The following is a 55,795-nucleotide window of genomic DNA, read 5'->3' as shown; positions in this document are numbered from 1 at the left end:
ATCGAAGTCGGTCTCCGCGACGAGGCGGTCGGCGCCGTCGTAGTCGTACGTCCAGCTCAGGCCCTGGGGGTTCTCCACCTCGCGCAGCCGCAGGCGGGTGTCGTGGGTGAAGGTGTAGCGGACGCCGTCGGGGCCGGTGCGGGCGGTGAGCAGGTCGAAGTGGGTGTATTCGTAGGTGGTCTCGCCGCCTGCCGCGTCGATGTGGCGGGTGCAGTTGCCCTCGCCGTCCCACTCCCAGCGCTCGGTGGCGCCGTCGGGTGCGGTGCGGCGGGCGAGGTGACCTTCGACCGTCCAGGCCAGGTGGGTGGTGTCGCCGAGTGGGTTGATGACGGCTGTGGGGCGGCCGAAGGCGTCGCGGCGGTACGTCGTCACGGCACCGGCCGGGTCGGTGATCTCGCTGGGCAAGCCTGCCGGGTCGCAGCGCACCCGCGTCTCGTCACCCAGCGCGTTGGTCACCGATGTGAGACGGCCCGCCTGGTCGTACGTATAACGGGTCGTCGCGCCGGCGGGATCGGTGGAGACGGTGCGGTTGCCGCGCTCGTCGTACTCGTGCCGCCACACCGAACCGTCGGGCTCGGTGATCTCGACCGGCAGTCCCAGTGTGTCGTAGGAGACGGCCCGCGTGCTGCCGTCGGGGTGCAGGACGGTGACGACGCGGCCTGCGTCGTCCCGCTCCAGTCGGGTGGTGCGGCCGAGGGCGTCGGTGTGGGAGAGCACGCGGTGGTGGGCGTCGCGTTCGGTGTGCGTGGTGGCGCCGGTGGGGTCGGTGATGGCTAGGACCTGGTTGCGGGTGTTGACCAGGTAGTAGGTGGTGTGGCCGAGGGAGTTGGTGACTTTGGTGACGCGGCGGCCTGTTTCCGGGTCGGCAGGGCTGTAGTCGAAGGTCGCGTGCATGTGGCCTTCGATGCCGGACTGCCACACGCAGCGGTCGCGTTCGTCGTACGCGTACTCGTAGCGGGAGTCGTTGGTGTCGGTCCAGGAGACGATGCGGCCCGCGTCGTCGTAGCCGAAGCGCAAAGAGTCACCGGTCGAGCCGGTGACGTTGGCGAGGTGGCCGTGCTCGTCGTAGCCGAAGCGGACGATCTCCTGGTCGCCGCCGTCCCGTGCGGCTCCGGCGAGCTGAAGCGCGGTGACGCGGCCCAGCTCGGCGTCTGTCTCGACGCGTATGTGGTAGCCGCCGGAGTGGACGAGGGCGAGCGGGGTGCCGTCTTCGGCGTACTCGAAGGTGACGCGGTTGCCGTTCCGGTCGGATATCTCCGCGAGCAGGGCGGTGCCTGCGCGGCCGGGGGGATCGGTCGGGGGCGCGTAGTGGCTGGTCCAGCCGGTGTCGGGGTCGGTCAGTACGTAGTCGCCGTCCGCGTGTAGCTGCAGCGGCCAGCGCGGGCCCTTCTCGGGCAGTACCGGCTCGCCGCCGGGCTCCGGGTGCGGGTAGGCCACCAGCAGGCTGCTCTCCCCGTGGAGGACGACGCCCTCGGCATCGACCTCCAGGCGCTGGTCGACGGTGCTCGACCAGGTGGGGCCGAACCAGCGGCCGGCGCGGTAGGAGGACTCGAACTGACGCCGGAAGACCAGCGGCAGCACACCGGGCAGTGCCAGATCGGTCTGCGGCAGCAGCATGCGGCCGGTGGCGAAGTCGACGGGGTCCTCACCGCAGGTGCGGTCGCCGTTCTGTCGGTTGGAGTTGTGCGGTTCCTGGCTGAGCGACTTGCGTCCCGGACGCTCCGCGGCGTGCTCGCCCGCCCGGGCAAGGCGGGTGCCCTTCGTCACCACGCCCGCGGCTTTTCCGCCGCCTCCGGTGACGGCGTCGAGTGCCATGCCGCCAAAGAACTGGTCCGGGTCGTTCAGGAAGCTTCTGTACGCCTGCTTGAGGGCGGCGTCCGGGTGGGTGGCCAGGGTCTTGGTCCCGGCGGCCGTGCTGTTGAGGTTGGTCTGGTAGTCGTCGGGGTTGAGGAAGTTGTGGCCGTTGATCGGGCTCATGCCCTTGGCGAAGTTGTTGGCAGCGGCGCCCGTGTTGAGGAGGCCACCGGCCCGGTGTTCCATCGCCAGCAGCCCGCCCTTGAAGCCGCTGCGTGTCTGGGCGAGGGTCGAGGGCTTGGGCGGGGCGGCGTCGCGGGCCGCCTCCATCAGCGTGTTGGCAGCCCGCGCCGCCTCGTCCCGCTGGCGGCGGGCCTCCCTCAGCTTCTCGCGGGCCTCGTCCATCTTGGCCTCGCCCGGGTCCTTGGCCGGGGGCTTGTCGGGGAGCGAGCCGGCCACGCGGTCCTTCTTCGGCGTCTCCTTGTACGCCTTGAGCGCGTCCTCGTAGAACGAGACCTTCGACTTGTGCTGCGCGGAAGCGGTCTTGCCCTCGTTGTAGAGCTTGATGGACTCCCGGGCCTCGCCCTGGGCCCAGCGCACGGTGCGGGCGAAGTCGTTCAGCGCACCCTTGGCCTTCTCGCACGCGTCGGCCGCCTTGAACCACCGGCCCGGCTGCACCTCCACCGTCCGGCGGAAGGCGTCAGCCGCCTCCCCCCTCAAGTGGTGTGAATCCAGGCCCTTCAGGCCCCGGCCCACCCGGTTGAACGCCCTGCGGAAGTCCCGCAGATGATCGGCCGCCGACTCCAGCTTGGACGGCGAGCCGTGGATGAGCTTGTTCGCCTCCTCCGTCTCGCCCAGCTCCCGCTCCTGGACATTCCCGCCGGTCTTGTTGGTGACCGCGTCCCCCGCGTCCCGGACGAACTTCGCGCCCGGCTTCCAGCCCATCTCATCCAGCTGGTCGGCGAGGAGGTTGGAGCCCTTGCCGACGACTTCGCCGCCCTTCTCGACGACGCCCTCGATCTTGTCCTCGACCGGATCGGGGGTGAAGTCGTGGTAGGCGTCCTTTGCCGCGTCGGTCCCCGCGTTGACGAGATCTCCGAGACCCATCAGCCGGGCTCCCCCTTGCCCTGGCCGCCGGGTTTTCCGTCCATCTGGCCGGTGGTCATGTCCAGGAACCCGGCCTTGTCCAGGCCGTCCTCGGAGGCGTACGGATTACCCATGGGGTTGAGGGCGTTGATGCTGCCCTTGAGCGTCACGGCCCGGTAGCGGTCCTCCTCCCAGGACATGCCCGCCGCCAGATCCAGCCCCTCCGCGATGGCATCCGCGTCCGCCATCAGACCCCGTACGCCCCACTCCCACTGCTCGCAGAACCCCTCGAACGACTGGGACAGCGCCTCGTCACCGACCTCCATCTTGGACAGCGACATCTCCTCGAAACCGCTGCCCTGCGCGGCATCCACATCCGTGCCGACCTCACGCAGCTCATCCAGAGCGCCCCTGATGCCCTTGGTCAGCTGGGTGACCGTCTCCTTCGGGACCTGCAACTGCCCCTTGTACGCCAGCTCATCCGAGAGCTTGTCGCCGGGCAGCACCGGCCCGCCGTTGTCACCCATTCCGCTGTCCCCCTCGATCCCCGCCCCATTTCGATCGAACACCGTACCTGTACGCGACCGTACGAACGCAAGCCGTATCGAGCCCTCATGACGAGCCCTCATGACGAGCTATGCGCTCGGGTCCACGTTCCAGCGGCGCGGGAGCTCGGTGTCGCAGAAGGCGCAGTACCAGTCGTCCTCGCGGACGATGTTGGGCTGGTGGCAGTGCTCGCAGCGGCGGAAGGTGAGGGCGTGGGTGAAGGAGGCGGGGTGGGGGAGGGCTGCGCGGTGGAGGGATCGGGAGACCGCGGGCCAGCAGGTGGGTTCGGGGCAGTAGCCGGTGGAGTGGTTGGTCGCCTCGGTGACCCGCCAGCCGGAGGGGGAGGCGGCGGCGTGCGCGAAGGCGATCTCGCCGGCGGCGAGGACCCGCGCGCCGCCCGCGCAGGTGACGTGTTCGGTGCGGCGGGGCGCCAGGCGGAGCAGGCCGGTCAAGTCGACGACGAAGGTGAAGGGTTCGGCAAGCTCTGCTGTTGTGCGGTGGGCGGCCCAAGCGGCGAAGTCGGGGGCGGTGTGGATGGCGTGGCCCATCGTCGCGGCGTCGGCGTGGGCTGCGAGATCGGCGGGGCCCACGTAGCGGTAGCTCCGTATGGTCACCGGGTCAGGGTAGGGCGCGGGAGCGGAGGCGGCGGAGCATGCGGGGGTCGGTGAAGCCGACCTCGTGGGCGGCGGTTTCGGTGGTGGCGCCGTGGGCGATGAGGTGCTCGGCGCGTTCGAGGCGGAGGGCCTGCTGGTAGCGCAGAGGGGTCAGGCCGCCGGTGGCGCGGGTGAAGAGACGCGTCAGGGTGCGGGCGCTGACGCCCGCGGTGGCGGCCAGGTGGTCCAGGGTGAGGGGTTCGGCGAAGCGGGTGTCGATGAGGTCCTGGGTCCGGTGCACGGTGTCGTCGAGGTGCGAGCGGTACCGCAGTACGGCGCTGGCCTGCGGCTCGTCCCCGTTCCGGCGGACGTAGACGACCATGTTGCGGGCCACTTGTGCGGCCTGCGCCGGACCGTGGCGTACGGCCAGCAGATGCAGGGACAGATCGATGCCGCTGGCGATGCCCGCGGAGGTGATGACCCGGTCGTCGGTGGTGAACAGGACATCGCGGACGACCTTCGCCCGCGGGAAGCGGCGCGCGAGTTCGTCCTGCAGCTCGTGGTGCGTGGTGCAGCGGCGGCCGTCCAGCAGCCCCGCGTCGCCGAGGGCCTGCGCCCCCGAGCAGACGCTGGCGACCGTGCCGCCGGCGGCGTGGTGTGCGGCGATGCGGGAGAGGGTTTCCTGGCTGAAGGGGGGAGGCAGCGTCGGGCGCGGGGAGCGCCAGCCGGGTACGACGAGCAGGTCGCCTGGGCCCAGGTCCCGGGGCCACTCGGTCTGTGCGTGCACCGGCAGCCCCTGCGCGCTGTCGATCCGTTCCCGTTCGCCGACATAGCTGAGCCGGTAGGCCCGGCCGAGCCCCGCCGCGGTGCTGAAGACCTGGGCGGGGCCGGCGAGGTCGAGGAGGTGGACGCCCGGGGTGAGGACGAGGACGACGTGGGTCACGCCGTGGATGGTGCCAGCTTCGCCGACTCCCCCTCCAGTTCTCCCTCCCGCTCCGCCTCCAGTTCTCCCTCTCGCTCCGCTTCCAGTTCGGCGACCGTGGTGATCCGCGCGAAGCGGTCGCGGAGCACTGCGACCGTCCGTTCGACGACGGCTTCGGCGCTCAGGCCGCCGACGGGGTTCGTGGTGGTGGCGTCGACGGGGAAGGCGACGCGGTAGCCGAGGTCGCTGCCGATCCGAGTGGTGGTCTCGACGCACTGTTCGGTGCGGATGCCGCTGATGACGAGCTCGGTGACGCCCGCCTCCGTCAGCAGCTGCTGGAGGTTGGTGGTGGTGAACGCGTTGTGTGAGGTCTTGCGCAGTACGGGCTCGCCGGGGAGCGGCTGGTCGAGTTCGGGCAGCAGCCGTACGTGACCCTGCTCCGGATCGAAGACGCCGCCCGAGCCGGGCTCGGTGTGCAGGATCCAGATGACGCGGTCCCCGGCGGCGCGGGCGAGCCGGACCAGCCTGTTGACCGGTTCGGCGATGTCCGGGTCGGCGATGGTGGCCCAGGAGTCGGGGCGGGCGCGGAAGGACTCCTGGACATCGATGACAAGCAGGGCTCTGTTCATGTCCGTCAGTCTGGCCAGCGACAAGGCGTCGTTGACAGACACGATCGGGGCCCTTAGCGGAACGATCTGGTCAGCCGAGCCTCGATTCGGGGCTCCCGTTGGCTGGTACAGACCTATTGCCCTCGCAGGTGCCTGCCTCGTAGCCTCACGCGCAGATTGTGCAGCGCGAAACGCCGGTTGCGTATGTTGCAACGCGCCATTGCCACGTCGCGTGCTTGGGGGTCTCCTCGTGAAGGACGTCAGGGTCATCAAGGCCATCAAGGACGTTAAGGACGCCAAGGTCGTCAAGACCAAAGCCGTCCAGCGCAGGCAGCAGGCACCCGGGCGGCGCCTCGTCGCCCCTCTCGTGGCGCTGGGAATGGTGGCGGCCGCGGTGGCCGGATGCGCCCCCAGCACCTCCGGCGGCGGTAACGGCGCCGGCCAGGACGAGAAGAGCGGGACGGTACGCGTCTGGCTGTTCCGCGAGGTCGGCAACAAGCCCAAGGAGAAAGTCGTCCAAGGCGTGGTCGACCGGTTCGAGAAGCAGCACAAGGGCGTCCGCGTCGCCGTGCAGTACATCCCCGTCAACAGCCGGGCCGAGAAGATCAAGGGCGCGCTCAACGACCCGGACTCGGCACCGGACGTCATCGAGTACGGCAACACCGACACCGCCGGATACGTCGCCGACGGCGGACTGGCCGACGTCAGCGACGAGTTCGCCAAGTGGGATGCCACCGCGGACCTCGACCCGACCGCAAGGAAGTCCGTCACCGTCCGGGGCAAGCAGTACGGCGCGCCCCTCTTCGTCGGCGTCCGCGCCCTCTACTACCGCACCGACGTCTTCAAGGACCTCGGCCTCGAGCCTCCCCGCAGCCTGGGCGAACTGGCCGCCACGGCACGGAAGATCCGCGCCGAGCGCAAGGACATGTACGGCATCGCCGTCGGCGGCGCCTACACCTACGGGGCGCTGCCCTTCGTCTGGGCGCACGGCGGGGAACCGGCGAAGGAGGTCCGCGACGGGAAGTTCGAGGCCACCCTCGACAGCGTCGGCGCCAAGAAGGGCATCCGGGCGTACACCTCTCTCTTCGGCGACGACAACTGCCCCGCGGCCAAGTGCGCGGCCATGGGCGGCAACGAGACGGTGGAGGCGTTCGCGGGCGGCAAGGCCGGGATGGCCATCGGCGGCGACTTCAACCGGCAGGCCATGGAGGACGGCGCGGTCAAGGGCAAGTACGCCATCGTCCCGCTGCCCGGCGTCGAGCGGGGCAGCATCGCGCCCGCCTTCGCCGGCGGCAACAACATCGGCGTCCTCAAGAGCAGCAGGCACCGCAGCCTCGCCGTCGAGCTGATGAAGGAGCTGGCGGGCAAGCGCACCCAGGAGCGGCTGTTCGACGCCATGGGCTTTCTGCCGACCTTCAGCGATACGAGGAAGCAGGCCGCCGCGCGGGAGCCGTTCGTCAAGCCGTTCGTCGCGACGCTGGAGTCCGGGACGAAGTTCGTGCCCACCAGCCCCGCGTGGGGGCGGATCGACGCCTCGCTGGTCCTGCCGGGGATGTTCCAGCAGATCGTCAGCGGCAAGCAGGGCGTGGCCGGGGCCGCCGCCGACGCCGCGCGGAAGATGGACGAGGCGTTCGAGAGGTGAGGGCCGCCTCCACGGTGATGACGGTGCCCGTGCTCGCCCTTTTCGTCTGTGTACACCGCTGTGTACACCGCCGCTGGTCTCCGGGCTCGGCGGAGCCGTGAAGTAAGCCGTCACACAAGGAGGACCGGTCATGTCGGCCATCGGCTGGGCGGGGCTCGTACCGCGCGCCCGCGAGGTACGGGAGGGGGACGGACCGCCCTTCGTATGGGGGAGCGGCACCGCGCTCGTTGCCGGTCCCGAAGTGCGCGGGGTCGCCCGGTGGCTGCGCGGCCAGTCCGTGCTGCCGTTCCACGATGGGGAGGGCGAAGTGGGGACCGCCCTGCAGCTTCGGCTGAACGGTGAGCTGGGCGCCGGCGCCTACCGGCTGGACGTCACCGCTGAGCGTGCCCTGATCGAGGGCGGGGACGCCGCGGGGGTGTTCTGGGGCGTACAGACACTGCGCCAGGCACTGCCGCCCGCGGCGTTCCGGCGTGCCGGAACCGCGGGCGAGTGGGGGATCGCGCCGGCCCGCGTCCAGGACGCCCCGCGGTTCGCCTGGCGCGGCCTCCTGCTCGATGTGGCCCGGCACTTCATGCCCAAGGACGGAGTGCTACGCGTCCTCGATCTGCTCGCCGCGCACAAGCTGAACGTCCTCCATCTGCACCTCACCGACGACCAGGGCTGGCGGATGGAGATCCACCGCTATCCGCGGCTCACCGAAGTCGGCGCCTGGCGGCACCGCACCCGGGTCGGCCACCGGGCCTCCCCTCTGTGGGACGAGCGCCCGCACGGCGGCTACTACACCCAGGATGATCTCCGCGAAATCGTGTCGTACGCCGCCGAACAGCACATCACAGTCGTACCCGAGATCGAACTCCCCGGCCACTCGCAGGCCGCCATCGCCGCCTATCCCGAACTCGGCAACACGGACGTCGTCGACACCGCCGCGCTGGGGGTGTGGACCGACTGGGGAGTCAGTCCGCACCTGCTGGCGCCCACCGACGAGGTCCTGCGCTTCTACGAGCACGTACTGGAAGAGGTGCTGGACGTCTTTCCGTCCCCCTTCATCCACATCGGCGGCGACGAGACCCCCAAGGACCAGTGGCGCGCTTCCGCCGTCGCGCAGGCGCGGATGGCCCGCGAAGGGCTGCGCGACGAGGATGCCCTCCAGGCGTGGATGGTGCGGCACTTCGACCGCTGGCTCGCCGGGCGCGGGCGGCGGATGGTCGGCTGGGACGAGATCCTGGAGGGAGACACCCTCGCGGGCGACGGCCTCACGCCGGGCGCCGTCGTCTCCTCCTGGCGGGGGTACGAGGGCGGCGTCGCCGCCGCCGAGGCGGGCCACGATGTGGTGATGTGCCCCGAGCACGAGCTGTACCTCGACCGGCGGCAGACGGCCGGGGACGACGAGCCCATGCCGCTGGGCTACGTCGCCTCGCTTCGGGACGTGTACGAGATGCGCCCGGTGCCCGAGCGGCTCACGCAGGGCGGGCGCGCCGCGCGAGTGCTGGGCGTGCAGGCGAACATGTGGACCGAGTGCACGGAGAGTTCACAGCGCGTCGACTACCAGCTCTTCCCCCGTCTCGCCGCCGTCGCGGAGGTCGCCTGGACCGGGCCCGGCGGGGACTACGAGCACTTCGCGGCGCGGCTGGAGAGGGCGCACCTGCCCCGCCTCGACGCGCTCGGCGTCGACTACCGCCCCCTCTCGGGGCCACACCCCTGGCAGCGGCGGCCGGGGATTCCGGGGCGGCCACTTCCCTAAGCCGCCCCCTGGCGCAGGTAGAGCACCATCACGTCATGAAGATCCGCTCCGTCCCACGGATGAGCCTCGCCCACCTTGCGGTAACCCCACGACCGGTAGGCAGCCTGCGCCGCCTCGACATCCGGCCGCGCGTTGAGCAGCACGCGCTCCTCGTCGGCGTCGGCAAGCACCGCGTCGTGCATCCGCCGAGCCACACCGAGGCGACGCCACGGCGCGCGCACCGCGAGCTCCATCAGCCCAAACGTCCGGCGCCCGTCTTCGCGGCGCAGCTCGTCACTTACGGGCGTTGTCAGCCGGTCCCACCAGCCGGTGCTGGGGCTGAGGGGGTATCCGTAAGCGATACCGACCGGCTCGCCGCCGCTTGTGCGGGCGAGGGCAGCGCGGAACGTTGCCTTGCGGGTCTGTGAGCGGAAGCGCCGGAAGTTCGCCGCCACGCTCTCCGGCGTCTCGTCGTACGGGGCCTCGGCGAACACCTCGGCATAGACGCGGGTGAACGCCTCCTCGGCAGCTGCGGCGGCGGAGCCGTCCATGCGCTCGACGGTGACGCTCTCCGACAGGGTCATCGTTGGCTCCCTCGGCTGAACTCCCGGATGCGGTCGACCATGTCATGGCAGACGGCACCGCCGCTGGCGGCGGCCTCCTTCTGGAACTCGTGCACGCGGTGAGTCAGGCGCGCGGAAGAGACATCACCGCAGGCATCGAGCACTCCCGCCATTTCGGAGCACGCAGCCTCCGTCTCGCCTGGCTTGAGAAGCGTGACGGCGAGCTTGGACCTGTACCAAGCGGTATTACGGGCGTAGCCTCCGCCCAGCCCTTCGACTGCCGACCTGAGGAATGGGACGGAGCGTTGTGGCTGCCCTGCCCGTGCGTACATGTCGGCCGTGGCGTAATCGATCTCGGCGGAACTGGCGAACCGCGCCCATGCAGGCACTGCCGTGTCCGTGTCTGTGCGGCTGTGGAACGACATGGCGCGGCTGAGTGCCCGGCGAGCGGCAGTGGAGTCACCCCCCTGGGTGGTGACGTTGGCCTCACGCAGGGCGATCACCAGGTGCACGGTCGGGCCTGCGCCGACCTGCTTCGCAAGCCTGTAAGCCGTTTCGACCGCCGATGCCGCCTCCCACTGCCGATTCGCCTTGATGTCGATGAGGATCAGCGTCTCAAGAGCAGACAGCTGCAGCAGTTCGTCGCCGATGAGTTGGGCAGTGGTCAGCGCTTCCAGTGCGGCAGCACGAGCGCGCTCAACCGGCCCGCTGTCGAATCCGTACCAGGCTCGATTGGCGCGTAGTTCGGACAGCATTCCTTGCAGGTCACGGCTGACCCTGCTCGTGTAGACGCTGTTGCTCAGTGCCCCGGTGATCTGTTGTTCAAGCTGATTGGCTCGTGCAGCGGCGGGGATACCCCCGGAGCGGTGATCCACGGTGTAGAGATCGGCCACTCGGGAGCGGAACGCCGCCACCTCGCTGGCACCGATGCGAGGGCCGAGCCGCTCGGGGAGCATCGCCGCGGCGGCGATCGCCCCCGTACCGGTGACGAATGCTCGACGTTTCACCTCTCCATCGTCACCGATCCGCTCGGCGGTCGCGGTTCGGTGGGCGGGAACCTCGAAGCCCATCTCGGCGAGCGGCAGTCCGAACAGGGCCTCCAACACAGCCTGCTGGCTCGGATGCGGTAAGGGCGGGGGCGTCTCGCCCTCCCATCGCCGCAGTTGGCGGACGCTGACCGATGCGCCGATGCCCAGGCGGGCGGCCTCGCGGGCGAACGCGGCGACGAAAGTCACCTGCGTGTATCCCGCCGCCCTGCGCAGCTGTACCAGCTTGCTGGGGTCTGTCCCCGCCATGAACTTCTCCTCGCGTGGGCGGACACTCCCCTAACCGTAGCGACATGACCACGCAGCGTCCGCGGAAACGTCCGCCTGAACGTCCGGTTGGGGACGACCCGCAGCGTCCGCCGACGCGGTGAACTGGTGGGGTGCAAGGCCGGCACGGCCTGCACCGCAAACACTGCCGGTCGTTGCCGCACTCCAGTGATCGAACCGCGACAGCGTGACAGAGGAGAGGGTCGCAATGGGCACGCACGCCCAGGAACAGCCAGCGGCGGCGCAGTTGGCGCGTCCGGTGGGGCGTGAGCTGGAGCCCGTCCCTGTGCGCGGTTGCGACGTATGCGAACTGCTGGCTCAGGACAGGGAGACGGCCCGCTCGATGGGTCACACGCTGATCGTCAGGAGTTGCAACGCCGTCATGGCAGGACATCCTCATAAACGGAGCTCAAGTAAATGATCACTACCCCTGGGGCGTGCCCGACGTGTCAGGCGCTGGAGGTGCGGCTGGCCAAGGCCGAAGAGGCCGGTGACCAGTCGCAGGCCGTGGACTGCCGGGTGCTGCTCCGTCGGCACCCCGACCACGGCGGCCCACCGTCGGCGCCGGCCCACAAGTCCTGGAAGGGGAAGGACAAGTACTGATGAGCAAGCCCCACCACCTCCGCCGCCCAGCAGGCAACCTGCGCGGCGGGAGCATCGCGGACAAGGATCGTCGCGCAGCGGCGGCGCAGACCACCCGCCGCGCAGACCTCCTGGAACGCATGCGGCGACGCAATGCCTCACCCCCGCAAAAGTCGTCACCCCCTTGACCGGTGACCTTCCTGAGGGTGCCGCCTATGCCGACGCCGAGCGCGGGCAACACGGCCATCCCGTAGGGCCCAGGCGGGGCCCGCCGTCAAATGGTGCGAAAGGGCCCATCCCTGGCCCTCGTGTCGGGCGCGGGCCGAGATATGCCAGAGTTGCCTCGTCCGGGCTGTGAGCACGTACCGTACGGCAGTGCAGCCGGGAGCCCGGTATGTCGGGGAAGGGGCAGCAGGTTGAGCACGCACGTACGGCATGCACCAGACGGTGAACGAGCCGCGCAGGCTGTGCCCCCTGCTGTCATGCTGCCGACCACCCTGGACGAGGCCGTCTCGGCGCTCTCCGCCGTACCGGCCGCCGTACCGGTCGCCGGCGGCACCGATCTGATGGCCGACGTCAACTCCGGCCAGCTCCGCCCCGCCGCGCTCGTCGGCCTCGGCCGGATCAGCGAGATCCGCGGCTGGTCGTACCAGGACGGGTTCGCCGTACTGGGCGCCGGCCTCACCCACGCGCGGATGGGCCGCCCCGACTTCGCCGCGCTCATCCCGGCGCTCGCCGCCGCAGCCCGCGCTGCGGGGCCTCCGCAGATCCGGAACGCGGGGACGCTCGGCGGCAACATCGTCAGTGCCTCGCCCACCGGGGACGCGCTGCCCGTGCTGGCCGCGCTGGAGGCCACGCTCTCCATCGCGGGCCCGGAGGGGGCGCGCCGCGAGCTGCCGGTCAGCCATCTGCTCGCGGGGATGGACATGCTCCGGCCCAGCGAGGTCGTCGGCTATGTGAAGGTCCCGCTGCTGCACGCGCCGCAGACGTTCCTCAAGGCCACCAGCCGCACCGGGCCGAGCCGCGCACTGGCCTCCGTCGCCGTCGTGCTCGATCCGATGCGGCGCGGGGTGCGCTGCGCGGTGGGCGCCGTCGCGCCGATGCCGCTGCGCCCGCTGGAGGCCGAGCAGTGGATCGCCTCGCTCATCGACTGGGATGGCGCGCGGTCGCTGGCGCCCGAGGCGCTGTCCGCTTTCGGGGAGTACGTCGCGATGGCGTGCATCCCCGACCCGGTCCCCGAGGAGGGCCCCGACGGTACCCCCGGCGCTGTACCCCAGCTTCCGCCCGCTGCGCTGCACTTGCGGCGTACGGTGGCGACACTGGCCCGCCGAGGACTCGGGAGGGCTCTCGCATGAGCGGCACACCACAGGCACCACACGACAACGGGAACGGAAACCGGAACGGGGGCGCGGGCCCGCACGCGGGTGCGGACCCGCACGGACACGTGAACGCGCACACGGGCACAGACGAGTACGGAAACGGCGCGGGCGGCGCCGAACAGTACGGCAGCGACCCCTACGCCCAGCACGGGCAGCATGTGCCCCGGAGTTGGGGCGGCGGCGAGTACGACGCGGATGCCACCGCCTTCGTCCAGTTGCCCAGCGGTGGCTTCGACTTCGCGGAGGACGCGCCGCTGGCCGCGCCCGGCACGGGCCAGGGCGGCTACACCCCGCCGCCCATCGACCCGTCGTCCCAGCCCGGAACATCGCAGCCCGGAACATCGCAGCCCGGAACGCCCCAGTCCGCAGCGTCCCGCTTCGGCGCTGACGACGGCTCGGCCTACGTCTCGCCGCCTCCCGCCGGTGGTGCCGATCAGGCAGCCGGTGGGGGTACCGGGCAGTGGGTGATGCCGTTCGCTCCGGAGAACGCCGAGCAGGGTGCCGGCGGGCCCGGCCAGCCGGAACTGTACGGACCGACCGGTCAGTCTGGTCAAGACGGTCACCTTTGGGGGTACGGCCGGCCCGGGTCCGCTGCCGGTGCCGGAGCGCCGGAGCACAGCCAGGTCGCGCAGGACACGCTGGGTGGTCAGGGTGCCGGTGGTGGGCTGGGGCAGGGCGCTGCCGCCGCGCTCGCGGGCTCGCACGAGGCGCGTACTACCGGCCGCCGTCCGCTCGGCACCGGCGTGGCCCGTTCGGCGAACACCGACGAGAAGTCCGCACCGTCCGCGCCTGGTTCTCCCGGTTCACCCGCTTCACCCGGTTCCGGTGCGCCCGAGCCCGGCGGCCAGGAGGGGGAGCCCGCGCGCGCCTGGGCGCCCTCGTCGCCGACATCGGCGCCGCACTGGGACCGTACGGCTCCCGGCGGCACCCCGGGCGCGGCCGGGCCCGGACCGCTGCCCCAGCAGGAACCGGGCAGCGCCGAGTGGCCGTTCGAGGGCGCACCGGGCGGCCCGGCACCCGCGTACGGCTTCCCCGGCGGGCCCTCCGCCGACCAGGCTCCCGCCCCCTCCGAAGAGACGCAGCGGCCCGAAGTGCAGCCCGGGGCCGAGCCGGGGATCGTCGCCGGCGAGCCGCCGGCGCCGCCCGCCGGGCCGGAGAGCCATGCGGACTCCGAGGTGACCTCGCTGGCCGAGGCCGCCCCGGCACCCGCGCCGGCGCCGCAGTCGACGGGCCCCGGCACCGCCGCGCAGCCGGACGCCGCGCCGGAGGGCGGGGCCGCCGCCGACAGCGGAGCCGCCGAGACCGGACAGGCCGAGCACGCCGCTGACGAGACCGGGTCCAGCACCGACACCGCGACCGACACCGTTACGGAGCCCGGGACCGACGCGGCTCCGGAGGCCGGTCCCGAGGCCGCCTCCGAGACCGGCCCCGAAGCGGACGGCGACGCGACGCCGCTGCCCGAAGCCGTCGACACGGAGGACGAGCACCCGCACGTCTCGTACGTCCTGCGGGTCAACGGCGTCGAGCGCCCGGTCGCCAGCGCCTGGATCGGGGAGTCGCTGCTGTACGTGCTCCGGGAGCGGTTGGGGCTCGCCGGGGCCAAGGACGGCTGCGCGCAGGGCGAGTGCGGCGCCTGCTCGGTGCAGGTGGACGGGCGGCTGGTGGCCGCCTGCCTGGTGCCCGCCGCCACCGCCGCCGGAAGCGAAGTACGTACCGTCGAGGGCCTGTCGGCCGACGGCACACCCTCCGACGTACAGTGCGCGCTCGCCGAGACCGGATCGGTGCAGTGCGGGTTCTGCGTGCCGGGGCTCGCGATGACCGTGCACGACCTGCTGGAGGGCAACCACGCGCCCACCGAGCTGGAGACCCGCAAAGCGATCAGCGGCAACCTGTGCCGGTGCTCCGGCTACCGCGGGGTGCTGGACGCGGTCCGTACGGTCGTCGAGCAGCGCGCCGCCCAGGCCGAGCGCGAGGCCGCCGAGGCGGAGGCACAGGCGGTCACCGCCCGGCAGCCGTCCGGCCAAGCCGACTACGGCCAGGGCGGTTACGACCCGCAGGGCGGCTACGGCCGCGGCGGGTACGAGCAGCAGCCCGGCGGGTACGAGCAGCAGTCGGGCACGTATGCGCAGCAGCCGGGTGCGTACGAGCAGGGCGGCTACGAGCAGGGCGGCGGTTACGGGCCCGGCGGGTACGAGGAGGGCGCCGCCTACGGCGGTGTGCCCTACGAGCAGGGCGGCCACGGACCCGATGCCTACGCCGCTCCGCAGGACGGCGGTTACGACTACACATACGACGGCACCTATGGCGCCCACATCCCGCACCAGACCCGGCACTCCGAGAACGGCGGCGAGTCCTGATGCGCGCGGCTCCCGCACCAAGGCCCGGCGCCGCAGGGGGGCGCGCCCCGTCAGGGGCGCGGGGAACTGCGCGACAAGCCACAACACACCTGCAGTCCGCAAACGCCAGACAGGGGCACCCTCTTACCGGAGCGCACGCATGCACAGAAAGGCGGCGGCATGACGGAAACGGCTGACGGTCACACCGGCGCCGGACCCGGCACGGGAGGGCCGGGCCCTGCTGTGGCGGCCCCGCTGCCAGGCGCGCGCAGCGAGCCGGAGCCGCACGGCCTGGGCGCCTCCGTCCTGCCCACCGACTCCTACGCCAAGGCGCAAGGCACCTTCCCCTACGCCGCGGACCTGTGGGCCGAGGGGCTGCTGTGGGCGGCGGTGCACCGCTCGCCGCACCCGCACGCGCGCATCGTCTCCATCGACACCGAGGAAGCCGCGAAGATGCCCGGCGTCCAGGCGGTCATCACGCACGACGACGTACCCGGGGACTCCGCGCACGGGCGCAAGATCGCCGACCAGCCCGCGTTCGCCCGCGATGTGGTGCGCTACTACGGCGAGCCGATCGCCGCCGTCGCAGCGGACCACCCGGACACCGCACGTCTGGCGGCAGCAGCCATCGCCGTCGAGTACGAGGTGCTGGAGCCGGTCACCGACCCGGAGAAGTCGTTCGAGGCCGAACCGCTGCACCCGGACGGCAATCTGCTGCGCCACATCCCGCTGCGCTACGGCGACCCGGACGTGACCGGCGACGTCGTGGTCGAAGGGCTCTACCGCATCGGACGGCAGGACCCGGCACCCATCGGCGCGGAGGCGGCGCTGGCCGTGCCGCGTCCGGACGGCGGCGTGGAGATCTACACGGCCTCCACCGACCCGCACACCGACCGCGACCTGGCCGCTGCCTGCTTCGGACTGCCCCCGGAGCAGGTCAAGATCGTCGTCACCGGGGTGCCCGGCGCGATGGGTGACCGCGAGGACGCGGCGCTTCAGGTGCCGTTGGGCCTGCTGGCGATGCGCACCGGCTGCCCCGTCAAGATCGCGCTGAACCGCGAGGAGTCCTTCCTCGGTCACGGACACCGCCACCCCACCCTGCTGCGCTACCGCCACCACGCGGACAGCGAGGGCAAGCTGGTCAAGGTCGAGGCGCAGATCCTGCTGGACGGCGGCGCGTACGCCGACACCTCCGCGGACGCCTTGGCCGCCGCCGTCTCGTTCGCCTGCGGGCCGTATGTGGTGCCGCACGCGGTGATCGACGGCTGGGTCGTACGCACCAACAACCCGCCCTCCGGACATGTACGCGGCGAGGGCGCCCTGCAGGTGTGTGCCGCGTACGAGGGCCAGATGGACAAGCTCGCCGAGCGGCTCGGCCTCGACCCGGTCGAGGTGCGGATGCGCAACGTGATGGCGACCGGCGATCTGCTGCCCACCGGCCAGACGGTCACCTGCCCGGCGCCGGTGGCCGAGCTGCTGGACGCCGTGCACGAGGCGCCGTTGCCTCCGCTGCCCAAGGACGCGCCCGAGGAGGACTGGCTGCTGCCCGGCGGACCCGAGGGCGCTGGCGATCCCGCGGCGGTGCGCCGGGGGGTCGGCTATGCGCTCGGCATGGTGCACATGCTCGGCGCGGAGGGCACCGACGAGGTGTCCACCGCCACGGTCAAGGTCAACGGCCCCGTCGCCACGGTGATGTGCGCGGCCGTCGAGTCAGGGCAGGGCTTCGACACGCTGGCCCGGCAGATCGTCCAGGAGACGCTCGGCATCGAGGAGGTGCACGTCGCCTCCGTCGACACGGACCAGCCGCCGTCCGGCGCCAGCGGGCGCGGGCGCCATACCTGGGTCTCGGGCGGTGCGGTGGAGCGCGCCGCGAAGATGGTGCGGACGCAGCTGCTCCAGCCGCTCGCGGCCAAGTTCGGGATGTCCACCGAGCTGTTGACCATCGCCGACGGCAAGATCACCTCCTATGACGGGGTGCTCTCCACGACGGTGGCCGAGGCGCTGGAGGGCAAGGAGCTGTGGGCGACCGCGCAGTGCCGCCCCCATCCCACCGAGCCGCTGGACGAGTGGGGGCAGGGCGACGCCTTCGTCGGTCTCGCCTTCGCGGCGGTGCGTGCAGTTGTGGACGTCGACATCGAGCTGGGCTCTGTGCGGGTGGTCGAGGTCGCCCTCGCCCAGGATGTCGGCGCCGTTCTCAACCCCCGCCAGCTGCGGGCCCGGCTGGAGGCGGGCGTCACCCAGGGCATCGGCACGGCTCTGACGGAGCATCTGCGGGTGGCCAAGGGCGTTGTCCGGCACGCTGACTTCACGGCTTATGCGTTGCCGACGGCGTTGGACGCGCCGGACATCCGTGTTGTGAAGCTGATCGAAGAGCGGGATGTGGTGGCGCCGTTCGGGGCGAAGGCGGCGTCCTCCGCGCCGGTCGTCGTGACGCCCTCCGCGGTCGCCGCCGCCGTGCGGGCCGCCACTGGTCGCCCCGTCAACCGCATGCCGATCCGCCCCCAGGCCGCCGTCACCAATGCGTGAGGGCTTCACGCCCGTTGGGTGGGGTGAAGAAGGTCGGGAAGTTGGGCCCGCCGGTGCCGGTGCCGGTGCCGGTGCCGGTGCCGCGAGAAGTGTACGTTCCGTACATGAGTGACACTTTGCCGATCACCGAAGCGCGGGCCCGCTTCGGGTCGTTGGTCCGTCGCGCCTCCCACGCCCGCGAGCGCGTGACGATCACCGATCATGGTCAGCCCGCGGCCGTGCTGATCAATCCACAGGAACTTGCCGACCTTGAGGACGCGCTCGCCGTGGCGCAGTACGGCGTCCGGCAGGCAGTTGGGGAGACAGCACTCGTTCCGCACGACGAGGTGCGGGCCCGGCTCGGTCTGGAGCGCGGTTGACGTACGCGATCGTATGGGAAGAGGCCACCATCGACACGGCCGCGCGATTTCCTCAAGGACGATCCCGACGGATGACGTCAGGCGATGGATGCCATCGATCTGCTCGCCGATCAGCCCCGGCCTGAAGGAACAGTCGCGTATGGCTCACCGGACCTGCGCCGGATGCACGTGGGGCTCTACCGTGTGCTTTATGAGATCGCGGACGAGACCGTAACCATCGTCGTCCTCCACCTGGGCCGTACCGGCTGACGGGGAACTCACGTCGTGAGGAGTACGCCCGCGTACGACACCCCCGCAATGACTACCCAAGAACAAACTCCGAGCACAGCGACCCGCACCCCGGTGCGGCTCAGAGAAGGAAGATGCACCGCGCTGCCGAGCCCGAACAGGGCGGCAGCCAGGAGGACTTCCTGGGCCCGCGCGGAGAAGTCCAACGCGGCGGCGGGCACCCACCCGGTGGTACGCAGGGCGACCATGGCGAGGAACCCCAGCACGAAGAGCGGCACCAAGGGCGGACGCCTCCCCGCGACGGCCGCGCCCGCGCGCATACGTACGGCGACAACCATCGCCGCGACGAGCGGCGCCAGCATCAGCACCCGCACCAGCTTCACCAGCACGGCCTGACTGAGGGCCTCCGGCCCGCCGGTCTGGGCGGTGGCGACGACCTGCCCCACGTCGTGGACCCCGGCGCCGACCCACCGCCCGAACTGCCCGGCGTCCAGCCCCAACGGCGCCTGGAGCAGAGGGAGCACAACGATGGCCAGCGTTCCGCAAAGGGTGACGAGGGCGACAGAGGCGGCGACGTCCTCCTCGTCGCTGCCCCGCACTTCGCTGACGGCACCGATCGCGGAGGCTCCGCAGATCGAGTAGCCGGTCGCGACGAGCACCGGCTGGTCGCCGCGCAGACCGAGCCTGCGGCCGAGCCATACGGTGCCGAAGAAGGTGGCGGCGACCACGCACACCACCATCGCCACCGTCGCCCACCCCAGCCCCAGCACATCGCTCAGCGCGAGCTTCAGCCCGAGCAGCACGATGCCGAGCCGCATCAGCCGTTTGCCCGCCAGCGTCAGTCCGGGACGCGCGGCCTCGCGTACCAGGCTGCGCAGTCCGGGTAGGTGCGCCACAGCGATCCCGAGCCCCACCGCCGCCGTCAGCATCGGGACGGCGGGGACGAGCAGATGCACCGTCGACGCGGCGACGACGCCGAGCGCGGCGAGCGCCAGCCCGGGCAGCCGGCTCGGCTTCCGGGAGGGCGCGGGGGCTGCGGCGGCGGCAGGGGCTGTCCGTGTGCGGTCCCCCAGCAGGGCCATCAGGCGTCGGCAGGAAGGTCGTAGACCCGGCGGACGCTGCTGCCCAGCCGCGAGATGTCGGCACCGTAGATGTGCAGGGAGACGGCCACGTCGTCGCAGCCGTTCCACACCCGGTGGATGTCGCCGGGCGGTGCGAAGCCGCATACCGCGCCCAGCGGGTTGACCACGTCCTCGGTGGCGACGAGGCGGGCGCCGGTGCCCGGCGTCTCGGCGGGCAGCAGCCGGTAGCGGCGCTCGTGCTCCTCGCCCTGGTGGACGCCGGTGACGCACCAGGAGACGTGGTCGTGGACGGAGGTGCCCTGACCGGGCAGCCACACCAGGGCGACGACGGAGAAGCTGCCGTCGCTCTCGGCGTGCAGCACATGCTGGCGGTAGCGCTCCGGGTCGGGCTCGCACTGGGCGCCGGTCAGCAGATCGTCGGCGCCCAGGTGCGGTGTCAGCTTCTCCCCGACCAGATACGCGGTCACGTCCGGCGGCAGCCCCCTGCCGACGGCCTCGCGCACGTCCTCGATGAGGGCGCGCATGCGCCCCGTCGTCCTCGCGGCGGAAGGAGTGGTCGTCGTCGCTGTCATACGGGCAGCGTCGCGGCGAGCACCTATCACGTCCAACGACGGTTCGTTGGGGGCGCTCTCAATTCTGCTTATGGATGGGGATTCTGCTTATGGGTGGGGGACGCTCTCAGCAGCCCACGCGGCGCTCCGCCGCCGCGCGCAGCGCCTCCAGGACGCGGGCGGTCGCCGGTATCTCCAGGTGCTCGCGGAGTACGTACGCCGAGACCTGGCGGCGGGAGGCGGGGTCCAGGGCGCGCCCCGTCACCTTCTTGTGGACGAGGAAGGAGAGGACCAGGCCCGGCACCATGGCGACGCCCAGCCCCTCCGCGACCAGGCTCTGCACCACCAGGTTGTCGTCGGTGGTGAAGGCGATCTCGGGGGCGAAGCCCAACTCGGCGCACTCGTGCAGGAAGTTGGCCCGGCAGCGCAGGCAGCCCGCGATCCAGCGTTCGTCCGCCAGTTCCTGCAGCCGCACGGCGCGGCGCCGTGCCATCGGGTGCCCGGTCGGCAGCAGCACGGTGAGCTGGTCCTCCAGCAGCGGAATCTCCACCAGCTCCTCGGGCACCTGTTCGCGCAGGCCCGGGTAGGTGAAGGCGAGGGTGATGTCGCACTCGCCGCGCACCACCCGGCGCAGCGACTCGGGCGGTTCGTCCTCCTGGAGCTCGACCCGGATGCCGAGGTGCGCGGCGGCCAGCTCGGCGAGGGCCTCGGGCACCAGGGTGGCGCCCGCGCTGGGGAATGCGCAGACGGTGACCTTTCCGGCCTGCAGCCTGGTGAGGGACTCCATCTGCTGCCGGGCCGTACTGATGCTCTCCAGGATCACCTCGGAGTGCCGGGCCAGCGCCTCCCCGGCCTCGGTGAGCCGCATCCGGCGGCCGACGCGGATGAACAGCGGGGTACCGACGGACCGTTCCAGGGCCTTCATCTGCTGGGTGATCGCGGGCTGGGTGTAGCCCAGGGCGCGGGCCGCGGCGGAGTAGGAGCCGGCTCGCACCACTTCGTGGAAGGTCTGGATGTGCCGCGAGTCGAACATGGCAGAACCATAAGCAGATTTTGGGGCTACGTGTCAGTCGCCGCCGCGCCACTTTTGGATCACTGCGCCCCGCAGGGGCGCGGGGCTGTGTTCATATGCGGCTCCGCCGCGATGGGGGTCCCCCCTGTTCGAGCGAAGCCGAGAACTTGGGGGAGCGATCAGCCACAACGAACCCGCAGCCTGCGGGCGTCGGGCAGCACCCCCTAACCAGAACCCGGGAGGGACGGGTCAAGATCCGCCGGATACGCCCTTGCCGCCGCCAAATCACTGCGCCCGCGCCCCCGCGGACGCAGCCGTCCCGCCACCCATACGCCCGCGACCGCGACGACGGCCGAGGCGGCGTACACGGCCGTGAACGCCGCCGGCTGCGCGCCGTCCGGGCCGAGGCCCGCCTCCCCGGTCCCGCCGTCGGCCCCGGTGACGGTTACGGAGCCGCCGCCGAGGGCGGCGAAGAGGGCACCGGTCAGGGTGAGCAGCAGCACGTTGGACAGCCCGTCGCTCAACTGGAGGGCAGCGGAGTTGCGCCCGGCCTCCTCGGGCGCCGAGAGCCCGAGCAGCAGCACGCTCAGCGAGGAGATGGTCAGGCCCATACCGAAGCAGCCGACGGCCATTGCCAGGGCGAGCGTCCACACGGGTACCGACTCCACCAGCACCAGTGGCGTGCAGCAGATGGCGAAGGCGACCAGCGCCATGCCGGTCTGGACGAGCCGTTCGCGGTGCGGCTCGAACCGGGTCCGCGACTGGGTGAAGGAGCCCAGCGCCCATGTCGCGCCCCCGGCGGCGAGGGTGAGCCCCGCCATGGTGACCGACAGCCCGCGCTGGGTCACCAGCATCAGCGGGACGAAGCTCTCGGCGACGACGTAGGAGCCGGCCGCCATGCCACGCAGCAGCACGACGGCGGGCAGTCCGCGCGCTGCCCGTACGGTCCCGCGGGGGAGCAGTACCCGCAGCGCGAAGGCCAGCAGCGCGACCCCGGCTGCGGCGGGCAGCAGCGCGAACCAGCGCAGGTCCTGGCCGGCGTACTGGAGCAGTCCCGCGCCCAGCGCGACGGCGACCGCGAGCCGGATGCGCCGCCCGCTCTTGTCCCCGGTCCCGGGTGCGGCGGCGCCCTCCGGCGGCCCGGAGGCCCGGCGCTTGAGCGGCGGCAGCATCACCAGCAGCGGCAGCACCACGAGCACCGGTATCCCGAGGAACACCCAGCGCCAGCCGAGATGTTCGGTGACGGTGCCGGAGATCAGCGGGCCGACGATGGAGGGCACCACCCAGGACGCGGCGAACGCGGCCATCACGGTGGGCCGCAGCCGTTCGGGAAAGGCGCGGCTGACGGTGACATACAGCGCGACGATCACCAGCCCGCCGCCGATGCCCTGCACGGCGCGGCCCAGCACGAAGACCCACATGGCCATGGCGGTGCCGGACAGCACCAGGCCACCGGCGAACAGCACGATGCCGGTGGCCAGCGGGGGCAGCGGTCCTCCCCGGTCGCACCACTGCCCCGAGGTGACCATGCCGACCACGGAGGTGGTGAAGAACGCGGAGAAGGCGTACGCGTAGAGGGAGATGCCGTCCAGCTCGTCGGCGGCCAGTGGCATGGCCGTACCGACAGCGGTCGCCTCGAAGGCTATGAGGAGGACGACGGAGACGATGCCGAACGTCAGCGGCCGGTACGCGCTGCTGAGCACGGACTCGGCGCGGAGCGCCGGCGGTCTTTCGGGCTGGGGGGTCCCGGTCGCTGCCATGACAACCACGGTAAGCGCCACCCGTGATGGGCGACACCTACCGTGGTTGCTGAGACGGCTCGGCCGTTGGTCCTAGGTCATGAGGTGCTCACGACCTTCGGGGTATCAGCCCTTGACCAGATCCATGTATTTCTTCCAGTTCCAGTGCTTCCCGGGGTCGGTGTGGTCGTTCCCGGGAACCTCGACGTGGCCGACTATGTGCTTCCTGTCGAGCGGGATGCCGTGCAGCTTGGCCAGGTGGCGGGTCAGCTTCGCCGAGGAGCGGTACATCGAGTCGGTGAACCAGGAGGGATCGTCGACGTAGCCCTCGTGCTCGATGCCCAGCGTGGAGGGGTTCGCGTTCCCGACGTGGTACGCGGTGTCCACGTTCTTCACCATCTGGGTGACCTCGCCGTCCTTGGAACGCACCACATAGTGGGCGCTGACCTTGGCGTCCGGGTTCTGGAACCAGTTGATGGTGCCCGCGTACGAGCCCTGCGTCACATGGACGACGATCTTGTCGATCTTCGCGCTGCGGCCCTTGCGGTAGTTGGCGCTGTGGGCCGGCACCCATTTCGCGTCGGGGTAGCCCGGGGCCTTCGCGTCCACCCCGGCCGTGCTCACCTTGCTCTTGTCCGGGTGGACGTTGCGGCTGCCGACCTTTATGTCCTCACCGTCCGGTGAGGTGCCGCGGACGCCCTCTTCCAGGAACTCGTAGACGCTGTCGGCGTACATCCGCGCCGTGCCGCCCTTGGCGCCGCTGTAGTCGGCGACGGCCGGGTACCACTTGTCCACGTCGTTGCGCTCGGCCGCGCTCAGCCCGAGCTTGTCGGCGTAGGCGCGCAGCACTGCGGCACCGCCGTGGATGTTGGCATCGGTGTCCTTGCGCAGCTCCGATGCGGACTTGCCGGTGATCTTGGCCGCCTGCTCGAGCGTGTGCTGGGAGGGGTTGCTGACCAGGTGCATCACGCCGAAGCCGTGCGCCTGGCTGGGCTCGCCGTTGTGGCCGTCGAAGTGCGTCTCGCTGTAGCCGACGGCGGCCAGTACGTCCCGCGGTACGTCGTACTTCTCGGCGGCCGCGTCGAAGGACTCGTTCATCGACGGGGCCTCGCTCGGTCCAGCCGTCGCCGACTGGACTCCGGCGAACAGTGCGCCGGAGGCGAGAACGGTGCCGAGGCCGATGGCGACAGTGGCCTTGGTGCGCTTGCTTGACCTGCGAACATGCATACGTGAAGGCATGACTGCTCCTGTGGTGGGGGGATGGAGCTCAGGCGCCTGGGGCGTCACAGTACTCATGTGGTTCGGACATGACAACGACCTTCAGATAACCCGCAGTTGACCATACCTATAACTTGATGGGCCATCAGATTCAGGTCTATACCGCCGAGTTGGGTGGCGATACCGCGCCCTGAAGGGGCGCGGGGAACTGCGCGAGCAACCACAATGCACCCGTACGCGGGAAGTTCGCGAAGCTCCAACGGCGGGTCCGAAAAAGAAACGGCGGGTCCGAAAAAGAGCGGCGCCGTCATGGTGGATCCCTCCACCACAACGGCGCCGACCCCGACGGGCTCCGCCGAAACGCGCTCAGCGCGTGAAGCTGCTCCCCAGCTGGGACCCCTTCTCCGGAGCGCCCAGCGTCTTGGGCCCGTACGAGACAACTCCCTCAGCCGTCAGACCGCCGGAGGCACCCCGCAGCACCCACACCGCACCGGCGTCGACGGCGGCGCTGCCGCCATCCTCACCGGGCGCACCGACGGCCAGATCGTCCCGCCCGTCCTTGTCGGTGTCACCCATGGCCAGCGCGGAGCCGAAGGCATCCTTCGCCTCGACGGCGCCGGGCACGCCCGCACTCCCCTGGTCCCAATTCTTCGCACCGGTGCCGGTCAGCCCGTTCTTGCCGCCGAGGAGCTGGACGACGGCGCCGGTGTCCTTACCGCCTGCGCCGCTGCCGACGTCCTCGCCGGGCACGCCGACGGCGATGTCCGCGTAGCCGTCACCGTTGACATCGCCGGCGGTGAGCGCCTTGCCGAACTCGTCACCCTCCTCGTTGGTGCCGGGCACGCCCGCGCTGTTCTGCGTGAGCGTTGCGGTCCGCTTGGCGCCGGGGCCCTCGGCCGAGCCGTAGAGGACCTTCAGGGTGCCGTGGTCGTAGGGCAGGTTCTCCACGACGCCGCCCGGCACGGTGCGGATCACCAGGTCGCCGAAGCCGTCCTTGTCGACGTCCGCGATGACGCCGCTCTCCGCGTCGGGCACACGCCCCGGCTTCTCGGCGAGTCCGTCCTTGGTGCCCTTGAAGAACTCGCTGCTCTCGGACATCTCCTCGAACGCGTGCGTGGTGACGACGTCGTCGATGCCGTCGCCCGTGATGTCGCCCGCGGTCAGCGACGTCGGCCCGAAGTCGTGCCCGGTCGAGTACTCGGCGACCTTGGCGGCCTTGCCGTCCCGGGTGAAGCCGCCGTACAGCACCTTCACGCCCTTGTCGTCGAAGTCGCCGCTGCCCAGGGCGAGGTCGGGCTTCTTGTCGCCGTTGAAGTCCCCCGCGACGAGGTCACCGTCATGGCCGCCCTCGGTCAGCTGCGTGGCGCTGGTGAGGCCCTTGCCCTTCTCGCCCCACAGCACGACGACGCCCTTGTTGCTGCTGACGGCGAGGTCGGACACGCCGTCGCCGTCGAAGTCGCGGGCGGCCGTACTGCCGCCGAAGCTGCCGGAGGACTCCGGATCGCCGGGCACCCCTGCGGAGTTGGCGCTGAAGAGCTGCCGGTGCGTGGTGCTCGCTCCCTTCGCGGAGCCGTATGCCACGGTCAGGTAGCCCGCGTACTGCTTGCCCGCGACGGTGGCCTTGGGCGCGCCCGCGACGGTGTCGGCGTACCCGTCCCCGTCGAAGTCGGCCTTCGGGGCCGCGGCGGCCTTGCCGGATACCGCGGCGGCGCCGGAGGCCGTGGTCCTGCCCGTTGTCTCCGCGTTCGCCTGTGCGGCGGCGAAGGTGGAACCGGCCAGCAACACGGCGGTCACTCCGATGACGCGGGCGGCCGTGGCGGTCGCGGTGATGGTGGGGGTGGCTTTTGCGTGGTGACGCACTCATCCTCCTGTATGTCGCGCTCCGGTCCTCAGCGGCCTTGTGGTGAGCGGACGTTGGGCCTGCGGGGACGGATCGGGACCGGTGCGATGGCCTTACGCCCATGAGACCTACGAGGCGGGCGAAGGGTTGTCCTCAAGGCGGGAACAAGGTGAACCCGCGGTGACCCTCGTCAGTACGTGGCCGACGGGCCATCGGTTCAAGGTCGGCTGTTCCCCTGCTCCGCTTTTCCTCACCCGCAGTTCAGTAGAAATGATCCCGAGAAAACATTCCGAGGCGATGGTTTTGCCATGTCTGCTGTGGCAAACTCCCGAATCAATTCACTAGTGAGCGGCCGCTTCCTTTTCCGGGGCGGCCACCAGATATGACAGGAATTCTCGTGCGGGGAAGAACTTCACTCGTCGCCGGCGCCGTCGCGGCGCTGGCCCTCATACTGACCGGCTGCGGCGGCGGGGAAGACGGCAAGAATCCAGGAGCGGCCGACAAGCCGAAGCAGGAGAGCAGCGAGAGCGCGAGCCCCAAGAAGAACACTGCCTCGCCCAGCACTCGGCCTTCCAAATCCGCGAGCCCCTCGGCAAAGCCCTCGGTCAAGCCGAAGCCCAGCAGCGCCAGGCCGACCACCAAGGCGCCCGCTCCCCGGCGCAGCACCGGCTCGGGATCCACCGGCGGCGGCGGTGCCGCGGCGCCCGCCGGCGTGCAGGGAAGCTGGTACTACCCGTTCCTCATCCGGGGCAAGCCAATCACCATGACCATCAACGGAACCTCCTTCACCGTCACCGCGGCGGCCAGCGGCGGCAAGAGCTGCTCCGGGACGATCAACAGCAGTATGCAGATCAGCAGCAGTTGCGGGGGCAAGCCCGAGAACGGGCGGGCCGTACTCAGCGAGGGCGGTCAGAAGCTGACGTTCCAATGGGACAGCGGCGACCCCGACCGCTTCGGACGCACACGACCCCAGAGCTGACGGGAGGTTGGTCACAGTGCCCCGGGGACGTCCCCGGGGCTGATCCGGACGCGCGGGGCCACCGGTAGGGTTGCCGGGGCTGTTGCCTGGCCGGCCGCCGACCGCGGTCGGCCGTCGCCGTACCTGACCCCGTCGTACCGGAGACCGTGACTACCACTCCCACCACCCCCAGCAGCAACCACCACCTGTCGCCCGCCTTCCCCGGCCGTGCCCCCTGGGGTACGGCCAGCAAGCTGCGGGCCTGGCAGCAGGCGGCGATGGACGCGTACCTGGAGCGGCAGCCGCGCGACTTCCTCGCCGTCGCGACGCCGGGTGCGGGCAAGACGACGTTCGCCCTCACCCTGGCCTCGTGGCTGCTGCACCACCACGTCGTGCAGCAGGTCACCGTCGTCGCGCCGACCGAACATCTGAAGAAGCAGTGGGCCGAGGCGGCGGCCCGGGTGGGGATCAAGCTGGACCCGGACTACAGCGCGGGCCCCCTGAGCAAGGAGTACCACGGGGTCGCCGTCACCTACGCGGGCGTGGGCGTACGGCCGATGCTGCACCGCAACCGGGTGGAACAGCGCAAGACCCTCGTCATCCTGGACGAGATCCACCACGCCGGCGACAGCCGCTCCTGGGGCGAGGCGTGTCAGGAGGCGTTCGAGCCCGCCACCCGGCGCCTCGCGCTGACCGGTACGCCGTTCCGCTCCGACACCAACCCCATCCCGTTCGTGGAATACGCCGAGGACGGCGAGGGCATCCGGCGGTCCGTAGCCGACTACACCTACGGATACGGCGACGCGCTCGCCAACGGCGTGGTGCGGCCGGTCATCTTCCTCTCCTACAGCGGCAACATGCGCTGGCGCACCAAGGCCGGGGACGAGATCGAGGCAAAGCTCGGCGAGCCGATGACCAAGGACGCCATCTCCCAGGCGTGGCGCACCGCGCTCGATCCACGCGGCGAATGGATGCCCGCCGTACTGCGTGCCGCCGACCACCGGCTGACGGAGGTCCGCAAATCGGTGCACGACGCGGGCGGCCTGGTCATCGCCTCCGACCAGGACTCGGCCCGCGCCTACGCCAAACTGCTCCGCGAGATCACCGGCACCGGGCCGACCGTCGTCCTCTCCGACGACACCGGCGCCTCGCAGCGCATCGAGGACTTCCGGCACAACGACGGGCGCTGGATGGTCGCCGTCCGGATGGTCTCCGAGGGCGTGGACGTGCCCCGGCTGGCCGTCGGGGTGTACGCGACCACCGTCTCCACGCCGCTGTTCTTCGCGCAGGCCGTCGGCCGCTTCGTCCGCTCCCGGCGGCGCGGGGAGACCGCCTCCGTCTTCCTGCCGACCATCCCCACGCTGCTGACCTTCGCCAACGAGATGGAGGTCGAGCGCGACCACGTCCTCGACAAGCCCAAGAAGGGCGACGAGGACGACCCGTACGCCGAAGAGGCGGACCTGCTCAAGGAGGCCGAGCAGGAAAAGGACGAGGACACCGGGGAGCAGGACCAGCTGCCCTTCGAGGCGCTGGAGTCGGACGCGGTCTTCGACCGGGTGATGTACGACGGCGCCGAGTTCGGAATGCAGGCACACCCCGGCAGCGAGGAGGAGCAGGACTACCTCGGCATCCCCGGACTGCTGGAGCCCGACCAGGTGCAGCTGTTGCTCCAGAAACGGCAGGCCCGGCAGATCGCGCACAGCAGGAAGAAGCCGGACAGCGAGGCCGACCTGCTGGAGATGCCCGCCGACAGGCGTCCCGTGGTCACCCACAAGGAACTGCTGGAGAAACGCAAGCAGCTCAACAGCCTGGTCGGTGCCTACGTCCATCAGAGCGGCAAGCCGCACGGGGTCGTGCACAACGAGCTGCGGCGGGTGTGCGGAGGGCCGCCCAGCGCGGAGGCGACTGCGAGCCAGATCGAGGCTCGTATTGCCAAAGTGCGTGAGTGGGCCAGGCGGATGAAGTAATCGCGCCCCGCGTTTTCGCCGTTTGCGGCGGAAAGGAATTCCGCCTTCGGCGGCAGGAGTGCGAATTTTCGGGACTTTTGTGGCGAACGTGACTGTCCCGAGACCGGATTCTGGACAGCCTCTTCCGGTCAGCGGTGCTGCTCGCTAGGTTTCCCGGACACACGGCCCGTGGCGATCCGTATCACTCCGTTCACCCGCGGCTGCCGTCACTCACCCGAGGGAGGGGCCGCCGTGACCGCGGAGACTTCTCAGACGCTCGACCGAGGGCTGCGAGTCCTCAAACTGCTGGCCGACACGGACCACGGTCTCACCGTCACCGAGCTGTCCAACAAGCTCGGGGTCAACCGGACCGTGGTCTACCGATTGCTCGCCACCCTGGAGCAGCACGCCCTCGTGCGTCGCGACCTCGGCGGCCGGGCCCGGGTCGGGCTCGGCGTCCTGCGCCTGGGGCGGCAGGTCCATCCCCTGGTCCGGGAGGCCGCGCTGCCCGCGCTGCGCTCGCTGGCCGAGGACGTGGGCGCCACCGCGCACCTCACCCTCGTCGACGGCACCGAGGCGCTGGCCGTCGCGGTGGTCGAGCCGAGCTGGACCGACTACCACGTCGCCTACCGTACGGGGTTCCGGCACCCCCTCGACCGGGGGGCCGCGGGCCGGGCGATACTCGCCGGACGGGGCCCCGACAGTGAGCGCGGGCCCGGGTTCGTGCTCACCCACGGTGAGTTGGAGGCGGGCGCCAGCGGTGCCGCGGCCCCGGTGCTGGGCGTGAGCGGGATCGAGGGCAGTGTGGGCGTGGTGATGCTCGCCGAGACGGTGCCGGAACAGGTCGGCCACCGGGTGGTCCGCGCCGCCACCGAGGTCGCCGACGCACTGCGATGACGCCGGCGCACTGCGGTGACGCCGGCGCACTGCGGTGACGCCGGTGGACTGCGGTGATGCCGGCGCACTGCGTTGAAAGGGTGCCCCGCGGACCGTACGTAGGGGCCGGGAGTCGGGGTCTTCGTACGGCCCCGCACCGCGGTCGATAGATTGCGGGGGTGTCCGCATCCAGCACCCGCGCCCCAGGGACCGACGGCCCGCGCCGTACCCGCCGCCGTACGCTCGCGCTCTGCGCACTGCCCGTCGTCCTGCTGCTCGTCGTGGCGCTGTTCGCCCCGCTGCCGTTCTCGCTCACCCAGCCCGGCGAGACGGCAAACGTGCTCGGCCGCACTGACGGCAAGCCGGTGATCGCCATCGAGGGCGCCAAGACGCAGCGGAGCGACAAGGGACGGCTGCTGTCCGTCACCATCGCCGCGACCCGGCCCGAGACCACCGTGCGGCTGCCCGACGTGGTGCGCTCCTGGTTCCGCGAGGACCGGGCCGTGATGCCCCGCGAGGCCGTGTACCCGGGTGGCGGGGACACCGAGGACGCCGAGAAGCGCATCACCAAGGAGATGAAGGACTCGCAGCACAAGGCCGTCACCGCCGCGCTGCGCCAGCTGCACCGCTCACCGAAGGACCTGCGCGTACGGCTGCGGCTGGGGGATGTCGGCGGCCCGAGTGCCGGGCTGTTCTTCGCGCTCGGCATCATCGACAAGCTGGACGGCGACGGCGCGGGCGGGGGACTGACCGGCGGCCGTACTGTCGCCGGGACCGGCACCATCGACGCGAACGGGAAGGTGGGGGCCGTCGGCGGTGTACCGCTCAAGACCCAGGCCGCCCGCCGGGACGGGGCCACCTTCTTCCTCCTCCCCCGGACTCAGTGCGGCGAGGCGAACGCACAACTGCCCTCCGGGCTGCGGCTGGTACCGGTCAGCTCGCTGAAGGGCTCGCTGGACGCCCTCGAGGAGATCCGCACGGACGGCAAGGTCCCCAGCTGCTGACCCTGCCGGGGGTCACCCCGTACCACTGTCGTCGGCGGCCTGCCGTACCAGCGGCACGATGCGCAGCGGCACCGGATTCTCCATGACGATGGCCGTGGAGGCGCGGACGATGCCCTCGATGCCGACGACCCGGTCGATCACCCGCTGGAGGTCGGCGTTCGAGCGGGCCACCAGACGGCAGAGCATGTCGCCGCTGCCGGTGGTCGTGTGCAGCTCCAGCACCTCGGGCACCGTCGCCAGATGCGCCCGTACGTCCGGGCCCTGGCCCTGCCTGATCTCCAGCGTCGCGAACGCGGTGACCGGATAACCCAGCGCCGCCGGGTCGACCTGCGGCCCGAAGCCACGGATGACGCCGCCCGAGGTGAGCCGGTCCAGCCGTGCCTGCGCCGTCCCGCGGGCGACACCGAGCCGCCGCGACAGCTCCAGCACCCCGATCCGGGGCTCCTCGGCGAGCAGTTCGAGCAGCCGTCCGTCCAGCCGGTCAATGCCCATGGCTTGCCTCTCCGTGTGTGACGTCGTAGGGCGGGCGGATGCTGCGCAGTTTGCACACATCGTCCGGCCGATCGCCCTTCCCACTGAACAAACTGCCCAGTGGAAACGCAAACTATTGCGCACCTTGTCGCCCGGGGCGACCCTGCGGATATGACTGAGACCACACACGCGGCAACCCCGCAGACCGCACGGCAGGCAGACCCCTTCCCGGTCAAGGGGATGGACGCGGTCGTCTTCGCCGTCGGCAACGCCAAGCAAGCAGCGCACTTCTACTCCACGGCCTTCGGCATGCGCGCCGTGGCCTACGCCGGCCCGGAGAACGGCAGCCGGGAGACGGCCAGCTACGTGCTGGAGTCCGGCTCGGCGCGGTTCGTGTTCACCTCCGTCATCCGCCCCACCACCGACTGGGGCCGCTTCCTCGCCGAGCACGTCGCCGCACACGGCGACGGCGTCATCGACCTGGCCATCGAGGTTCCGGACGTCCGCGCCGCGTACGCGTACGCCGTCGAACACGGCGCCCGCGGCATCGAGGAGCCGTACGAGACCAAGGACGAGCACGGCGTCGTCCTCCGGGCCGCCATCGCCACCTACGGCGAGACCCGCCACACCCTCGTCGAGCGCACCGGCTACGACGGGCCCTACCTGCCCGGCTTCGTCGCCATGGACCCAATCGTCCAGCCCCCGGAGCGGCGCTTCTTCCAGGCCATCGACCATTGCGTCGGCAACGTCGAGCTCGGCCGGATGAACGAGTGGGTCGCGTTCTACAACAAGGTCATGGGCTTCACGAACATGAAGGAGTTCGTCGGGGACGACATCGCCACCGAGTATTCGGCACTGATGTCGAAGGTCGTGGCCGACGGCACGCTCAAGGTGAAGTTCCCGATCAACGAGCCCGCCATCGCGAAGAAGAAGTCCCAGATCGACGAGTATCTGGAGTTCTACGGGGGTGCCGGTGTCCAGCACATCGCGCTGGCCACGGGGGACATCGTCGCCACGGTGCGGGGTATGCGCGCCGCCGGCGTCCAGTTCCTGGACACGCCGGCCTCCTACTACGACACGCTGGGGGAGTGGGCGGGGGAGACCCGCGTGCCCGTGGAGACCCTGCGCGAGCTGAAGATCCTCGTCGACCGCGACGAGGACGGATACCTCCTGCAAATCTTCACCAAGCCGGTCCAGGACCGGCCGACCGTCTTCTTCGAGCTCATCGAGCGCCACGGCTCCATGGGCTTCGGCAAGGGCAACTTCAAGGCCCTCTTCGAAGCCATCGAGAGGGAGCAAGCCCTGCGCGGCAACCTCTGACCGCCTCCATTGCGTGAAGGCCCAGCACGGCCCGGCCCGAGAGGGCTTCCCCGTGAGGAGGGGGGCTGTCAGGGTGAGGGGATGAGCGAGCTCATCGCGCGGCTCCGCGAGGAGTTGCCCGCAGAGGCGGTGCTGACGGACCCGGACGTACTCCGGTCGTACGCCAACGACATGGCGAGCTTCTGCCCCGCAGGTGCCCCCGCCGCGGTCGTCGTACCCCGCAATGTGGAGCAGGTGCAACACACCATGCGGACGGCGAACGACCTGCGGGTCCCAGTGGTCCCGCAGGGCGCCCGCACGGGCCTGTCCGGCGCGGCCAACGCGACGGACGGCTGCGTACTGCTCTCCCTCACCAGGATGGACCGCATTCTGGAGATCAACCCCGTCGACCGGATCGCCGTCGTGGAGCCGGGCGTCATCAACGCCCGGCTCTCCCGCGCGGTGGCCGAGCACGGGCTGAGCTATCCGCCTGATCCCTCCAGCTGGGAGATGTGCACCATCGGCGGCAACATCGGCACCGGCTCCGGCGGCCTGTGCTGTGTGAAGTACGGCGTCACCGCCGAGTACGTGCTCGGCCTCGACGTCGTCCTCGCCGACGGACGGCTGCTGTCCACCGGCCGCCGCACGGCCAAGGGCGTCGCGGGCTACGACCTCACCCGGCTGATCGTCGGCTCCGAGGGCAGCCTCGGCATCGTCGTACGGGCGACCCTCGGGCTGCGCGCGGAGCCGCCGCAACAGCTCGCGCTGGCCGCCGAGTTCCCCTCGACGGCCGCTGCCTGCGACGCCGTGTGCCGGATCATGGAGGCGGGCCACACGCCCGCGCTGCTGGAGCTGATGGACCGCACCACGCTCCGGGCCGTCAACGACATGACGAAGATGGGCCTGCCCGAGACCACTGAGGCGCTGCTGCTTGCCGCCTTCGACACCCCCGAACCGGCGCCGGAGCTGAAGGCGGTGGGCGACCTGTGCACGGCGGCGGGCGCGAGCGAGGTGGTGCCCGCCGAGGACGCCGCGGAGTCCGAACTGCTGCTCCAGGGACGCCGCGCCGCGCTGACAGCACTGGAAGCGGTCAAGGGCACCTCGATGATCGATGACGTGTGCGTACCGCGGAGCCGGCTGGCCGACATGCTGGACGGAACGGCCGGGATCGCCGAGCGGTACGGACTGACCATCGGGGTCTGCGCGCACGCGGGTGACGGCAACACCCACCCCACCGTCTGCTTCGACGCCGCCGACGAGGACGAGTCCCGCCGCGCCCGCCAGTCCTTCGACGAGATCATGGAGTTGGGCCTGAAACTGGGCGGGACGATCACCGGCGAGCACGGTGTCGGCGTGCTGAAGAAGGACTGGCTCGCGGCGGAGTTGGGCGAGGTCAGTCTCGAACTGCACCGGGCCGTCAAAGCCGCCTTCGACCCGAACGGGATCCTCAACCCCGGAAAGCTCTTCTGAGGGCCGTGTGGCGGCCCTGAACAGCCATGGCCGGACCGACGGGGTGTCCGTCGGTCCGGCCTGGTGGAACTGGCGGCCAGGGCGCTCGCCGCGCGCGTCCGCCGCAGGGCTCACAGCATCAGGTCGATGTACCACTGGCCCTTCTCGCCCTGCCAGCAGGCGTAGCCGGCGTATTTGTCCGACTCCTCGTCCGTCAGCTTGTCGCCCCACTTCTTGCACTGCTCAAAGCTCTTGACCTTGTAGGTCGCGTCCGGAATCCCGTCCCCCGGCTTGCCCGGACCGTCGCTCGCCTGGGCGCCCACGGCGGTCATGCCGGAAAAGGCCGCGACTCCGGCGACGACGAGGGCCATCTTCGTGAACTTCTTACGCATGTCTCTCCTTGCGAAGTTGGTACCGGACCGTACGCAGGGTTCGATGGCGGGTCCGGCAAGAAAGTTCACGGCGCGCGGGTTTTTTGATGCACCTCGCGGAGAACTTCTACTGCTCCAGTAGTTCGCTCAGCTGCTTGTCCAGCCCCAGCACTTCCGGCTCGCTGCCCGGCGGCACCACCCGCAGGGTCCGCTCCAGCCAGGCCGCCACCACAGGGGAGGGCGTCTCCAGCAGCGCGTCGCCGTTCGGTGAGCTGAGCGCCAGGCAGAGCACGTTGCGCCCGCCCACGCACGTCGGCCACACCCGTACGTCGCCGTCCCCGCACGGCTGGGCCAGCCCCTCCACCAGCAGTTCGCGCGCGAACGTCCAGTGGACGGGGGTCTCGGAGTGGATATGGAAGGCCATGTGGACGGCATACGGGTCGTCCGTGCGGTAGCTGAGCCGTGCCGGTACGGCAACGCTGCGCTCCGGTGCGAGGACGAGCCTCGCCTCCACTTCGCGTTCGACGACGGTGTGCATACGGTGCGCCCTTTCCTCTGATCCCCTGTTCCCCTGCGCGGGCCGCTGCGAGAGACCCGCACGGGGGAAGAGACCGCTGGACGCTGTTTCTTACACGGGTTCGCGGAGTTTTTCACCGGCGCTCCGCGGATTTGTTCGCCGGGTGCCCGGGGGCGCCGGGCGGCTCCGGGTCGCTCGAAGGCGGGCTTACCTGCCGTCTGCTTCCTCCCTGCGCGGTCTTCTTCGTTACTGTCCTCCTTACCGTCCTTCTCGGACAGGTGGAGGATCCCGCCGCACAGCCGGCGGCGGGTCACGAGGCCGCGCAGCAGCGGCCTGGTCAAGAGCGTCGTGTGTGAGGGGAGTTGGGGGTTGTGGGACCCTCCGGTACTCATGGTGAGGTGCCCCGTGCCGGGTACTATCCGGATCCGTCCATCCCCGGATACATCCGCTACTGGAACGGTTCGTCCTGGGTGCCCGGCACCAGCCGTCCGGAGCCACGTGAGGGTGAACCCATGCCCGCGCCGCCGCCCGTGGCGTCCTCGCCCGCCACGGCTCCCGCGCCTCCGGCCACCGCCGACCAGGAGGGCCCCGCGGGGCCGCCGAGCCCTCGGCGCTCCTCCTCGGACGAGACCGGCCCGGTCTTCCTGGACGAGGACGGCGACGGCGAAGGTGGCGAGCGCCGCGCCCGGGGCCTCCAGCAGTCGGTCCCGGGTCCGGAGCCTGCCGCGTCGTCCGGGACCTCCGGACCTGCCGCCGCCGCTCCCAGCTGGCAGCCGTCCGGGACGCCGCAGGGCGGATTCGGACCGCCCGCGGCCGACCCGCGGGGCGACTGGGGCAACGAAGGCCGGACATCCGGCCGTACGGAACGCGAGTCCGCCACCCCGACGGGTGCGAGCACAGCGGAGTCCGGACCGGCCGGTGCCGGTGGCGCCGGGGAACTCCCCGGCCAGGGCGGTCGCGAGATGACGGTCGGCCTGCGCCGCTCCGAGGTGCTCCGCACCGGTGACCGGGCCCCACAGTCGGGCGTCCCCTCCCAGTCGTCCCCCGCATCCCAGTCGTCCCCCGCACCGGAGAGCTCCCCCGGCCCGCGCGTCCCGGGCCAGGCAACCGGTTCTGGCCCGGGCCCGACAGCGCCGAGCGCTCCCGAACAGCCCTCCGCCACCGGAACGCACCCGGCGCGCCCCGGCGACCAGCCCGAACAGCGCAGTGCCGCGGGCACGGTCCCCGCGCAGGGCCCGGGCCACACCCAGGCCGCCCCGAGCGTGCCCGGCCAGGCCACCGGCGGACCCGGGCAGAGCGCGGCACCCGGCGGTACGCACCAGAGCCCGGCCGGGGCGGGCGGAGCCGCGGCACCGCCAGCGGCGGGCGGTGCGGCCTCCGGGCCACAGGCAGCGGCCGCTTCCGCCGGGGTGGCGTCAGGCCCGCAGGTGTCCCGCCCGGCTGCCGGCGCCGGACAGGGCGCGGCACCGGCCGGGCTGCCGGGGCAGCGAGGAGAGCAGGGGCCACCCGCCGGATTCGCTCCGGCGTCAGGGCCCGGGCAGGCGGCGCCGCTGCCGGCCCAGCAGGGCGGCGCCGGGCCGCAGGCGGCGGCCGGTCCCAACTGGTCGCAGCCCGCGGGGCTGCCCGCACAGCCGCAGTCCGGCGGTCCGGACGCCGTCACGCCGTGGCGGCCGCCCGCCGACGACCCGTTCGCGCGGGCCGCGCGCCAGGAGGCACGGCCCGGGGCGCTGGGCAAGCGGCTCGGCGCGCGGCTCGTCGATCTGGTCCTCACCCTCGGCGTGGGGGCAGGTGCCGCGTTCCCGTTCGTGGGCAAGGCGGTCGACCACATCAACGCCAAGATCGAGGCGGTCGAGCAGGCGGGCGTGACCCAGCGGGTGTGGCTGATCGACGGCACCACGGGCAGCTATCTGGCCCTGGTCGTGGGCGTACTGCTCGTCTTCGGGCTCCTCTACGAGGTCCTGCCGACGGCCCGTTGGGGCCGCACGCTCGGCAAGAAGCTGTTCGGGCTCTCGGTGGTGAACATCGAGGGGTACGGGAAGCCGCCCTTCGGCAAGTCCGTACTGCGCTGGCTGGTGCACGGCGTGCTGGGACTGCTGGTCATCGGGCTGGTCAACGCCGTGTGGTGCCTGTTCGACCGTCCCTGGCGGCAGTGCTGGCACGACAAGGTGGCCGGGACGTTCGTCGCCAAGGGCAGCGCGGGAGACAGCGAGCTCAGGCTGTAACGGCTGAGACGACTGAGGCTTGACGACCGGAGTGTGAGGACCGGGGCGCCCGAAGGAGTGCCGTCCCGCGAGCGGGTACCCCGAACAGCCCGCCCCGGATGCGGCGGGTCCACGAGGGCTGTGCACTCGGGCCATGAGCACGGAGCAGCCGGAGAACGACCCGTTCCGGAAGCCGCAGGAGCCGCAGCCGCCGCAGGGGCCCGAACGCCCTGCGGCGGGCGGACAGGCGCCCGGCCAGGAGCCTCCCGGCCAGGAGCCGCCGGGCCGGGAGTCCCCACCGCCCGGCGGTCCTGGCATGCCGTACGGAAATCCTCCGCCACCTCCCGCGGGCGGCGGGCCGGGTGGCGGCTTCGGGGATGCGCCGGGCGGCGGCTACGGCGGCGGTCGCGGGAGCCCGTACGACAACCCCTACGGCGGTTCTGAAGGTGCCGCGGACCCCCTGGCAGGGATGGCGCCGCTGGCGTCCCGCGGCAAGCGGCTGCTGGCGCGCATCATCGACGCGCTGCTGATCGCCATTCCGATCGGCATCATCGCGGGCGTGGTCGAAGGGGGTTATTCGACCGACGAGGGCATCAGCTACTGGCCTCAGCTCAGTTACACCCTCGTCTACTTCCTCTACGAGGGCCTGATGCTGACGAACTCGGGCCAGACGGTCGGCAAGAAGCTGATGCGTATCCGGGTGGCCATGCTGCAGAACGGTGCCGTACCGGCGGGCGCGCCCGGTTGGCTCCGGGCGGCCGTCTACCAGATTCCGCCGCTGGTGCCGTGCGTGGGCTCGCTGTTCTGGCTGGTGAACGTGCTCTTCTGTACCTGGGACAAGCCCTATCAGCAGTGTCTGCACGACAAGACGGCGCGCACGGTGGTGGTCGCGGCGGAGTGACGAACCGGCCCGGGGCCGCGGACATGAGCGAGCGCTTCCCCCGGCGCCGTTGCCGGGAGAAGCGCCACGATCGTTCGCCGGGCTCGTCAGTGGCGGGCTCCCATGCCCGCCGTCGCCGCGGGCGCCGGGGCGGCGGAAGCCGCGTGCTGGGCCGGCACGGGTTCGGGCCGGGCGGTGGGGGAGCGAGTGCCGGCAGCGGCGTCGGCGCGGGCAACCACCCGGTGCCGCTTGGGTGTTGGCTTGGCGGAGGGGGCGGTCAGTGCCACCAGCAGGCCAAGTGCGAGGGCCGCGAACGCGATCACGGCGATCCAGGCGCCTGAACGTGTCTCGGAGAGCAGCAGCATGGCGAGTGTGGAGCACACGACGGTGGCCGAGCCGTAGGCCAGTTGGGCAGGGTTCGGACGCGGCATGGCGGATCCGTCCTCGGGGGAGTGGGCACGGTCTGAACGTGTGAACAGGTCGTTGTGCGCTACGCGTTGCCTCGGTACAAACGGGGCGCCATCGAACGACTCTACGGTCCGGCATGCCCTGGCGGAAAGCGCGGCAAGCGTGAGCTGACCCACGCCTTAGTTGCACGGGGGGCGCACTGGCGCACATGGCTCCGGCTGTCCCAACTAGCGGACAGCAGAAGGGTCTTGCGCGAGTCGCGCGGGGCTCGCGTCCGGCGCCGGGCGCAACGCTGGCTCACAAGCGGCACACGCGCCCCGTACCGATGTTCGCACCCGCTATCTGATGGGGAGTTGGAGATTCCGCTTCCGCAACCGGTCGCGGCGACCTTCACGGTTGCCAGCGGTCGGCCCAATGGCGACATGAAAAATCGCGGGCCCTTCAACCACCGAGGATAGACAGCTCAAAAGGGTCGAAACTGGGCCACAGAGCAGTGCGGCTACTGACCGTGAGGAAGCCGCGAAGATCCACAAATGGGTCGCTGGGCACAGATGATCGACGGCTGTGCAACCCAGGTATGAATTTGTTTGCATCGTTGCAGGTCAAAACATGATCATCCGTTACCCCCTGGCGATCGGCGCTCGATCGCGTTTAGATGCACCGTGGGGCTGCCTCGCGGTGGCCCCGTATCGACCGACCCGAACGAGTCTCACGGGGGAGATGGTGATCATGTCAGGAGGCGGATTCGTCAGGCTTCCGGACGGCAGCGTGATCGTCGCGCTGACGCTTCCGGTGCCACGCGAGCCGCACGGCGCCGCGCCCGGTGCCGGTACCCGCCGCTCCGCCGCGGCAGCCCCGGCGGGCCGCGCCGGGCTGGTGCCGGCCTCGCGGCGCTGGTCGGCGTTCGCGGACGAACCGCACACGGTGCGTGAGGCGACGGTACGCAGACCCTGTGAGGAGCAACGCGTCCGCGTGCTGGTGCACGCAGGCAACCGTGCCCGCGCCCTGACCAGGCTGCGGAACCTCGGGCTGCGTGCGATCTATCTGCGCGGCAACGCGGAGCCACCCACCGCGGACGAGGTCACGGCAGTCCTGCACCACCCAGAGGGCCTGGTCTGGCGCGCCGTCCCCGACGACGACCGCAACTCCTGGCGCCCAATCGCAGCCCTACTGAGAGTCACCCCCGCCTAACCCCGCGCCCCGAGGGCACGCACCCCGAAAGGCACACACCCCGAAAGGGACGCGCCCCGAAGGGGCGCGGGACTGGCTTTTTTGCGCCTCTCGCGGGCGCTTCGCTGGCTTCGTGGCGTACGCGACCAGCCACGCGTAGCCACGCGCCCGAACGGGACGCGCGCCCCGAAGGGGCGCGGGGAACTGCGCGATCAGCCACAACCGCACCCGCAGTCGGCACTCGACGAAAGGTCCACGGCGGGACTCCGCCAAGGCCACCCGCGGGGGAAGTGCTAGGAGGCAGCAACCACGGGCTTACCGGTCAGCTCAACGCCGGCATCGCGAAGCTCCCCCAGCGCCAGCTGGACCGTCTCCTCGGAGACCCCCGCGGTCAGATCGAGCAGCACCTGCGTACGGAAGCCCTCCCGCGCGGAGTCCAACGCGGTCTCGCGCACGCAGTGATCCGTGGCGATGCCGACGATGTCCACCTCCGTCACGTCCCGCTCGCGCAACCAGTCCGCGAGCGGGACCCCGTTCTCGTCGGCGCCCTCGAAGCCGCTGTACGCGGCGGTGTAGGCGCCCTTGTCGAAAACCGCCTCGATGGAGCCCGAGGCGACGGCGGGGGTGAAGTTGGGGTGGAAGCCCACGCCCTCGGTGCCCGCCACGCAGTGCGGCGGCCAGGAGCGCTGGAAGTCCGGATCGGCGGAGAAGTGGTCGCCCGGATCGATGTGTGTGTCCCGGGTCGCGACGACATGGCGGTATCCGGCGGAGGCGTCCCCGACCAGGTCGGTGATGGCGGCCGCGACGTCGGCGCCGCCCGCGACGGCGAGGCTGCCGCCTTCGCAGAAGTCGTTCTGCACGTCCACGACGATCAGTGCCCGGTGCATGGTGCACACCTTTCGGCTGGTGGGTCGGCTGGGAGGGGACGGACCGTGACCGGCGGCCGTTGCGAGAGTCATCGGCAGGCGTCAGGCGTCAGGCCCCACGCGCCACGCGTCGGAAGCTTCGGACAGCGTCCGGAAACCGCCGTCACGTCCGAGCCTAGACACTCAAGGGGCCCGGCGGCAGTGGAACGACGCCGGTATGCGGCTCGGGCCCGTACCGGGGGTTACACGTGCTCGACCGGCAGCACCGGTTCTCCGCGGGAGAGCTGGGCCGCGGACATCGGGAGCCGGGCGAGGGCCGCGCGGTGGCGCTCCCGGGCGGCGTCCAGGGGCTCGCGTCCGACGACGGTGCCCCGGTCGATCAGCTTCACCTGGAGCAGCTGCCCGGCCAGCTCGGGCGGTACATCGCCGGTGCCCACCACCTCCGCCTCGGCCACGCCCTCCGCGTCCACCGGGCGGGCCGCCCACTTGGCGCCGCCGATGGAGGTCTTGCCGCCGGTCGAGCGCTTGGCCACCGCGCGGAGCGGGGCGCCGGGCCCTTCGGAGTCGGCGCGGGCCACCAGCTTGTAGACCATCGAGCAGGTCGGGTGGCCGCTGCCGGTGACCAGCTGGGTGCCGACGCCGTACGCGTCCACGGGGGCCGCGGCCAGCGAGGCGATGGCGTACTCGTCCAGGTCGCTGGTGACCACGATCTTGGTCCGGTCAGCGCCCAGCTCGTCCAGCTGCTGGCGTACCCGGTGGGCCACCAGCAGCAGGTCCCCGGAGTCGATGCGGACGGCGCCGAGATCCGGGCCCGCCACCTCCACGGCCGTACGGACCGCCTCGGCCACGTCGTAGGTGTCCACCAGCAGCGTCGTACCGCTGCCCAGCGACTCGACCTGCGCGGTGAACGCGTCCCGCTCGGTGTCGTGCAGCAGGGTGAAGGCGTGGGCGCTGGTGCCCACGCTGGGGATGCCGTAGCGGAACCCGGCGGCCAGGTCGGAGGTGGTGTCGAAGCCGCCCACATAGGCGGCGCGGGCCGCCGCGACGGCGCCGAGCTCGTGGGTGCGCCGGGCGCCCATCTCGATCAGCGGGCGGCCGGCGGCGGCGACGGCCATCCGGGAGGCGGCGGCTGCCACGGCCGAGTCGTGGTTGAGGATGGAGAGGATCACCGTCTCCAGCAGCACGCACTCGGCGAACGTCCCCTCCACCCGCAGGATGGGCGAGCCGGGGAAGTAGACCTCGCCTTCCGGGTAGCCGAGGACGTCGCCCTTGAAGCGGTAGTCGGCGAGCCACCGAAGGGTCGGCTCGTCCACCACGCGTGTCTCGCGCAGGAAGTCGAGCAGCTGGTCGTCGAAGCGGAAGTTCTCCACCGCGTCCAGCACCCGCCCGGTGCCCGCGACGACGCCGTAGCGGCGGCCCTCGGGGAGCCGGCGGGTGAAGACCTCGAAGACTGAGCGCCGCTCGGCCGTCCCGGCGCGCAGTGCGGCCTGGAGCATGGTCAGCTCGTACTGGTCGGTGAAGAGCGCGGTGGAGGGCACGGCCACCGGCAGGCCCGTCTCCATCCGCCGGGCGTGTTCCTGCCGGGCGTCCACGGCCTGCCGGGTGTCCGCCGTCTGCCGGGAGTCATGCGGGGGCTGCCCTGTGGGGGAATCCAGCACTGCTGCCTCACCTCGTGTGTTCGGGTCGCTCATTGCGAGCGTACCCCGGATCTCGTCAGCTTGACGATATACGGTGACCGGGGGTGCTGCTTGGGCGGCCCCGGGCGCCGGGTGGCAGCATGGGACCTGTGAGTGTCGCCACCCCAACGGAGATCGAGCGCCCGGAGACCACCGAGGAGCCCGTCGAGGTTCCCGAGCCGGATGTGCCCTGGGTGACCGTCGTGCACAACGACCCGGTCAACCTCATGAGCTATGTGACGTACGTGTTCCAGGCGTACTTCGGCTATTCGAAGGAGAAGGCGAAAAAGCTGATGCTCGACGTCCACCACAAGGGACGCGCCATCGTCTCCAGCGGTACCCGCGAGGAGATGGAGCGCGACGTGCAGGCCATGCACAGCTACGGGCTGTGGGCCACGCTCACCCAGGACCGCTGATGGCGGGGCACTTCGAGCCGACCGAGGACGGTGGCGCCGCCATCGCGCTGGACGAGGTGGAGATCTCGATCCTGCGTAGTCTGGTGATGCAGCTGCTGGAACTGATCGGCCCCGGCAGCGAGCCCGCCGACCAGCCGCGCCCGCCGCAGGACGCCGGGCGGCCCGGCGGACCGGGCGAGGGCTCCACGAGGGGCGAGGGCGGCAGCCTGGAGGACGAGCTGGCGGGTATCGAGGCCGTCTCCTGGCCGCCGTTCGCCGACGGCCCCAGCGAGCCGCCCGCCGATCCGGCGCTGGCCCGGCTCTTCCCGGACGCCTACGGCCCCGGGCCGGACGCCACGCCTGACGAGGACCTGGCCGCGGACAGCGACGAGGCCGCGCGGGCGAAGCGCGACCGGGCGGCGTCCGCGGAGTTCCGCCGCTACACGGAGAACGACCTGCGGGCCCGCAAGCGGGAGGACGGGCTGGCCGTGGTGCGTGCGCTGGACGCGCTGACGCCGGGGGAGCGGGGGGCCGTGCTCACCCTCACCCCGCAGGAGTCCAAGCAGTGGCTGGGCGCTCTCAACGATCTGCGGCTGGCCATCGGTACCCGCCTCGAGGTGAGCGACGACAGCGACGACGAGCTGTACCAGCTGGCCGACTCCGACGAACGCAAGCCCATGGTGATGGCCTATCTGTGGCTGGGCGGCCTCCAGGAGACCTTGGTCGAGACGCTGATGCCGTGACATGTCCCGATGACGAACAGCCGACGCTTGTGCGGTTGTTCGGTAATCGGCGAGTAAAGCCCTCTTAACGAACGCATCACACTCGGTGCTTTCCGAGCGTGATGTCCTTCTCTGCCCTTTCTGACCGTGAGCCGGGTCACGCGTTGGGGACAGTCCTCCGTGGTACACCTGCACGGATCCGCTGTCCGCGGGGCAACACCCCTGCCCGCACAGCGGTGCACCGCCGGCCGATCGTCGGCACGCACAACTCCACCGGGGGGATCGGGACCCGATCCGGAAAGGCCGGATCGGAATGGAGAAAGGCGCACCACATGACCTCCGAGAAGGTCGCGGACGGCAGGGGGAAACCCGCATCCGCAAGCACGGGCGGAAGCAGCGGCGCGGCCGGGCCTTCCGACGAGGGCTACCAGCGAGGGCTGGGCAGCCGCCAGGTCCAGATGATCGCCATCGGCGGTGCCATCGGTGTCGGCCTGTTCATGGGAGCCGGGGCGAACATCGCCAAGGCCGGACCCAGCATCATCCTGATGTACGCCCTGGCGGGCGTCGTCATCTTCTTCATCATGCGGGCGCTCGGCGAACTGCTGATGTACCGCCCGGTCTCCGGCAGTTTCGCGGAGTACGCCCGGGAGTTCCTGGGGCCGTTCTTCGGCTTTGTGACGGGCTGGACGTACTGGCTGCTGTGGGTCGTGACCGGCATGGCCGAGCTCACCGCGGCGGCGATCTACATCCACTACTGGTTCCCGGACATTCCGCAGTGGGTCAGCGCGCTGGTCTTCCTGGTGGTGCTGTTCGGGGTGAACCTGATCTCGGTGAAGGTCTTCGGCGAGGTCGAGTTCTGGTTCTCGATGATCAAGGTCACCGCGATCATCGGCATGATCGTGATCGGTCTCGGCGTGCTCACCCTGGGCTTCTCGCAGGCCGGTGACACCGCTGCCGTCAGCAACCTGTGGGCCCACGAAGGCTTCTTCCCGACCGGTATCGGATCCAGCCTGATGACGCTGCAGGGCGTGATGTTCGCCTACATCGCGGTGGAACTCGTCGGTATCACCGCGGGCGAGAGCCAGGACCCGGAGACAACGCTGCCCAAGGCGATCAACACGCTGCCGTGGCGCATCATCATCTTCTACGTCGGCTCGCTCGTCGTGATCCTGTCCGTGGTCAAGTGGACCGAGTTCTCCGACGGCGTCAGCCCCTTCGTGGCCGCGTTCGGCAAGATCGGCATTCCGCTCGGTGCCGGCATCGTCAACTTCGTCGTGCTGACCGCCGCGCTCTCCTCCTGCAACTCCGGTATGTACTCCACCGGCCGCATGCTGCGGGACCTGGCGGAGAACAAGGAGGCCCCCGGCTACTTCGAGCGCCTGAACAAGCGGCAGTCCCCCGCGCCGGGCATCGCCGTCTCGGTGCTGCTCATGGGCATCGGTGTGGTGCTCAACTACGTGGTGCCGGAGAAGGCGTTCGCCTACGTGACCTCGGTCGCCACCGCGTGCGGCATCTGGACCTGGATGATGATCCTCGTCAGCCACCTGATGTACCGGCGGGCCGTCGTCGCGGGACGGCTGCCGAAGTCCTCGTTCCCCGCGCCGGGCGGCAGCGTCTTCACCTGGGTCGCGCTGCTCTTCCTCACCATGGTGCTGGTGATCGTGGCACTCGACGAGACGGCGCGGATCTCGCTGTACGTCGGCGCCGGCTGGGCCGTGCTGCTGGGCGCGTACTGGCTGCTGCACGCCCGTCGGGCCGCGCACGCGCACCGCTCCTCGTTGCCCCCGATCGGGGCGCCGGTGACCGCGAGCGCCGGCAGGCTCGAGCCCGAGGCCGCCACCGGCCAGGACTGAGGCCGCCACCGGCCAGGACTGAGGCCGCCACCGGCCTGGACCCGGGAGGGTCCGGACGCCGGGTTCGCAGGGCCGGACCGTACTGCTCAGGCGTACGGTCCGGCCCTTCGTGCGCGCCCGGGCGGGTGGCGGGGAGGGGGCGCGGACGGGTGTGCGCGGGCGCGCATATCCTGGCGGTCATGCTGACCATCACCCAGGAGCTGCACGACCGGATCGTCGCCCACGCCCGCGCGGACCACCCCGACGAGGCGTGCGGCGTGATCGCGGGACCGGTCGGCGAGGGCCGGCCCGAGCGCTTCATCCCGATGCTGAACGCGGCGCGCTCGCCCACCTTCTACGAGTTCGACTCGACCGACCTGCTCAAGCTCTACCGCGAGATGGACGACCGCGACGAGGAACCCGTCGTGATCTACCACTCGCACACCGCCACCGAGGCGTACCCGTCCCGTACGGACATCTCCTACGCCAACGAGCCCGGCGCGCACTACGTCCTCGTCTCCACCGCCGAGTGCGGCAACGACGAGGGCCCGTTCTCCTTCCGCTCGTTCCGCATCGTGGACGGCGAGGTCACCGAGGAAGAGGTCGAGGTCGTCGAGAGCTATGGAGCTCAGGGCTCCTGAGAGCCGCTGACCGGCGTCCGTGAGACGGATCGGTCCGCATCATGAAACTCACATCCGATTCCGCCGCCGGGAATCGTTACGATGAGCCCATGGTTGTCCACGACGTGAGCGCATTCGAGAAGACCCCGGGCATGCTGCTCGTGGCGCGCCTGCACGTCGACCTGTGCCGCCTCGCCAGCGCGATCTGTCCACCGGCCTGACGCGTGCCCGCTCGGGTGGCCACTCGTGCGCCCGCCCGGCCCCGTCAGTACGCCCTGCCCGCGGTACGGGGCATGCGCTGCGCCCGCAGCCGCCCACCCCGGTCACTGCCGGGCGGTACCCAGCCCGCCGAACAGCCAGCCCTCTTTCCTCTCCGACGGGAGCACTCTCATGGCCATCGAGGTCCGCATTCCGACCATCCTCCGCACCTACACCGACGGCCAGAAAGCGGTCGAGGGCAGTGGCGACACCATCGGTGAGCTCTTCGCCGACCTGGAGAGCCGCCACACCGGAATCCAGGACCGCCTGGTGGACGGCGGTGAGCTGCGCCGCTTCGTGAACGTCTACCTCAACGACGAGGACGTGCGCTTCCTGGACGGCATCACCACCAAGGTCAGCGACGGCGACAGCGTGACGATCCTGCCCGCGGTGGCCGGAGGAAGCATGCACGCGGGCCTGATGCGCTGATGCGCTACGACTCCCCGCTCGACGCCGTCGGCAACACACCCCTCGTACGGCTCCCGAGGCTCTCGCCCTCCGAGGACGTACGGATCTGGGCGAAGCTGGAGGACCGCAACCCCACCGGCTCCGTCAAGGACCGTCCGGCCCTGCACATGGTCGAACAGGCCGAGAAGGACGGCCGGTTGCGGCCCGGCTGCACCATCCTGGAGCCGACCTCCGGCAACACCGGCATCTCGCTGGCGATGGCGGCCAGGCTCAAGGGCTACCGCATCGTCTGCGTCATGCCGGAGAACACCAGCGAGGAGCGGCGCCAGCTGCTGGCCATGTGGGGCGCGGAGATCATCTCGTCCCCCGCGGCGGGCGGCTCCAACACGGCGGTACGGGTGGCCAAGGAACTGGCGGCCGAGCACCCGGACTGGGTGATGCTCTACCAGTACGGCAATCCCGACAACGCGGGCGCGCACTACGTCACCACGGGCCCCGAGATCCTCGCCGACCTGCCGTCGGTCACCCACTTCGTGGCGGGCCTGGGCACCACCGGCACGCTGATGGGCGCGGGCCGCTATCTGCGCGAGCACCGTCCCGACATCCAGATCGTCGCCGCCGAGCCGCGCTACGACGACCTGGTCTACGGGCTGCGCAACCTGGACGAGGGCTTCGTTCCCGAGCTGTACGACGAGTCCGTGCTGACCACCCGCTTCTCGGTCGGCTCCGCGGACGCGGTCACCCGAACCAGGGAACTCCTCGCGCAGGAGGGCATCTTCGCGGGCGTCTCCACGGGCGCGGCGCTGCACGCCGCGATCGGTGTCGGCCGCAAGGCGCTCCGCGCCGGGGAGAGCGCCGACATCGTCTTCCTCGTCGCCGACGGCGGCTGGAAGTACCTCTCGACGGGTCTCTACACCGCCGACTCCGACGAAGCCGCCATCGCCACCGTCCAGGGCCAGCTCTGGGCCTGAGGGCGAACGCTCCAGTTGCGGAGCCCGCCTGCTCCTCCGGGCCCTCGCCGTCGGGCAGGGGTCTGGGGGTGTGGCCCCCAGGACCATTGCCGCCGCGACGGCGGGCAACCAGGACGGCGAGGGCCCGGCGGAAAGAGGGAATGCCCCGGCCGCAACGTCCGGCAGCCTCGTACGGCGCTACCCCGGGCTGGTGATTCCGCCCACACCACCGCCCCATCGAGGAGCCACCCCGTCCTGCGCGGCTTACGCTCGGAAGTCCCCTCGTCAACGACATGGGGACCGTCCAGCAGGCCGTCAACGGAGGTTTCCACTCCATGAAGCTCACCGTCGTCGGCTGTTCGGGGTCGTTTCCGTCCACGGAATCGGCCTGTTCGAGCTACCTCGTCGAGGCCGACGGTTTCCGGTTGCTGCTGGACATGGGCAACGGGGCGCTCGGCGAGCTCCAGCGGCACTGCGGCCTCTACGACCTCGACGTGATCGCGCTCAGCCACCTCCACGCCGACCACTGCATCGACATGTGCGGCTACTTCGTCGCCCGCTACTACCGCCACGAGGGCGGCCGTTGCGGCCCCATCCCGGTCCACGGCCCGCCCGGCACCGAGCAGCGGCTCACCACGGCGTACGCCGACACCCCGTCCGACTCGTCGATGAGCGAGGTCTTCAGCTTCCGCACCCTCTCCGCCGGCGGCAGCTTCGATGCGGGCCCGTTCCGGGTGCGTACGGAGCTGGTCGACCATCCGGTGGAGGCGTACGCCTTCCGGGTCGAGCACAAGGAGAGCGGGCGGGTCCTCACGTATTCGGGTGACACCGGCCCGTGCCCCCAGCTCGAACTCGCTGCCCGGGACGCCGATCTGTTCCTGTGCGAGGCGTCCTTCACGGACGGTAAGGAGCAGATCCCCGGTCTCCATCTGAACGGCCGGGAAGCCGGGGAGACCGCCGCCCGGGCCGGCGCCGCCCGGCTGGTGCTCACGCATGTACCGCCGTGGACGGACCCGCAGATCAATCTTCGGGATGCCAAAGCGGTGTTCGCGGGGCCGGTCGAGCTGGCCCGGCCGGGGGCCGTGTACGAGATCTGAGCCCTCCGGTTCGGAACGGACGCAACCCGGAGGCCGGCGCGTACATGTGGAGCTACCGCGTCACCTCGTCCTCGATCTCCTCCGCGAGCTCCTCCGGCTCCCGGCCCGGAGTCTTCAGGTCGAACTTGGAGATCGCAGCGCGGAAGAGCACGTAATAGACCACCGCGAAGCCCAGCCCGATCGGGATGATCAGCCACGGCTTGGTGGCCAGGCTCCAGTTGATGACGTAGTCGATCAGCCCCGCCGAGAAGCTGAACCCGTCATGGACGCCGAGCCCCCAGGTCAGCGCCATCGAGACGCCGGTCAGCAGCACGTGGATGACGTACAGCACCGGGGCGACGAAGAGGAACGAGAACTCGATCGGCTCGGTGACCCCGGTGACGAACGAGGTCAGCGCGGTCGAGAGCATCAGCCCGCCGACCACCTTGCGCCGCTCGGGGCGGGCCGCGTGCGTGATGGCCAGCGCGGCGGCCGGCAGCGCGAACATCATGATCGGGAAGAAGCCCGAGAGGAACTGTCCGGCGCTCGGATCGCCCGCCAGGAAGCGGTTGATGTCGCCGTGCACGACCTCGCCGTCCGGCTTCTTGTAGCTCCCGAACTGGAACCACATGAAGGTGTTCAGGAACTGGTGCATGCCGATCGGGATGAGCGCCCGGTTGGCGACGCCGAAGATGCCCGCACCCCAGGCGCCCAGGTCCGTCATCCACTTCGAGAAGCTGGTGAGCCCGTCACCGATCGGCGGCCACACCCACTGGCACAGCACCGCGAAGACCAGTGCCACGAAGGCCATGATGATCGGCACCAGCCGGCGGCCGTTGAAGAAACCGAGCCAGTCCACCAGCTTCACCCGGTGGAAGCGCTGCCAGAACCACGCCGCCAGCAGCCCGACGACGATCCCGCCGAAGACACCCGGGTTCTGGAAGGCCGCGGCGCCGGCCGCGGTGCCGTCCTTGGCCAGACAGGTGCCCTGCTCGGTGTCGAAGGTGGAACCGGAGGGACAGGTGGGGAACTGCTGAAGGATGTTGTAGTAGACGAGAAAGCCCGCGACGGCGGCCAGCGCGGTCGAGCCGTCCGCCTTCTTGGCCATGCCGATGGCCACGCCCACGCAGAACAGCAGCGGCAGTCCGAGCGCCGAGTCCAGCAGCGCGCCTCCCGCGCCCTGGAAAACCTTGGCGACGTCCGTCCAGCCCAGGCCGTCGTCCCCGAAGATGTCCGGCTGGCCGAGCCGGTTGAGGATGCCGGCGGCCGGGAGCACCGCGATGGGGAGCTGAAGGCTGCGCCCCATCTTCTGCAAGCCCTGGAAGAAGGTGGAGGTCCACCTCCTCCCCGGCCCAGCTGCGGCGTTGGCGCTCACGACCTCCTCCTGACTGGTCGGCCCCTCGTCCGCCGACCGGGCGGCTGACGCATGCTGGTGTAGACCACTAGCGGTGCGGGGCGTGCTCGCCGTACGGCGGCAGGCGTACCCACGTCGCCACTATCCGTCATCATTCGCCAGACAGTGCACCGGCGCTCGCATAGCTGGGCTGATCGTGGGCTAACGTGACAAAAAGCCACTGCGTCAGAGGCGCCCCAGCGTCCACCGGGCGGGAACACAGGAGAAGGACATGGCCAGCAAGGCTGAGAAGATCGTCGCCGGACTCGGCGGGCTCGACAACATCGAAGAGGTCGAGGGCTGCATCACCCGCCTCCGCACCGAGGTCAACGACGCCTCCCTCGTCGACGAGGTCGCACTGAAGGCCGCGGGCGCCCACGGCGTCGTCAAGATGGGCTCCGCGATCCAGGTGGTCATCGGCACCGACGCCGACCCCATCGCCGCGGAAATCGAAGACATGATGTGAGCCTCTGGGGGCGAAGCCCCCAGGACCATGTTCCGCCGCGACGGCGATCAGCCGAGACGGCGAGGGTCCGGCGGCAGTGAAGACGGCCGCAACCACCACGTTCGGCCCAAGCCCCCGGCCAGGGATACGCTCGCACGCATGTCACGTATCGACGGCCGTACGGCCGAGGAGCTGCGACCCGTCACCATCGAGCGCGGTTGGAGCAAGCACGCCGAGGGCTCCGTCCTCGTCTCCTTCGGCGACACCCGGGTCCTGTGCACCGCCAGCCTGACGGAGGGCGTGCCCCGCTGGCGCAAGGGCAGCGGGGAGGGCTGGGTCACCGCGGAGTACGCCATGCTGCCGCGCGCCACCAACACCCGCGGCGACCGCGAGTCCGTACGGGGCCGGATCGGCGGCCGTACCCATGAGATCTCCCGTCTCGTGGGGCGCTCGCTGCGCGCCGTGGTGGACCACAAGGCGCTGGGCGAGAACACCATCGTGATCGACTGCGATGTGCTCCAGGCGGACGGCGGTACCCGTACCGCGGCGATCACCGGTGCGTACGTCGCGCTGGCCGACGCCGTCGCCTGGGCGCAGGAGCGCAAGCTCATCAAGGCCAAGGCCCAGCCGCTGACCGGCACCGTCGCCGCCGTCAGCGTCGGCATCATCGACGGCGTACCGATGCTCGACCTGCGGTACGAGGAAGATGTCCGCGCCGAGACGGACATGAACGTGGTCTGCACCGGTGACGGCCACTTCGTGGAGGTCCAGGGCACCGCCGAGGGCGCACCGTTCGCCCGCGAGGAGCTCAACGGGCTGCTCGATCTCGCCGTCGCGGGCTGCGCCCAGCTCGACGGTGCGCAGCGCACAGCACTGGGCCGCTGAAGGGGAAAGCATTGGGCCGCTGAAGCGGAAAGCAGGCGGGCACCGGAGTCGGTGCCCGGGGAACTTTGCCACCGCTTTACGCGTCTATCCGGGTGCGGGCCGCACGTGTCGTCGAACCGTGCGGTCCGACCAGTCTCGGTTTCAGGGAGGGGGGCGCAGAGGTGCCACGTAGGAAGACCGTCACCACAGCGGCGGCCGTCACGGCCATCGCACTGATCGCACCGATTTTGGCGAGTTGCTCAGCCGTCGACAAGGCGCTGGACTGCGCGAACACTGCCTCGGCTGTTGCCCGTTCGGTCGACGATCTCCAGCAGGCCGTCTCGGACGCGGGTGAGGATCCGACCCAGGCGGACAAGGCCCTGGACCGGATCGACAAGAACCTCAACAAGATCGACAAGGAGACGGACGGCGGTGACGTCGGCAAGTCCGTCTCCCGGCTGCGGGATGCTGTCGACAGCGTCCGCTCCGACGTGGAGGCAGGCCGCACACCACGGACCAAGCCGGTCTCCGACGCGGCCGACGAGCTGACGAAGGTCTGCACCCCGGGCTGAGCGTCGCCCCGCCCGGGGGCCCTCCCACCGACCGTCACCCGTCGGGCGGGCGCGATACTTGGTGGCCATGAGCACCAAGCGCCTGATCCTGGCTACCCGCAACGCCCACAAGGTCACCGAGCTGAAGGCGATCCTCGCCGACGCGGGCATCGAACTGGACCTGGTGGGCGCCGACGCCTATCCCGAGGTGCCGGACGTCAAGGAGACCGGTGTGACGTTCGCGGAGAACGCCCTCCTCAAGGCGCACGCCCTCGCGAAGGCCACCGCGCTGCCCGCGGTCGCCGACGACTCCGGGCTCTGCGTGGACGTGCTCGGCGGGGCGCCCGGCATCTTCTCCGCGCGCTGGGCCGGCCGGCACGGGGACGACGGCGCCAATCTGGACCTGCTGCTCGCCCAGCTCGCCGACATCGACTCCGTACACCGGGGGGCGCACTTCGAGTGCGCCGCGGCCCTCGCACTTCCCGACGGCACCGAACGGGTCGTCAGCGGTCGGCTGCGCGGCACCCTTCGGCACGCTCCCGCGGGCGACGGCGGCTTCGGCTACGACCCGGTCCTCCAGCCCGACGGCGAGACCAGGACGTGTGCCGAGCTCAGCCCCGCGGAGAAGAACGCAATCAGCCACCGTGGCGAGGCGTTTCGGGCCCTCGTTCCCGCCGTACGGGAATTGCTTGGGCTCGCTGGGTAGGGGGTGCCCCTTACTGCCCGTCGCAGGCAACGGGCAGGCCCGCGGTGCGCGAGGGGGGACTCGAACCCCCACGTCCGAAGACACCGGCACCTAAAGCCGTCCCGTCTACCAATTCCGGCACTCGCGCGCGCACGTATCGTACTGCGCCCGCGCCCTGATCCGCCGGGCCGGGGGCGGGCGCTGGGGGCGGATGTCAGAACGTGGGCTGGTTGGTTTCGGCCCGGGCCAAGGCGCGGGCCTCCTCCTCGGTGCTGACCGAGGGCGGTGAGCCCGCGAGCGGCTGCCGCGCCGTCTCCTTCATCAGGTTCCTCCGTGGATACTCCGCGCACCCGTCGGGGCACCGCGCGTGCGCCCCTCACGCACTGCGCCCGCACCCCGGCCGGATGGTCCGGGGTGCGGGCAGGTGGTGGGTGGACGGGGTCAGGCGGTGGTGGGCTCCTTGGTCCCGGTCTCGGTCTGAGTCAGGGCGCGGGCCTCCTCCTCGGTGCTGACCGAGGGCGGCGAGCCCGGCAGCGGCTGCCCCGCGGACTCCTTCATGAAGGCCACGGCGATGATGCCGAGGACGGCCGCGCCCGAGGCGTAGTAGGCCGGGGACAGCTTGTCGCCCGTGCTGTCGACCAGGTACGACATCACCATCGGTGCCGTACCGCCGAAGAGCGAGGTGGACACGTTGTAGCCGATGGACAGGGAGCCGTAGCGCACCTCCGTGGGGAAGAGCGCGGGCAGTGTCGCCGACATGGTGCCCAGCAGACAGACCAGAGGGGCGCCCAGCAGCAGCAGTCCGACGATCACCGCGGCGAAGCTGCCCTGCTGGAAGAGGACGAAGACGGGGATCGTCAGCACGGCGAAGCCCCCCATGCCGGCCATCAGCAGCGGCTTGCGGCCGAAGCGGTCGGCGAGGTTCCCGATCCGCTGGATCACCGCCGCCATCACCACCATCGCGATGATCGCCGCGACCAGCTCCATCGAGTGCTTGTAGTCGAGGGCATCGGTCAGGTAGGCGGGCATGTACGACAGGAGCATGTAGTCGGTGATGTTGTAGGCCGCGACCAGGGCGATGCACAGGAGCAGCATGGGCCACTGCTCGGTGAAGATCGCCGTGAACTTCTTCCGCGGCATGTCCTCCGACAGCTTGGGCCCGTTCGCCTCGGCGGCCTGCGCCTGCTGCTGCTGGAAGGCCGGGGTCTCGTCCAGCTTCGTCCGCAGATACAGACCGACGACCCCGATGGGCCCGCCGATCAGGAACGGGATGCGCCAGCCCCACTCCAGCATCGCCTCGTCGCCCAGCGCGGTGTTCAGCACCAGGACCAGACCGGCGGCTCCGGTGTAGCCGATCAGGGTGCCCAACTCCAGGAAGCTGCCGAAGTAGCCGCGTCGCTTGTCCGGCGCGTACTCGGCGATGAAGGTGGCAGCGCCGCCGTACTCGCCGCCCGTGGAGAAGCCCTGCACCATGCGACAGAGCAGCAACAGGATGGGAGCGGCGATGCCGATCGAGTCGTAGGAGGGGATCAGACCGATACAGAAGGTGCCAGCCGCCATCAGCACCATGGTCAGCGCCAGCACTTGTTTTCGCCCGAGGCGGTCGCCGAGCGGGCCGAAGACCATCCCGCCCAGCGGCCGGATCAGGAAGGAGGCGGCGAAGGCGGTGAAGGAGGCCAGGAGCTGAGTGCTGCCGTCCCCGGGGAAGAAGACCTTTCCGATAGTGACCGCGAGATACGCATAGATCCCGAAGTCGAACCATTCCATGGCGTTGCCTACAGCAGCGGCCCTGGTGGCGCGCTTGACCGTCGCCTCGTCCGTGACCGTGATGTCGCTACTGCGGACTTCATCATTCCGCTTGTGCGCAGCCGGGTCATCGTCGTGGGGCTGCTGAACCTCGTTGTTCATTCCCCATGCGTAACACCCGCCCCACTACGCGCATTTGGCCTCTTCAGGTAATCCACCTCGTCCTCCACAAGCCATCACATCAGGATCACCGCGAAGCCAGCCCAAGATCCTTGATGAGCTTGGCCACATGCCCGGTCGCCTTCACGTTGTAGAGCGCCCGCTCGACCTTGCCCTCCTCGTCCACGATCACCGTGGAGCGGATGACGCCGGTGACGGTCTTGCCATACAGCTTCTTCTCGCCGAAGGCGCCGTACGCCTCCATCGTCTCCTTGCTCGGGTCGCCGACGAGGGTGACCTTCAGCGACTCCTTCTCGCGGAACTTCGCCAGCTTCTCCGGCTTGTCCGGGGAGACTCCGATGACGTCGTAGCCCTGACCGGCCAGCAGTTCGAGGTTGTCCGTGAAGTCGCACGCCTGCTTCGTGCAGCCGGGGGTCAGGGCCGCCGGGTAGAAGTAGACGATCACTTTGCGGCCCCGCCGGCCGGACAGCGAGACGTCCTTGCCGTCGGCGTCGGGCAGCGTGAAGTCGGGGGCGGTGTCGCCGGGTGCGAGTCGTGGGCTCATGAGGGCTCCTTCGGTGCCGTGTATTTCCTCCGGTGGCCGCCGCGGTACGCGCCAGTAGTGCTGTACTTGTCCGTAGTGGATCCGTGGTGGACTCACTCCGAAGTGGCGGCGGGGCCGAACCCGCCCGAGCGTAGCCAACGGCCGCCGATCGGGGGTGCCACAGGGCGGCGGCAGCGGCAAGCTGACAGGATGGCCGCTGACACACACGGTAGGACGCAGGACTGACAGCGACGGAGGCAGCTCGGTGCCGGAAGCCAGGACCCCCGCGGACATCGAGGCGGACATCATCCGCAGGCGGCAGGACCTCGCCGCCGCGCTGGACGAGATCGCCGTACGCGTTCATCCGAAGACCATCATCGGGGACGCCAAGGCGAAGGCGGCCGCCGCGGTGGACCGCACCGCGGGGCGCGCATACGTCGTCGCCAACCGTACGGTCTCCGATGTGCGGGCCCAGTTCGTCGGCGAGGACGGCACCCCCCGGCTGGAGCGGGTCGTGCCAGCCGCAGTGGTGGCCGTCGCTCTGGTGGGTGCCCTCGCGCTCACCTCCCGGCGCAAGCCCGCCGGCCGTCGCCGGGCTCGCCGCCGCCACCACTGAGGCGCTGAGATACGGTCTTCCGGTGAGCCCAAAGACCCCTGCATCCGCGCACGATGACAAACTGCCGATCCGCATGCTGCACGACCGCGTGCTCGTACGGACCGACACCAGCGAGGGCGAGCGCCGCTCCTCCGGCGGCATCGTGATCCCCGCCACGGCGGCCGTAGGACGCAGGCTGGACTGGGCCGAGGTGGTCGCCGTCGGCCAGAACGTCCGGACGGTGGAGCCCGGAGACCGGGTGCTGTACGACCCGGAGGACCGCGCCGAGGTCGAGGTACGGGGGGTTGCGTACGTCCTGATGCGCGAGCGCGACCTTCACGCCGTCGCGGCGGAGCGGCTTCAGGACACCGCCGACTCGACGGGTCTGTATCTGTAGCGAACCTTCATGGAGGCGCCCTCCTTTCCGCCGTCGCGGCGGAAAGGAGGGCGCTTTGGCGAGAGGGGGCGCCGCCCAGGGCGCCCTCTCGGGCTACCAGCGGCGGACCGCGGGGGCGCCGCCGTTCCAGGCGCTGCCCGGATCACCGTTGGTGTCGCCGCCCGGATCACCGTTGGCGCCGCCGGGGTCGCCGCCGGGGTCGCCGCCCGGGTCACCGCCGGGGTCGCCTCCGTCCACCCCGCCGATCTCCGGGATGCTCGGCCCCGGGGTGGACGGCGGCGGGGTGGTCGGCGGCTCGGGTGTCGAGGGCTCGTCGGTCGGCTGCTCGGTCTGGGACGGCTCCTCGCTCGGCTCGTCCGACGGCGGCTTCGTCGTCGGCGCTGAGCTCGGCGGCTGGGTGCCCGGCACGTTGCCGTTGCCCGCC

The 55,795-nt window shown here is 70.8% G+C and carries 52 protein-coding genes, 1 tRNA gene and 2 pseudogenes (2 of these 55 only partly in view); 31 read left to right on the top strand and 24 right to left on the bottom strand.

Translation table 11 applies throughout. The annotated features are described in order from the left end of the window. The 5 genes from ACTWQF_RS16180 to ACTWQF_RS16160 form a co-directional block, all read right to left on the bottom strand. On the bottom strand, positions 1-2,901 hold the 5' portion of the coding sequence (locus ACTWQF_RS16180) for a putative T7SS-secreted protein (RefSeq protein ID WP_443280080.1). The gene continues 1,854 nt to the left of window position 1, outside the view; the window shows 2,901 of its 4,755 coding nt (coding positions 1-2,901); its start codon is at positions 2,899-2,901; its stop codon lies off the left edge, out of view. Further along, a complete protein-coding gene (locus tag ACTWQF_RS16175) occupies positions 2,901-3,407 on the bottom strand; it encodes a hypothetical protein (protein WP_443280079.1) in 507 nt (168 codons plus the stop codon). The genes ACTWQF_RS16180 and ACTWQF_RS16175 overlap by 1 nt, the downstream gene beginning before the upstream one ends. A gap of 108 nt (positions 3,408-3,515) precedes the next feature. Continuing rightward, positions 3,516-4,040, bottom strand: a complete 525-nt coding sequence (locus tag ACTWQF_RS16170) for a hypothetical protein (protein WP_443280078.1) — start codon at positions 4,038-4,040, stop codon at positions 3,516-3,518. A gap of 4 nt (positions 4,041-4,044) precedes the next feature. Then, a complete protein-coding gene (locus ACTWQF_RS16165; RefSeq protein WP_443280077.1) occupies positions 4,045-4,962 on the bottom strand; it encodes a GlxA family transcriptional regulator in 918 nt (305 codons plus the stop codon). Continuing rightward, positions 4,959-5,570, bottom strand: a complete 612-nt coding sequence (locus tag ACTWQF_RS16160; RefSeq protein WP_443280076.1) for a cysteine hydrolase family protein — start codon at positions 5,568-5,570, stop codon at positions 4,959-4,961. The genes ACTWQF_RS16165 and ACTWQF_RS16160 overlap by 4 nt, the downstream gene beginning before the upstream one ends. Before the next feature lie 358 nt (positions 5,571-5,928). Between ACTWQF_RS16160 and ACTWQF_RS16155 the strand changes: the two genes are divergently transcribed. After that, complete coding sequence (locus ACTWQF_RS16155; RefSeq protein ID WP_443280171.1) at positions 5,929-7,191, top strand: extracellular solute-binding protein; 1,263 nt, start codon at positions 5,929-5,931, stop codon at positions 7,189-7,191. A gap of 130 nt (positions 7,192-7,321) precedes the next feature. Then, entirely contained in the window at positions 7,322-8,932 is a 1,611-nt protein-coding gene (locus tag ACTWQF_RS16150; RefSeq protein WP_443280075.1) for a beta-N-acetylhexosaminidase, read from the top strand. On the opposite strand, the gene ACTWQF_RS16145 is transcribed toward ACTWQF_RS16150, so the two are convergent. Further along, entirely contained in the window at positions 8,929-9,495 is a 567-nt protein-coding gene (locus tag ACTWQF_RS16145) for a GNAT family N-acetyltransferase (protein ID WP_443280074.1), read from the bottom strand. The genes ACTWQF_RS16150 and ACTWQF_RS16145 overlap by 4 nt on opposite strands. Then, positions 9,492-10,769 (bottom strand): hypothetical protein, encoded by a 1,278-nt coding sequence (locus ACTWQF_RS16140; protein WP_443280073.1) that lies wholly within the window; start codon positions 10,767-10,769, stop codon positions 9,492-9,494. Before ACTWQF_RS16140 ends, ACTWQF_RS16145 begins: the two co-directional genes overlap by 4 nt. A 435-nt stretch (positions 10,770-11,204) precedes the next feature. Here ACTWQF_RS16140 and ACTWQF_RS16135 point away from each other — a divergent pair, with 435 nt between their 5' ends. The 6 genes and pseudogenes from ACTWQF_RS16135 (at position 11,205) to ACTWQF_RS16110 (ending at position 18,218) form a co-directional block, all read left to right on the top strand. Further along, positions 11,205-11,390 (top strand): hypothetical protein, encoded by a 186-nt coding sequence (locus ACTWQF_RS16135; RefSeq protein ID WP_443280072.1) that lies wholly within the window; start codon positions 11,205-11,207, stop codon positions 11,388-11,390. A gap of 461 nt (positions 11,391-11,851) precedes the next feature. Beyond that, positions 11,852-12,724: an FAD binding domain-containing protein gene (locus ACTWQF_RS16130; RefSeq protein WP_443280071.1), complete on the top strand. Its 873-nt coding sequence runs from the start codon at positions 11,852-11,854 to the stop codon at positions 12,722-12,724. After that, positions 12,721-15,105 carry a 2Fe-2S iron-sulfur cluster-binding protein gene (locus tag ACTWQF_RS16125; RefSeq protein WP_443280070.1) on the top strand — a complete coding sequence of 795 codons (2,385 nt, stop codon included), beginning with the start codon at positions 12,721-12,723 and terminating at the stop codon, positions 15,103-15,105. The genes ACTWQF_RS16130 and ACTWQF_RS16125 overlap by 4 nt, the downstream gene beginning before the upstream one ends. A 159-nt stretch (positions 15,106-15,264) precedes the next feature. After that, positions 15,265-17,610 (top strand): xanthine dehydrogenase family protein molybdopterin-binding subunit, encoded by a 2,346-nt coding sequence (locus ACTWQF_RS16120; protein WP_443280069.1) that lies wholly within the window; start codon positions 15,265-15,267, stop codon positions 17,608-17,610. 104 nt (positions 17,611-17,714) lie between these two features. After that, positions 17,715-17,969: a type II toxin-antitoxin system Phd/YefM family antitoxin gene (locus ACTWQF_RS16115; RefSeq protein ID WP_443280068.1), complete on the top strand. Its 255-nt coding sequence runs from the start codon at positions 17,715-17,717 to the stop codon at positions 17,967-17,969. Continuing rightward, a pseudogene (locus ACTWQF_RS16110) lies at positions 17,966-18,218 on the top strand (type II toxin-antitoxin system RelE family toxin). The gene ACTWQF_RS16115 and the pseudogene ACTWQF_RS16110 overlap by 4 nt, the downstream one beginning before the upstream one ends. 8 nt (positions 18,219-18,226) lie before the next feature. Here ACTWQF_RS16110 and ACTWQF_RS16105 read toward each other — a convergent pair. From ACTWQF_RS16105 to ACTWQF_RS16080, 6 genes and pseudogenes are all read right to left on the bottom strand, one after another. Then, positions 18,227-19,279: a YeiH family protein gene (locus ACTWQF_RS16105; protein ID WP_443280067.1), complete on the bottom strand. Its 1,053-nt coding sequence runs from the start codon at positions 19,277-19,279 to the stop codon at positions 18,227-18,229. Further along, positions 19,279-19,851 carry a cysteine dioxygenase gene (locus ACTWQF_RS16100; RefSeq protein WP_443280066.1) on the bottom strand — a complete coding sequence of 191 codons (573 nt, stop codon included), beginning with the start codon at positions 19,849-19,851 and terminating at the stop codon, positions 19,279-19,281. The genes ACTWQF_RS16105 and ACTWQF_RS16100 overlap by 1 nt, the downstream gene beginning before the upstream one ends. A 106-nt stretch (positions 19,852-19,957) precedes the next feature. Beyond that, a complete protein-coding gene (locus tag ACTWQF_RS16095) occupies positions 19,958-20,863 on the bottom strand; it encodes a LysR family transcriptional regulator (RefSeq protein WP_443280065.1) in 906 nt (301 codons plus the stop codon). Positions 20,864-21,066: 203 nt separating this feature from the next. Then, on the bottom strand, positions 21,067-22,602 hold the full coding sequence (locus ACTWQF_RS16090) for an MFS transporter (RefSeq protein WP_443280064.1): 1,536 nt from the start codon (positions 22,600-22,602) through the stop codon (positions 21,067-21,069). Between the two features lie 108 nt (positions 22,603-22,710). Next, positions 22,711-23,820: pseudogene (locus tag ACTWQF_RS16085) on the bottom strand (N-acetylmuramoyl-L-alanine amidase); the annotation flags it as partial. Between the two features lie 345 nt (positions 23,821-24,165). After that, on the bottom strand, positions 24,166-25,659 hold the full coding sequence (locus tag ACTWQF_RS16080) for an FG-GAP and VCBS repeat-containing protein (protein ID WP_443280063.1): 1,494 nt from the start codon (positions 25,657-25,659) through the stop codon (positions 24,166-24,168). A 377-nt stretch (positions 25,660-26,036) separates the two neighbouring features. On the opposite strand from ACTWQF_RS16080, the gene ACTWQF_RS16075 reads away from it, so the two are divergent. The 4 genes from ACTWQF_RS16075 (at position 26,037) to ACTWQF_RS16060 (ending at position 30,423) form a co-directional block, all read left to right on the top strand. Continuing rightward, positions 26,037-26,618, top strand: coding sequence for a hypothetical protein (locus ACTWQF_RS16075; protein ID WP_443280062.1), 582 nt, complete (start codon positions 26,037-26,039; stop codon positions 26,616-26,618). A gap of 146 nt (positions 26,619-26,764) precedes the next feature. Continuing rightward, the gene (locus ACTWQF_RS16070; RefSeq protein ID WP_443280061.1) at positions 26,765-28,564 is read left to right on the top strand and encodes a DEAD/DEAH box helicase; all 1,800 of its coding nucleotides are present in this window, start codon (positions 26,765-26,767) and stop codon (positions 28,562-28,564) included. 231 nt (positions 28,565-28,795) lie between these two features. Next, positions 28,796-29,440 carry an IclR family transcriptional regulator gene (locus ACTWQF_RS16065; RefSeq protein WP_443280060.1) on the top strand — a complete coding sequence of 215 codons (645 nt, stop codon included), beginning with the start codon at positions 28,796-28,798 and terminating at the stop codon, positions 29,438-29,440. Between the two features lie 158 nt (positions 29,441-29,598). Then, positions 29,599-30,423 (top strand): S16 family serine protease, encoded by an 825-nt coding sequence (locus ACTWQF_RS16060; RefSeq protein WP_443280059.1) that lies wholly within the window; start codon positions 29,599-29,601, stop codon positions 30,421-30,423. Between the two features lie 12 nt (positions 30,424-30,435). Here ACTWQF_RS16060 and ACTWQF_RS16055 read toward each other — a convergent pair whose 3' ends face one another. Then, positions 30,436-30,915 (bottom strand): Lrp/AsnC family transcriptional regulator, encoded by a 480-nt coding sequence (locus ACTWQF_RS16055; RefSeq protein ID WP_443280058.1) that lies wholly within the window; start codon positions 30,913-30,915, stop codon positions 30,436-30,438. A gap of 150 nt (positions 30,916-31,065) precedes the next feature. Between ACTWQF_RS16055 and hppD the strand changes: the two genes are divergently transcribed. Continuing rightward, entirely contained in the window at positions 31,066-32,214 is a 1,149-nt protein-coding gene (gene hppD / locus ACTWQF_RS16050) for a 4-hydroxyphenylpyruvate dioxygenase (RefSeq protein ID WP_443280057.1), read from the top strand. Between the two features lie 81 nt (positions 32,215-32,295). Further along, complete coding sequence (locus ACTWQF_RS16045) at positions 32,296-33,663, top strand: FAD-binding oxidoreductase (RefSeq protein WP_443280056.1); 1,368 nt, start codon at positions 32,296-32,298, stop codon at positions 33,661-33,663. A 110-nt stretch (positions 33,664-33,773) separates the two neighbouring features. On the opposite strand, the gene ACTWQF_RS16040 is transcribed toward ACTWQF_RS16045, so the two are convergent. Continuing rightward, entirely contained in the window at positions 33,774-34,034 is a 261-nt protein-coding gene (locus tag ACTWQF_RS16040) for a hypothetical protein (protein ID WP_443280055.1), read from the bottom strand. Positions 34,035-34,140: 106 nt separating this feature from the next. Further along, a complete protein-coding gene (locus ACTWQF_RS16035) occupies positions 34,141-34,551 on the bottom strand; it encodes an SsgA family sporulation/cell division regulator (protein WP_443280054.1) in 411 nt (136 codons plus the stop codon). Positions 34,552-34,901: 350 nt separating this feature from the next. On the opposite strand from ACTWQF_RS16035, the gene ACTWQF_RS16030 reads away from it, so the two are divergent. Further along, positions 34,902-36,752 carry an RDD family protein gene (locus ACTWQF_RS16030; protein ID WP_443280053.1) on the top strand — a complete coding sequence of 617 codons (1,851 nt, stop codon included), beginning with the start codon at positions 34,902-34,904 and terminating at the stop codon, positions 36,750-36,752. A gap of 133 nt (positions 36,753-36,885) precedes the next feature. Beyond that, a complete protein-coding gene (locus tag ACTWQF_RS16025) occupies positions 36,886-37,632 on the top strand; it encodes an RDD family protein (protein WP_443280052.1) in 747 nt (248 codons plus the stop codon). An 86-nt stretch (positions 37,633-37,718) separates the two neighbouring features. Here ACTWQF_RS16025 and ACTWQF_RS16020 read toward each other — a convergent pair whose 3' ends face one another. Next, positions 37,719-38,042: a hypothetical protein gene (locus ACTWQF_RS16020; RefSeq protein ID WP_443280051.1), complete on the bottom strand. Its 324-nt coding sequence runs from the start codon at positions 38,040-38,042 to the stop codon at positions 37,719-37,721. Positions 38,043-38,739: 697 nt separating this feature from the next. Here ACTWQF_RS16020 and ACTWQF_RS16015 point away from each other — a divergent pair. Next, positions 38,740-39,210, top strand: coding sequence for a hypothetical protein (locus tag ACTWQF_RS16015; protein WP_443280050.1), 471 nt, complete (start codon positions 38,740-38,742; stop codon positions 39,208-39,210). A 272-nt stretch (positions 39,211-39,482) separates the two neighbouring features. Here the strand turns inward: ACTWQF_RS16015 and ACTWQF_RS16010 are convergent, their stop codons facing one another. Together ACTWQF_RS16010 and ACTWQF_RS16005 are read right to left on the bottom strand one after the other, a co-directional pair. Further along, positions 39,483-40,076, bottom strand: coding sequence for an isochorismatase family protein (locus ACTWQF_RS16010; protein ID WP_443280049.1), 594 nt, complete (start codon positions 40,074-40,076; stop codon positions 39,483-39,485). Between the two features lie 221 nt (positions 40,077-40,297). Beyond that, entirely contained in the window at positions 40,298-41,617 is a 1,320-nt protein-coding gene (locus ACTWQF_RS16005) for a nicotinate phosphoribosyltransferase (RefSeq protein WP_443280170.1), read from the bottom strand. 215 nt (positions 41,618-41,832) lie between these two features. Between ACTWQF_RS16005 and clpS the strand changes: the two genes are divergently transcribed. From clpS to ACTWQF_RS15965, 8 genes are all read left to right on the top strand, one after another. Further along, on the top strand, positions 41,833-42,147 hold the full coding sequence (clpS, locus tag ACTWQF_RS16000) for an ATP-dependent Clp protease adapter ClpS (RefSeq protein WP_099881308.1): 315 nt from the start codon (positions 41,833-41,835) through the stop codon (positions 42,145-42,147). Beyond that, positions 42,147-42,869: a DUF2017 domain-containing protein gene (locus ACTWQF_RS15995; protein WP_443280048.1), complete on the top strand. Its 723-nt coding sequence runs from the start codon at positions 42,147-42,149 to the stop codon at positions 42,867-42,869. Before clpS ends, ACTWQF_RS15995 begins: the two co-directional genes overlap by 1 nt. A gap of 311 nt (positions 42,870-43,180) precedes the next feature. After that, complete coding sequence (locus tag ACTWQF_RS15990; RefSeq protein WP_443280047.1) at positions 43,181-44,701, top strand: amino acid permease; 1,521 nt, start codon at positions 43,181-43,183, stop codon at positions 44,699-44,701. A 179-nt stretch (positions 44,702-44,880) separates the two neighbouring features. After that, positions 44,881-45,321, top strand: a complete 441-nt coding sequence (locus ACTWQF_RS15985) for a Mov34/MPN/PAD-1 family protein (RefSeq protein WP_443280046.1) — start codon at positions 44,881-44,883, stop codon at positions 45,319-45,321. Between the two features lie 89 nt (positions 45,322-45,410). Beyond that, complete coding sequence (locus tag ACTWQF_RS15980; protein WP_372446451.1) at positions 45,411-45,521, top strand: putative leader peptide; 111 nt, start codon at positions 45,411-45,413, stop codon at positions 45,519-45,521. A 169-nt stretch (positions 45,522-45,690) separates the two neighbouring features. Beyond that, complete coding sequence (locus ACTWQF_RS15975; RefSeq protein WP_443280045.1) at positions 45,691-45,987, top strand: MoaD/ThiS family protein; 297 nt, start codon at positions 45,691-45,693, stop codon at positions 45,985-45,987. Next, positions 45,987-46,937, top strand: a complete 951-nt coding sequence (locus tag ACTWQF_RS15970) for a PLP-dependent cysteine synthase family protein (protein ID WP_443280044.1) — start codon at positions 45,987-45,989, stop codon at positions 46,935-46,937. The genes ACTWQF_RS15975 and ACTWQF_RS15970 overlap by 1 nt, the downstream gene beginning before the upstream one ends. A 314-nt stretch (positions 46,938-47,251) precedes the next feature. Next, a complete protein-coding gene (locus ACTWQF_RS15965; RefSeq protein ID WP_443246236.1) occupies positions 47,252-48,013 on the top strand; it encodes an MBL fold metallo-hydrolase in 762 nt (253 codons plus the stop codon). A 52-nt stretch (positions 48,014-48,065) separates the two neighbouring features. On the opposite strand, the gene ACTWQF_RS15960 is transcribed toward ACTWQF_RS15965, so the two are convergent. After that, positions 48,066-49,367, bottom strand: coding sequence for a PTS transporter subunit EIIC (locus ACTWQF_RS15960; protein ID WP_443280043.1), 1,302 nt, complete (start codon positions 49,365-49,367; stop codon positions 48,066-48,068). 199 nt (positions 49,368-49,566) lie between these two features. Here ACTWQF_RS15960 and ACTWQF_RS15955 point away from each other — a divergent pair, with 199 nt between their 5' ends. The 4 genes from ACTWQF_RS15955 to rdgB all read left to right on the top strand — a co-directional run bounded on the left by ACTWQF_RS15955 (position 49,567) and on the right by rdgB (position 51,951). Beyond that, entirely contained in the window at positions 49,567-49,851 is a 285-nt protein-coding gene (locus ACTWQF_RS15955; protein WP_443280169.1) for a glucose PTS transporter subunit EIIB, read from the top strand. Positions 49,852-49,989: 138 nt separating this feature from the next. Continuing rightward, the gene (gene rph, locus ACTWQF_RS15950) at positions 49,990-50,715 is read left to right on the top strand and encodes a ribonuclease PH (RefSeq protein ID WP_443280042.1); all 726 of its coding nucleotides are present in this window, start codon (positions 49,990-49,992) and stop codon (positions 50,713-50,715) included. Positions 50,716-50,876: 161 nt separating this feature from the next. Then, a complete protein-coding gene (locus ACTWQF_RS15945; RefSeq protein ID WP_443280041.1) occupies positions 50,877-51,266 on the top strand; it encodes a hypothetical protein in 390 nt (129 codons plus the stop codon). 67 nt (positions 51,267-51,333) lie between these two features. Then, the gene (rdgB, locus tag ACTWQF_RS15940; protein WP_443280040.1) at positions 51,334-51,951 is read left to right on the top strand and encodes an RdgB/HAM1 family non-canonical purine NTP pyrophosphatase; all 618 of its coding nucleotides are present in this window, start codon (positions 51,334-51,336) and stop codon (positions 51,949-51,951) included. A 45-nt stretch (positions 51,952-51,996) separates the two neighbouring features. Here rdgB and ACTWQF_RS15935 read toward each other — a convergent pair. The 3 genes from ACTWQF_RS15935 to bcp form a co-directional block, all read right to left on the bottom strand. After that, a tRNA-Leu gene (locus ACTWQF_RS15935) sits at positions 51,997-52,078 on the bottom strand. A 293-nt stretch (positions 52,079-52,371) separates the two neighbouring features. Then, the gene (locus ACTWQF_RS15930; RefSeq protein WP_443280039.1) at positions 52,372-53,838 is read right to left on the bottom strand and encodes an MFS transporter; all 1,467 of its coding nucleotides are present in this window, start codon (positions 53,836-53,838) and stop codon (positions 52,372-52,374) included. Between the two features lie 85 nt (positions 53,839-53,923). Then, the gene (gene bcp, locus ACTWQF_RS15925) at positions 53,924-54,400 is read right to left on the bottom strand and encodes a thioredoxin-dependent thiol peroxidase (RefSeq protein ID WP_443280038.1); all 477 of its coding nucleotides are present in this window, start codon (positions 54,398-54,400) and stop codon (positions 53,924-53,926) included. A gap of 244 nt (positions 54,401-54,644) precedes the next feature. Here bcp and ACTWQF_RS15920 point away from each other — a divergent pair, with 244 nt between their 5' ends. Together ACTWQF_RS15920 and ACTWQF_RS15915 are read left to right on the top strand one after the other, a co-directional pair. Then, positions 54,645-54,995, top strand: a complete 351-nt coding sequence (locus ACTWQF_RS15920) for a DUF3618 domain-containing protein (RefSeq protein ID WP_443280037.1) — start codon at positions 54,645-54,647, stop codon at positions 54,993-54,995. Between the two features lie 73 nt (positions 54,996-55,068). Further along, on the top strand, positions 55,069-55,371 hold the full coding sequence (locus ACTWQF_RS15915) for a GroES family chaperonin (protein WP_443246238.1): 303 nt from the start codon (positions 55,069-55,071) through the stop codon (positions 55,369-55,371). A 93-nt stretch (positions 55,372-55,464) separates the two neighbouring features. Here ACTWQF_RS15915 and ACTWQF_RS15910 read toward each other — a convergent pair whose 3' ends face one another. Next, positions 55,465-55,795 carry the 3' portion of a transglycosylase domain-containing protein gene (locus ACTWQF_RS15910; protein ID WP_443280036.1) on the bottom strand. 2,012 nt of this gene lie beyond the right edge of the window, so the window shows 331 of its 2,343 coding nt (coding positions 2,013-2,343); its start codon lies off the right edge, out of view; it ends in the stop codon at positions 55,465-55,467.

Source organism: Streptomyces sp. 8N114, assembly GCF_052245835.1.
Lineage (GTDB): Bacteria > Actinomycetota > Actinomycetes > Streptomycetales > Streptomycetaceae > Streptomyces.
Note: the sequence above shows the minus strand (reverse complement) of the source record. Positions and strands in the feature narration are given on the sequence as shown.

Bases quoted from the DNA above. Each gene is read 5' to 3' on its own strand.
- ACTWQF_RS16175 (WP_443280079.1), bottom strand. From the start codon at position 3,407: ATGGGTGACAACGGCGGGCCGGTGCTGCCCGGCGACAAGCTCTCGGAT.
- ACTWQF_RS16160 (WP_443280076.1), bottom strand. From the start codon at position 5,570: ATGAACAGAGCCCTGCTTGTCATCGATGTCCAGGAGTCCTTCCGCGCC.
- ACTWQF_RS16155 (WP_443280171.1), top strand. From the start codon at position 5,929: ATGGTGGCGGCCGCGGTGGCCGGATGCGCCCCCAGCACCTCCGGCGGC.
- ACTWQF_RS16150 (WP_443280075.1), top strand. From the start codon at position 7,322: ATGTCGGCCATCGGCTGGGCGGGGCTCGTACCGCGCGCCCGCGAGGTA.
- ACTWQF_RS16145 (WP_443280074.1), bottom strand. From the start codon at position 9,495: ATGACCCTGTCGGAGAGCGTCACCGTCGAGCGCATGGACGGCTCCGCC.
- ACTWQF_RS16140 (WP_443280073.1), bottom strand. From the start codon at position 10,769: ATGGCGGGGACAGACCCCAGCAAGCTGGTACAGCTGCGCAGGGCGGCG.
- ACTWQF_RS16135 (WP_443280072.1), top strand. From the start codon at position 11,205: ATGATCACTACCCCTGGGGCGTGCCCGACGTGTCAGGCGCTGGAGGTG.
- ACTWQF_RS16130 (WP_443280071.1), top strand. From the start codon at position 11,852: ATGCTGCCGACCACCCTGGACGAGGCCGTCTCGGCGCTCTCCGCCGTA.
- ACTWQF_RS16125 (WP_443280070.1), top strand. From the start codon at position 12,721: ATGAGCGGCACACCACAGGCACCACACGACAACGGGAACGGAAACCGG.
- ACTWQF_RS16120 (WP_443280069.1), top strand. From the start codon at position 15,265: ATGACGGAAACGGCTGACGGTCACACCGGCGCCGGACCCGGCACGGGA.
- ACTWQF_RS16115 (WP_443280068.1), top strand. From the start codon at position 17,715: ATGAGTGACACTTTGCCGATCACCGAAGCGCGGGCCCGCTTCGGGTCG.
- ACTWQF_RS16105 (WP_443280067.1), bottom strand. From the start codon at position 19,279: ATGGCCCTGCTGGGGGACCGCACACGGACAGCCCCTGCCGCCGCCGCA.
- ACTWQF_RS16100 (WP_443280066.1), bottom strand. From the start codon at position 19,851: ATGACAGCGACGACGACCACTCCTTCCGCCGCGAGGACGACGGGGCGC.
- ACTWQF_RS16095 (WP_443280065.1), bottom strand. From the start codon at position 20,863: ATGTTCGACTCGCGGCACATCCAGACCTTCCACGAAGTGGTGCGAGCC.
- ACTWQF_RS16090 (WP_443280064.1), bottom strand. From the start codon at position 22,602: ATGGCAGCGACCGGGACCCCCCAGCCCGAAAGACCGCCGGCGCTCCGC.
- ACTWQF_RS16055 (WP_443280058.1), bottom strand. From the start codon at position 30,915: ATGGGCATTGACCGGCTGGACGGACGGCTGCTCGAACTGCTCGCCGAG.
- hppD (WP_443280057.1), top strand. From the start codon at position 31,066: ATGACTGAGACCACACACGCGGCAACCCCGCAGACCGCACGGCAGGCA.
- ACTWQF_RS16045 (WP_443280056.1), top strand. From the start codon at position 32,296: ATGAGCGAGCTCATCGCGCGGCTCCGCGAGGAGTTGCCCGCAGAGGCG.
- ACTWQF_RS16040 (WP_443280055.1), bottom strand. From the start codon at position 34,034: ATGCGTAAGAAGTTCACGAAGATGGCCCTCGTCGTCGCCGGAGTCGCG.
- ACTWQF_RS16035 (WP_443280054.1), bottom strand. From the start codon at position 34,551: ATGCACACCGTCGTCGAACGCGAAGTGGAGGCGAGGCTCGTCCTCGCA.
- ACTWQF_RS16025 (WP_443280052.1), top strand. From the start codon at position 36,886: ATGAGCACGGAGCAGCCGGAGAACGACCCGTTCCGGAAGCCGCAGGAG.
- ACTWQF_RS16020 (WP_443280051.1), bottom strand. From the start codon at position 38,042: ATGCCGCGTCCGAACCCTGCCCAACTGGCCTACGGCTCGGCCACCGTC.
- ACTWQF_RS16015 (WP_443280050.1), top strand. From the start codon at position 38,740: ATGGTGATCATGTCAGGAGGCGGATTCGTCAGGCTTCCGGACGGCAGC.
- ACTWQF_RS16010 (WP_443280049.1), bottom strand. From the start codon at position 40,076: ATGCACCGGGCACTGATCGTCGTGGACGTGCAGAACGACTTCTGCGAA.
- ACTWQF_RS16005 (WP_443280170.1), bottom strand. From the start codon at position 41,617: ATGGAGACGGGCCTGCCGGTGGCCGTGCCCTCCACCGCGCTCTTCACC.
- clpS (WP_099881308.1), top strand. From the start codon at position 41,833: ATGGGACCTGTGAGTGTCGCCACCCCAACGGAGATCGAGCGCCCGGAG.
- ACTWQF_RS15995 (WP_443280048.1), top strand. From the start codon at position 42,147: ATGGCGGGGCACTTCGAGCCGACCGAGGACGGTGGCGCCGCCATCGCG.
- ACTWQF_RS15990 (WP_443280047.1), top strand. From the start codon at position 43,181: ATGACCTCCGAGAAGGTCGCGGACGGCAGGGGGAAACCCGCATCCGCA.
- ACTWQF_RS15985 (WP_443280046.1), top strand. From the start codon at position 44,881: ATGCTGACCATCACCCAGGAGCTGCACGACCGGATCGTCGCCCACGCC.
- ACTWQF_RS15980 (WP_372446451.1), top strand. From the start codon at position 45,411: ATGGTTGTCCACGACGTGAGCGCATTCGAGAAGACCCCGGGCATGCTG.
- ACTWQF_RS15975 (WP_443280045.1), top strand. From the start codon at position 45,691: ATGGCCATCGAGGTCCGCATTCCGACCATCCTCCGCACCTACACCGAC.
- ACTWQF_RS15970 (WP_443280044.1), top strand. From the start codon at position 45,987: ATGCGCTACGACTCCCCGCTCGACGCCGTCGGCAACACACCCCTCGTA.
- ACTWQF_RS15965 (WP_443246236.1), top strand. From the start codon at position 47,252: ATGAAGCTCACCGTCGTCGGCTGTTCGGGGTCGTTTCCGTCCACGGAA.
- rph (WP_443280042.1), top strand. From the start codon at position 49,990: ATGTCACGTATCGACGGCCGTACGGCCGAGGAGCTGCGACCCGTCACC.
- rdgB (WP_443280040.1), top strand. From the start codon at position 51,334: ATGAGCACCAAGCGCCTGATCCTGGCTACCCGCAACGCCCACAAGGTC.
- ACTWQF_RS15930 (WP_443280039.1), bottom strand. From the start codon at position 53,838: ATGAACAACGAGGTTCAGCAGCCCCACGACGATGACCCGGCTGCGCAC.
- bcp (WP_443280038.1), bottom strand. From the start codon at position 54,400: ATGAGCCCACGACTCGCACCCGGCGACACCGCCCCCGACTTCACGCTG.
- ACTWQF_RS15915 (WP_443246238.1), top strand. From the start codon at position 55,069: ATGCTGCACGACCGCGTGCTCGTACGGACCGACACCAGCGAGGGCGAG.